61 protein-coding genes are annotated in these 54,931 nt (G+C 63.2%); 39 read left to right on the top strand and 22 right to left on the bottom strand.

What is annotated here, in order from left to right; translation table 11 throughout:
• Positions 1–95: 95 nt before the first annotated feature.
• Entirely contained in the window at positions 96–752 is a 657-nt protein-coding gene (locus CQ13_RS08740; protein ID WP_057842584.1) for an arylesterase, read from the bottom strand.
• Between the two features lie 49 nt (positions 753–801).
• Here CQ13_RS08740 and CQ13_RS08735 point away from each other — a divergent pair, with 49 nt between their 5' ends.
• From CQ13_RS08735 to CQ13_RS08720, 4 genes are all read left to right on the top strand, one after another.
• Positions 802–1,515, top strand: a complete 714-nt coding sequence (locus tag CQ13_RS08735) for an ABC transporter ATP-binding protein (protein ID WP_057842583.1) — start codon at positions 802–804, stop codon at positions 1,513–1,515.
• Positions 1,512–4,082, top strand: coding sequence for an ABC transporter permease (locus CQ13_RS08730; RefSeq protein ID WP_057842582.1), 2,571 nt, complete (start codon positions 1,512–1,514; stop codon positions 4,080–4,082). Before CQ13_RS08735 ends, CQ13_RS08730 begins: the two co-directional genes overlap by 4 nt.
• Before the next feature lie 251 nt (positions 4,083–4,333).
• Complete coding sequence (locus CQ13_RS08725; RefSeq protein WP_057842581.1) at positions 4,334–5,125, top strand: Bax inhibitor-1/YccA family protein; 792 nt, start codon at positions 4,334–4,336, stop codon at positions 5,123–5,125.
• A gap of 84 nt (positions 5,126–5,209) precedes the next feature.
• Positions 5,210–5,740, top strand: coding sequence for a GNAT family N-acetyltransferase (locus CQ13_RS08720; protein ID WP_057842580.1), 531 nt, complete (start codon positions 5,210–5,212; stop codon positions 5,738–5,740).
• 112 nt (positions 5,741–5,852) lie between these two features.
• On the opposite strand, the gene CQ13_RS08715 is transcribed toward CQ13_RS08720, so the two are convergent.
• The 3 genes from CQ13_RS08715 to acnA all read right to left on the bottom strand — a co-directional run bounded on the left by CQ13_RS08715 (position 5,853) and on the right by acnA (position 10,347).
• Complete coding sequence (locus CQ13_RS08715) at positions 5,853–6,224, bottom strand: DUF2794 domain-containing protein (RefSeq protein WP_057842579.1); 372 nt, start codon at positions 6,222–6,224, stop codon at positions 5,853–5,855.
• 481 nt (positions 6,225–6,705) lie between these two features.
• Positions 6,706–7,467 carry a DUF1223 domain-containing protein gene (locus CQ13_RS08710; RefSeq protein WP_057842578.1) on the bottom strand — a complete coding sequence of 254 codons (762 nt, stop codon included), beginning with the start codon at positions 7,465–7,467 and terminating at the stop codon, positions 6,706–6,708.
• A gap of 159 nt (positions 7,468–7,626) precedes the next feature.
• The gene (gene acnA, locus CQ13_RS08705) at positions 7,627–10,347 is read right to left on the bottom strand and encodes an aconitate hydratase AcnA (RefSeq protein ID WP_057842577.1); all 2,721 of its coding nucleotides are present in this window, start codon (positions 10,345–10,347) and stop codon (positions 7,627–7,629) included.
• A gap of 225 nt (positions 10,348–10,572) precedes the next feature.
• On the opposite strand from acnA, the gene ccmA reads away from it, so the two are divergent.
• The 6 genes from ccmA to CQ13_RS08675 all read left to right on the top strand — a co-directional run bounded on the left by ccmA (position 10,573) and on the right by CQ13_RS08675 (position 14,009).
• Positions 10,573–11,175: a heme ABC exporter ATP-binding protein CcmA gene (ccmA, locus tag CQ13_RS08700; protein ID WP_057842576.1), complete on the top strand. Its 603-nt coding sequence runs from the start codon at positions 10,573–10,575 to the stop codon at positions 11,173–11,175.
• The gene (gene ccmB / locus CQ13_RS08695) at positions 11,172–11,840 is read left to right on the top strand and encodes a heme exporter protein CcmB (protein ID WP_057842575.1); all 669 of its coding nucleotides are present in this window, start codon (positions 11,172–11,174) and stop codon (positions 11,838–11,840) included. The genes ccmA and ccmB overlap by 4 nt, the downstream gene beginning before the upstream one ends.
• Before the next feature lie 90 nt (positions 11,841–11,930).
• Entirely contained in the window at positions 11,931–12,662 is a 732-nt protein-coding gene (locus CQ13_RS08690) for a heme ABC transporter permease (RefSeq protein WP_057842574.1), read from the top strand.
• A 1-nt stretch (position 12,663) separates the two neighbouring features.
• Positions 12,664–12,843: a heme exporter protein CcmD gene (gene ccmD, locus CQ13_RS08685; RefSeq protein ID WP_057842573.1), complete on the top strand. Its 180-nt coding sequence runs from the start codon at positions 12,664–12,666 to the stop codon at positions 12,841–12,843.
• Complete coding sequence (locus CQ13_RS08680; protein ID WP_057842572.1) at positions 12,843–13,436, top strand: DsbE family thiol:disulfide interchange protein; 594 nt, start codon at positions 12,843–12,845, stop codon at positions 13,434–13,436. The genes ccmD and CQ13_RS08680 overlap by 1 nt, the downstream gene beginning before the upstream one ends.
• A gap of 213 nt (positions 13,437–13,649) precedes the next feature.
• The gene (locus tag CQ13_RS08675; RefSeq protein ID WP_057842571.1) at positions 13,650–14,009 is read left to right on the top strand and encodes a ComEA family DNA-binding protein; all 360 of its coding nucleotides are present in this window, start codon (positions 13,650–13,652) and stop codon (positions 14,007–14,009) included.
• Positions 14,010–14,123: 114 nt separating this feature from the next.
• Here the strand turns inward: CQ13_RS08675 and CQ13_RS08670 are convergent, their stop codons facing one another.
• Positions 14,124–14,726 carry a septation protein A gene (locus CQ13_RS08670; RefSeq protein ID WP_057842570.1) on the bottom strand — a complete coding sequence of 201 codons (603 nt, stop codon included), beginning with the start codon at positions 14,724–14,726 and terminating at the stop codon, positions 14,124–14,126.
• Positions 14,726–15,670 carry a signal recognition particle-docking protein FtsY gene (gene ftsY / locus CQ13_RS08665; RefSeq protein ID WP_057842569.1) on the bottom strand — a complete coding sequence of 315 codons (945 nt, stop codon included), beginning with the start codon at positions 15,668–15,670 and terminating at the stop codon, positions 14,726–14,728. The genes CQ13_RS08670 and ftsY overlap by 1 nt, the downstream gene beginning before the upstream one ends.
• A 178-nt stretch (positions 15,671–15,848) precedes the next feature.
• Between ftsY and CQ13_RS08660 the strand changes: the two genes are divergently transcribed.
• Positions 15,849–16,484 (top strand): RluA family pseudouridine synthase, encoded by a 636-nt coding sequence (locus tag CQ13_RS08660; protein WP_245309105.1) that lies wholly within the window; start codon positions 15,849–15,851, stop codon positions 16,482–16,484.
• 52 nt (positions 16,485–16,536) lie between these two features.
• Here CQ13_RS08660 and mtaB read toward each other — a convergent pair whose 3' ends face one another.
• Together mtaB and dapF are read right to left on the bottom strand one after the other, a co-directional pair.
• Positions 16,537–17,802: a tRNA (N(6)-L-threonylcarbamoyladenosine(37)-C(2))-methylthiotransferase MtaB gene (mtaB, locus tag CQ13_RS08655; protein WP_057842568.1), complete on the bottom strand. Its 1,266-nt coding sequence runs from the start codon at positions 17,800–17,802 to the stop codon at positions 16,537–16,539.
• A gap of 5 nt (positions 17,803–17,807) precedes the next feature.
• Positions 17,808–18,692: a diaminopimelate epimerase gene (dapF, locus tag CQ13_RS08650; protein WP_057842567.1), complete on the bottom strand. Its 885-nt coding sequence runs from the start codon at positions 18,690–18,692 to the stop codon at positions 17,808–17,810.
• Between the two features lie 182 nt (positions 18,693–18,874).
• On the opposite strand from dapF, the gene CQ13_RS08645 reads away from it, so the two are divergent.
• Together CQ13_RS08645 and CQ13_RS08640 are read left to right on the top strand one after the other, a co-directional pair.
• Positions 18,875–19,585, top strand: a complete 711-nt coding sequence (locus CQ13_RS08645) for a GyrI-like domain-containing protein (RefSeq protein WP_057842566.1) — start codon at positions 18,875–18,877, stop codon at positions 19,583–19,585.
• 5 nt (positions 19,586–19,590) lie between these two features.
• Complete coding sequence (locus CQ13_RS08640) at positions 19,591–20,286, top strand: SIMPL domain-containing protein (protein ID WP_057842565.1); 696 nt, start codon at positions 19,591–19,593, stop codon at positions 20,284–20,286.
• A gap of 123 nt (positions 20,287–20,409) precedes the next feature.
• Here the strand turns inward: CQ13_RS08640 and CQ13_RS08635 are convergent, their stop codons facing one another.
• Positions 20,410–21,474, bottom strand: a complete 1,065-nt coding sequence (locus tag CQ13_RS08635; RefSeq protein WP_057842564.1) for an MBL fold metallo-hydrolase — start codon at positions 21,472–21,474, stop codon at positions 20,410–20,412.
• A 491-nt stretch (positions 21,475–21,965) separates the two neighbouring features.
• Here CQ13_RS08635 and ffh point away from each other — a divergent pair, with 491 nt between their 5' ends.
• The 3 genes from ffh to rimM all read left to right on the top strand — a co-directional run bounded on the left by ffh (position 21,966) and on the right by rimM (position 24,543).
• Positions 21,966–23,516, top strand: a complete 1,551-nt coding sequence (gene ffh, locus CQ13_RS08630; RefSeq protein ID WP_057842563.1) for a signal recognition particle protein — start codon at positions 21,966–21,968, stop codon at positions 23,514–23,516.
• A gap of 138 nt (positions 23,517–23,654) precedes the next feature.
• The gene (gene rpsP, locus CQ13_RS08625) at positions 23,655–23,987 is read left to right on the top strand and encodes a 30S ribosomal protein S16 (protein WP_057842562.1); all 333 of its coding nucleotides are present in this window, start codon (positions 23,655–23,657) and stop codon (positions 23,985–23,987) included.
• Between the two features lie 19 nt (positions 23,988–24,006).
• Positions 24,007–24,543, top strand: a complete 537-nt coding sequence (gene rimM / locus CQ13_RS08620; RefSeq protein ID WP_057842561.1) for a ribosome maturation factor RimM — start codon at positions 24,007–24,009, stop codon at positions 24,541–24,543.
• On the opposite strand, the gene CQ13_RS08615 is transcribed toward rimM, so the two are convergent.
• Positions 24,513–24,914, bottom strand: coding sequence for a DUF1398 family protein (locus CQ13_RS08615; protein ID WP_057842560.1), 402 nt, complete (start codon positions 24,912–24,914; stop codon positions 24,513–24,515). The two genes, rimM and CQ13_RS08615, sit on opposite strands and share 31 nt — an antisense overlap.
• Before the next feature lie 27 nt (positions 24,915–24,941).
• Positions 24,942–25,403 carry a MarR family winged helix-turn-helix transcriptional regulator gene (locus CQ13_RS08610; RefSeq protein WP_057842559.1) on the bottom strand — a complete coding sequence of 154 codons (462 nt, stop codon included), beginning with the start codon at positions 25,401–25,403 and terminating at the stop codon, positions 24,942–24,944.
• A gap of 99 nt (positions 25,404–25,502) precedes the next feature.
• Between CQ13_RS08610 and trmD the strand changes: the two genes are divergently transcribed.
• The 5 genes from trmD to CQ13_RS08590 all read left to right on the top strand — a co-directional run bounded on the left by trmD (position 25,503) and on the right by CQ13_RS08590 (position 28,781).
• Positions 25,503–26,228 carry a tRNA (guanosine(37)-N1)-methyltransferase TrmD gene (gene trmD, locus CQ13_RS08605; RefSeq protein WP_057842558.1) on the top strand — a complete coding sequence of 242 codons (726 nt, stop codon included), beginning with the start codon at positions 25,503–25,505 and terminating at the stop codon, positions 26,226–26,228.
• A 108-nt stretch (positions 26,229–26,336) separates the two neighbouring features.
• Positions 26,337–26,717, top strand: coding sequence for a 50S ribosomal protein L19 (gene rplS, locus CQ13_RS08600; RefSeq protein WP_028348467.1), 381 nt, complete (start codon positions 26,337–26,339; stop codon positions 26,715–26,717).
• 135 nt (positions 26,718–26,852) lie between these two features.
• Positions 26,853–26,987 (top strand): hypothetical protein, encoded by a 135-nt coding sequence (locus CQ13_RS46400; protein ID WP_256441681.1) that lies wholly within the window; start codon positions 26,853–26,855, stop codon positions 26,985–26,987.
• Positions 26,988–27,059: 72 nt separating this feature from the next.
• Positions 27,060–28,466, top strand: a complete 1,407-nt coding sequence (gene leuC, locus CQ13_RS08595; protein WP_057842557.1) for a 3-isopropylmalate dehydratase large subunit — start codon at positions 27,060–27,062, stop codon at positions 28,464–28,466.
• A gap of 102 nt (positions 28,467–28,568) precedes the next feature.
• On the top strand, positions 28,569–28,781 hold the full coding sequence (locus CQ13_RS08590; protein ID WP_057842556.1) for a hypothetical protein: 213 nt from the start codon (positions 28,569–28,571) through the stop codon (positions 28,779–28,781).
• Between the two features lie 59 nt (positions 28,782–28,840).
• On the opposite strand, the gene CQ13_RS44310 is transcribed toward CQ13_RS08590, so the two are convergent.
• Complete coding sequence (locus CQ13_RS44310; protein ID WP_197427286.1) at positions 28,841–29,494, bottom strand: hypothetical protein; 654 nt, start codon at positions 29,492–29,494, stop codon at positions 28,841–28,843.
• A gap of 191 nt (positions 29,495–29,685) precedes the next feature.
• Entirely contained in the window at positions 29,686–29,991 is a 306-nt protein-coding gene (locus tag CQ13_RS08580) for a hypothetical protein (protein ID WP_057842554.1), read from the bottom strand.
• A 147-nt stretch (positions 29,992–30,138) separates the two neighbouring features.
• On the opposite strand from CQ13_RS08580, the gene CQ13_RS46745 reads away from it, so the two are divergent.
• Positions 30,139–30,522 (top strand): hypothetical protein, encoded by a 384-nt coding sequence (locus CQ13_RS46745; protein WP_057842553.1) that lies wholly within the window; start codon positions 30,139–30,141, stop codon positions 30,520–30,522.
• Positions 30,523–30,710: 188 nt separating this feature from the next.
• Here the strand turns inward: CQ13_RS46745 and CQ13_RS08570 are convergent, their stop codons facing one another.
• Positions 30,711–31,052, bottom strand: coding sequence for a hypothetical protein (locus CQ13_RS08570; RefSeq protein WP_057842552.1), 342 nt, complete (start codon positions 31,050–31,052; stop codon positions 30,711–30,713).
• A 108-nt stretch (positions 31,053–31,160) separates the two neighbouring features.
• Here CQ13_RS08570 and CQ13_RS08565 point away from each other — a divergent pair, with 108 nt between their 5' ends.
• The 3 genes from CQ13_RS08565 (at position 31,161) to CQ13_RS08555 (ending at position 33,124) form a co-directional block, all read left to right on the top strand.
• The gene (locus CQ13_RS08565; RefSeq protein WP_057842655.1) at positions 31,161–31,559 is read left to right on the top strand and encodes a metallopeptidase family protein; all 399 of its coding nucleotides are present in this window, start codon (positions 31,161–31,163) and stop codon (positions 31,557–31,559) included.
• A 110-nt stretch (positions 31,560–31,669) separates the two neighbouring features.
• A complete protein-coding gene (gene leuD, locus CQ13_RS08560) occupies positions 31,670–32,275 on the top strand; it encodes a 3-isopropylmalate dehydratase small subunit (protein WP_057842551.1) in 606 nt (201 codons plus the stop codon).
• 57 nt (positions 32,276–32,332) lie between these two features.
• Positions 32,333–33,124, top strand: a complete 792-nt coding sequence (locus CQ13_RS08555) for a hypothetical protein (RefSeq protein WP_057842550.1) — start codon at positions 32,333–32,335, stop codon at positions 33,122–33,124.
• A 33-nt stretch (positions 33,125–33,157) separates the two neighbouring features.
• On the opposite strand, the gene CQ13_RS08550 is transcribed toward CQ13_RS08555, so the two are convergent.
• On the bottom strand, positions 33,158–34,036 hold the full coding sequence (locus CQ13_RS08550; protein WP_057842654.1) for an HpcH/HpaI aldolase/citrate lyase family protein: 879 nt from the start codon (positions 34,034–34,036) through the stop codon (positions 33,158–33,160).
• A gap of 101 nt (positions 34,037–34,137) precedes the next feature.
• On the opposite strand from CQ13_RS08550, the gene CQ13_RS08545 reads away from it, so the two are divergent.
• Positions 34,138–34,782 (top strand): carbonic anhydrase, encoded by a 645-nt coding sequence (locus CQ13_RS08545; RefSeq protein WP_057842549.1) that lies wholly within the window; start codon positions 34,138–34,140, stop codon positions 34,780–34,782.
• Between the two features lie 65 nt (positions 34,783–34,847).
• Here CQ13_RS08545 and CQ13_RS08540 read toward each other — a convergent pair whose 3' ends face one another.
• Positions 34,848–35,882: an aspartate-semialdehyde dehydrogenase gene (locus CQ13_RS08540; RefSeq protein ID WP_057842653.1), complete on the bottom strand. Its 1,035-nt coding sequence runs from the start codon at positions 35,880–35,882 to the stop codon at positions 34,848–34,850.
• A 189-nt stretch (positions 35,883–36,071) separates the two neighbouring features.
• On the opposite strand from CQ13_RS08540, the gene CQ13_RS08535 reads away from it, so the two are divergent.
• Complete coding sequence (locus tag CQ13_RS08535) at positions 36,072–36,803, top strand: hypothetical protein (RefSeq protein ID WP_347337020.1); 732 nt, start codon at positions 36,072–36,074, stop codon at positions 36,801–36,803.
• A 219-nt stretch (positions 36,804–37,022) separates the two neighbouring features.
• Positions 37,023–37,403, top strand: a complete 381-nt coding sequence (locus CQ13_RS08530; RefSeq protein WP_057842547.1) for a hypothetical protein — start codon at positions 37,023–37,025, stop codon at positions 37,401–37,403.
• 152 nt (positions 37,404–37,555) lie between these two features.
• On the opposite strand, the gene leuB is transcribed toward CQ13_RS08530, so the two are convergent.
• Positions 37,556–38,668, bottom strand: a complete 1,113-nt coding sequence (gene leuB / locus CQ13_RS08525; protein ID WP_057842546.1) for a 3-isopropylmalate dehydrogenase — start codon at positions 38,666–38,668, stop codon at positions 37,556–37,558.
• A gap of 245 nt (positions 38,669–38,913) precedes the next feature.
• On the opposite strand from leuB, the gene CQ13_RS08520 reads away from it, so the two are divergent.
• The 3 genes from CQ13_RS08520 (at position 38,914) to CQ13_RS08510 (ending at position 43,307) form a co-directional block, all read left to right on the top strand.
• Positions 38,914–40,101 (top strand): YbfB/YjiJ family MFS transporter, encoded by a 1,188-nt coding sequence (locus CQ13_RS08520; RefSeq protein ID WP_057842545.1) that lies wholly within the window; start codon positions 38,914–38,916, stop codon positions 40,099–40,101.
• Positions 40,102–40,207: 106 nt separating this feature from the next.
• The gene (locus CQ13_RS08515; RefSeq protein ID WP_057842544.1) at positions 40,208–41,377 is read left to right on the top strand and encodes a saccharopine dehydrogenase family protein; all 1,170 of its coding nucleotides are present in this window, start codon (positions 40,208–40,210) and stop codon (positions 41,375–41,377) included.
• A 148-nt stretch (positions 41,378–41,525) separates the two neighbouring features.
• Positions 41,526–43,307 carry a Rieske (2Fe-2S) protein gene (locus CQ13_RS08510; protein WP_245309100.1) on the top strand — a complete coding sequence of 594 codons (1,782 nt, stop codon included), beginning with the start codon at positions 41,526–41,528 and terminating at the stop codon, positions 43,305–43,307.
• Between the two features lie 34 nt (positions 43,308–43,341).
• On the opposite strand, the gene CQ13_RS08505 is transcribed toward CQ13_RS08510, so the two are convergent.
• From CQ13_RS08505 to CQ13_RS08490, 4 genes are all read right to left on the bottom strand, one after another.
• Complete coding sequence (locus CQ13_RS08505; RefSeq protein WP_057842542.1) at positions 43,342–44,127, bottom strand: molybdopterin-dependent oxidoreductase; 786 nt, start codon at positions 44,125–44,127, stop codon at positions 43,342–43,344.
• 17 nt (positions 44,128–44,144) lie between these two features.
• On the bottom strand, positions 44,145–44,774 hold the full coding sequence (locus tag CQ13_RS08500) for a cytochrome b/b6 domain-containing protein (RefSeq protein WP_057842541.1): 630 nt from the start codon (positions 44,772–44,774) through the stop codon (positions 44,145–44,147).
• A 177-nt stretch (positions 44,775–44,951) separates the two neighbouring features.
• Positions 44,952–45,506: a fasciclin domain-containing protein gene (locus tag CQ13_RS08495; protein ID WP_057842540.1), complete on the bottom strand. Its 555-nt coding sequence runs from the start codon at positions 45,504–45,506 to the stop codon at positions 44,952–44,954.
• Positions 45,507–45,848: 342 nt separating this feature from the next.
• Positions 45,849–46,610, bottom strand: coding sequence for an SDR family oxidoreductase (locus CQ13_RS08490; RefSeq protein ID WP_057842539.1), 762 nt, complete (start codon positions 46,608–46,610; stop codon positions 45,849–45,851).
• Positions 46,611–46,698: 88 nt separating this feature from the next.
• On the opposite strand from CQ13_RS08490, the gene CQ13_RS08485 reads away from it, so the two are divergent.
• The 8 genes from CQ13_RS08485 (at position 46,699) to CQ13_RS08450 (ending at position 54,403) form a co-directional block, all read left to right on the top strand.
• A complete protein-coding gene (locus tag CQ13_RS08485) occupies positions 46,699–48,228 on the top strand; it encodes a malonate--CoA ligase (protein ID WP_057842538.1) in 1,530 nt (509 codons plus the stop codon).
• Between the two features lie 200 nt (positions 48,229–48,428).
• Positions 48,429–48,701 carry a hypothetical protein gene (locus CQ13_RS08480; protein WP_057842537.1) on the top strand — a complete coding sequence of 91 codons (273 nt, stop codon included), beginning with the start codon at positions 48,429–48,431 and terminating at the stop codon, positions 48,699–48,701.
• A gap of 203 nt (positions 48,702–48,904) precedes the next feature.
• On the top strand, positions 48,905–49,303 hold the full coding sequence (sdhC, locus tag CQ13_RS08475; protein ID WP_057842536.1) for a succinate dehydrogenase, cytochrome b556 subunit: 399 nt from the start codon (positions 48,905–48,907) through the stop codon (positions 49,301–49,303).
• Between the two features lie 14 nt (positions 49,304–49,317).
• Positions 49,318–49,692 carry a succinate dehydrogenase, hydrophobic membrane anchor protein gene (gene sdhD / locus CQ13_RS08470; RefSeq protein ID WP_057842652.1) on the top strand — a complete coding sequence of 125 codons (375 nt, stop codon included), beginning with the start codon at positions 49,318–49,320 and terminating at the stop codon, positions 49,690–49,692.
• Positions 49,693–49,695: 3 nt separating this feature from the next.
• On the top strand, positions 49,696–51,552 hold the full coding sequence (sdhA, locus tag CQ13_RS08465) for a succinate dehydrogenase flavoprotein subunit (RefSeq protein WP_057842535.1): 1,857 nt from the start codon (positions 49,696–49,698) through the stop codon (positions 51,550–51,552).
• 24 nt (positions 51,553–51,576) lie between these two features.
• Positions 51,577–52,362, top strand: a complete 786-nt coding sequence (locus CQ13_RS08460; protein ID WP_057842534.1) for a succinate dehydrogenase iron-sulfur subunit — start codon at positions 51,577–51,579, stop codon at positions 52,360–52,362.
• A gap of 846 nt (positions 52,363–53,208) precedes the next feature.
• Positions 53,209–53,898: a helix-turn-helix transcriptional regulator gene (locus tag CQ13_RS08455; protein ID WP_057842533.1), complete on the top strand. Its 690-nt coding sequence runs from the start codon at positions 53,209–53,211 to the stop codon at positions 53,896–53,898.
• Between the two features lie 85 nt (positions 53,899–53,983).
• Positions 53,984–54,403 (top strand): nuclear transport factor 2 family protein, encoded by a 420-nt coding sequence (locus CQ13_RS08450; RefSeq protein ID WP_057842532.1) that lies wholly within the window; start codon positions 53,984–53,986, stop codon positions 54,401–54,403.
• A 127-nt stretch (positions 54,404–54,530) separates the two neighbouring features.
• Here CQ13_RS08450 and CQ13_RS08445 read toward each other — a convergent pair.
• The coding region (locus tag CQ13_RS08445) for a transposase (RefSeq protein ID WP_197427206.1) at positions 54,531–54,931 on the bottom strand (401 nt) is incomplete at its 5' end.

Raw genomic sequence — 54,931 nt, 5'->3', positions numbered from 1 at the left:
TCTATCCGACTTATGTGACTCTGCGAAGCACGCGGCGCGAGCACTCCGCAATGCTACGGGAAAACCTTTGGGTAACCTCATTCGTTGCTGCTTTTTCAACTCCGCTGCCCGGAGATCGTGCCGATAAATGCCTCCACCGTAGGCAGAATGTTCTTCACGATGATATCGACACCCTCGGCGGTCGGATGAATTCCGTCGGCCTGGTTGAGCTTGGCCTCACTCGCAACCCCCTCCAGGAAAAATGGGTAGAGCGGCACGCCGAACGATTTGGACAGCTCCGGATAGATGGCGTTGAAGCGCGCCGCATATTCGCTGCCGTAATTGGGCGGCGCCAGCATCCCGCACAGGAGAACCGCGATCTTGCGCGCCTTCAGCCGGGTCAGGATATCGCTCAGCGCCGCGCGGGTGACGGCGGGGTCGATCCCGCGCAGCGCATCGTTGGCGCCGAGTTCGAGAATCACCGCCTCGGTTCCCTCCGGGATCGACCAGTCCAGCCGGTCGCGGCCGCCGGACGTGGTATCGCCGGACACCCCGGCGTTGATCATATCGACGTTTATCCCCTTGTCGCTTAACGCTTTTTGTAGGCGAGCGGGGAACGCTGCCGGCGCAGACAGGCCGAGACCGGCGCTCAAGGAATCACCGAGAACGACCATTTTGATCGGTTTGACGGGTGTGGCCGGGGCCTGAGTCTGGGCCAAAACCGGCCCGGCCGTCATCAAAGCCACAATCAACACGCGTATGTGCGCAAACATCCGTTTCAAGCCCTCGACCCGAGCGGTGGAAGTGCCATATGACCGAGCCATGGACAGTCTCATCGAACCCTCTTCACTGACCGGCGTCGGGCCGGACACCATTTCCATCTCCAACGTCAACCTCTCGCTCGGCACAGGCGCCGCCCGCGTTCATATCCTGAAAGATATCAGCCTTCGTGTGGCATCCGGCGAGGCGATTGGCCTGATCGGGCCGTCAGGTTCGGGCAAATCGACCTTGCTGATGGTGATGGCGGGGCTGGAACGTCCTGACAGCGGAGAGGTGGTGGTCAACGGCACGCCGTTCAATGCCCTCGACGAGGACGCCCTCGCCCGCTTCCGCGGCCGCCAGGTCGGCATCGTGTTCCAGTCGTTTCATCTGATCCCGACCATGACGGCGCTGGAAAACGTAGCCGTGCCGCTGGAGCTTGCCGGCAGTCCCGACGCGGCGGAGCGCGCGGCGAAGGAATTGGCGTCGGTCGGCCTCGGCGAGCGCCTGCATCATTACCCGACCCAATTGTCCGGTGGCGAACAGCAGCGCGTGGCGCTGGCTCGCGCCCTGGCACCCGATCCCGCCATTCTCGTCGCGGACGAGCCGACCGGCAATCTCGATGAAACCACCGGCAAGCAGATCGTCGACATGCTCTTCACCAAGCATGCCGAGCGCGGCATGACGCTGGTGCTGGTGACGCACGACAGTTCGCTGGCGCAGCGCTGCGACCGCGTGGTGCGCCTGCGCTCCGGCCGGATCGACGGGCCCTCATGACCGCAATTTCCGAGCCGGTCTACAAGAGTCGCGCATCCTCGCTGGCGCTGCGTTACGCGCTTCGCGAATTGCGCGGCGGCCTGCGTGGCTTTTACGTCTTCATCGCCTGCATCGCGCTCGGCGTCATGGCAATTGCCGGCGTCGGCTCGGTGGCGGCAAGCCTTAGCGAAGGTCTGACCCGCGAGGGCCGAACATTGCTCGGCGGCGATGTCGCATTCTCGCTGATCCAGCGCGAAGCCAAGCCGGAGGAACTCGCTTTCCTGCGCGCGCGCGGCCAGGTGTCGGTCGCGGCCGCGCTGCGGGTAATGGCCCGCGCCAGCGACGGGAAGCTGGCGCTGGTCGAACTGAAGGCGGTCGACGGCAACTATCCGATGCTCGGACAGTTGACGCTTGATCCCCAAATGCCGATGTCGGATCTGCTGGCTGAACGCGATGGCGCGTTCGGCGCGGCGGTCGATTCCACTCTGCTGGCGCGGCTCGATCTCAAGCTCGGCGACCGCATCGGCATCGGCAATGCCACGGTCCAGATTCGCAGCGTGGTCGGCGGCGAGCCGGACAAGCTCGCCGGCAATGTCGGCCTGGGCCCGCGCGTACTGGTCAGCGAGCAGAGCCTGCGCGCCAGCGGATTGCTGCAGCCGGGCAGCCTGGTGCGCTGGATGTACCGGGTAAAGCTACCGGACAATGCGGCCGACGAACGCGCCGCCGCCCAATTGGTCAACAGCGCCCGGAGCGCCTTGCCGGAAGCCGGCTGGTGGATCCGCAGCCGCGACAATGCCTCGCCGCAGCTCGAACGCACCATCAACCGCTTCACCCAGTTCCTGACGCTGGTTGGCCTCGCGGCCCTTCTGGTCGGCGGCGTCGGCGTCGCCAATGCCGTCAAGAGCCATATCGATCGCCGACGCGACGTCATCGCTTCGTTCAAGGCGCTTGGCGCCACCGGGCGCGACGTCTTCACCATCTACCTGACGCAGGTGATCGTGCTCGCCGGGATCGGCTCGATGATCGGGCTCGCCGCCGGCGCGGCCTTGCCGTTTGTCATCGTTGGCCTGTTCGGCAAGCTACTGCCGCTGCCGGTGATCCCTGCCCTGCACGCCGATGAACTGGCGCTGTCGTTCCTCTACGGCCTGCTCACCGCGCTCGCTTTCGGGCTGTGGCCGCTCGGCCGGGTCCATGATGTCCCGGTCGCGGCATTGTTCCGCGAAGAGGTCGCCCGCGAATGGCACCGCCCGCGCTGGAGCTATCTCGCGCTGATGGCCGTGGTGATCGTGCTCCTTGTCGCGGTCGCGATCGGGCTGGCCTATGACAAGCGGGTCGCCGCCGTGTTCGTCGTCGCTTCGGTTGCGGTGTTTGCGCTGTTGCGCGGCGTCGCCGCCGGCCTGATGGCGCTGGCGCGGCGCCTGCCGCGGTCCAGCATCACCATGCTGCGGCTGGCGATTGCCAATATCTACCGGCCCGGCGCGCTGACGCCGTCGGTCGTGATGTCGCTCGGGCTTGGGCTCGCGGTCCTCGTCACCATTACCCAGATCGACGGCAATCTGCGCCGGCAGTTCCTGGCCGCGCTGCCGGAGCGCGCGCCCTCGTTCTACTTCATCGACATTCCGACCGCCGACGCCGACCGCTTCGGCGCCTTCCTCAAGCAGATCGCGCCGCAATCCACCGTCGACGACGTGCCGATGCTGCGCGGGCGCATCGTTGCCGCCCGCGGCGTCAAGGCGGACGAACTCAAGCCCTCACAGGATACCGAATGGGTACTGCAGAGTGACCGCGGCTTGACCTATACCGGCGAAGTTCCAAAAGGCTCGAAGGTGGTCGAAGGCGAATGGTGGAGCGCGGACTATAAGGGGCCGCCGCTGGTCTCGCTGGAGAAGAAGATCGCCGACGGGCTGAAGCTCAAGATCGGCGACGAGATCGTCGTCAACGTGCTCGGCCGCGACATCGCGGCCAAAATCGGCAATCTGCGCAACGTCGACTGGCAGGGGCTCGGCATCAATTTCGTGCTGGTGTTCTCGCCCAACGCCTTCAAGGGCGCGCCGCACAGCCATGTCGCGACCCTATCCGAGGTCCACCCCGACCCGGCAGGCGACGCCCGGATCATCAAGCAGGTGGCGGACGCCTTTCCGATGGTGACCAGCGTTCGGGTCCGCGAAGCGCTCGAGACCGTCGGCACCGTCGTCACCAACCTCGTGCTTGCCATCCGCGGCGCCAGCGCGGTGACGCTGATCTCGGCGATCCTGGTGCTCGGCGGCGCGCTCGCCGCCGGCCATCGCCACCGGGTCTATGACGCGGTCATCCTGAAGACGCTCGGCGCAACCCGGGTGCGTCTGCTCGGGGCCTATGCGCTCGAGTACCTCATGATCGGCCTCGCGACGGCCATATTCGGCGTGATCGCGGGCTCGATCGCGGCTTGGCTGATCGTGACCAGGCTGATGACGCTCGGCTTCATCTGGCAGGCTGGCAGCGCGGCCGGGGTGGTCGCAGCCGCCCTGATCGTCACGGTGGGGCTGGGGCTCGCCGGTACGTTGTTGGCCCTGAACCAAAAGCCGGCCAGCGTGTTACGGAATTTGTGACAATTTGTAGCGGCGGAAGGCAGGGTTAACACTGCCTTTACCCGGAAATCGTCGCGAGAAGCGACATTCAGCCGCGCGTGGAAGCTTGCGTCGAATGTGTTAGTTTCCCACATACCAGCCAAGATCAGTGGCCGGGTTGATGACGTAAGATTCGTAAGATTAACGTCTGCAGATCGGGACATCTGAGATAGAAATCCAACCGGCGCCGCAAACCCCTTGCGCTCCGCCGGGCAACCAACGGGAATTCGACCATGTCGGACCTAGACCGTAACTACGTATCTCCTTTCGGCCGGGCTGCCGGACGCGTTGACGCTGCGGCCGTCGATGCCGGTCTGCGCGCCTACATGCTGCGCATCTACAACTACATGAGCATCGGCCTGGCGATCACCGGCCTTGCGGCGCTCGGCGTCTACATGGCCGCGGTGACCACCGACCAGGCCGGCGCCGCTGCCAGATTCGGCAACGCCTACCTGACGCAGTTCGGCTACGCGATGTATGTCAGCCCGCTGAAGTGGCTGTTCATCCTCGCGCCGCTGGCGATGGTGTTCGCGATCTCGTTCGGCATCAACCGGCTGCGGCCCGCGACCGCCCAGATGCTGTTCTGGGCCTTCTCGGCGCTGATGGGCATTTCGCTGTCGTCGATCTTCCTGGTGTACACGCACACCTCGATCGTGCGGGTGTTCTTCATCACCGCGGCGACCTTCGGCGCACTGAGCCTCTACGGCTACACCACCAAGCGTGACATGAGCGGCATGGGGTCGTTCCTGTTCATGGGCCTGATCGGCGTCATCATCGCGAGCCTGGTCAACCTGTTCCTGGCAAGCTCGATGCTGCAGTTCATCGTCTCGGTGGTCGGCGTGCTGGTGTTCGCGGGCCTCACCGCCTGGGATACCCAGCGGCTGAAGAACGACTACATCTACGGCTACGCCTCTGAGGGCGGCGAGATTGCCGAGAAAGCGGCGATTACCGGTGCGCTGTCCCTCTACCTGAACTTCATCAACCTGTTCACGCTGCTGTTGCAGCTACTCGGCCAGCGCGAATAGGCGCTTACCGACCAGGTACGAGTTGAAGCCCCGGCCTCGCGGCCGGGGCTTTTCTTTTGCGCGCAGCAAAAATATCCTGCTGGCATGTCCAAGCCCGAAATCCGGCCCGCCACCGAGGCCGACCTCCCCGCCATCACCGAGATCTACGAGCACGCGGTGCGCTACGGCACCGCCACGTTCGAACTCGTCCCGCCCGACCTCGCCGAGATGACCCGGCGGTTCAGGACGCTGTCGGATGGCGGCTTTCCCTATTTGGTCGCCACCGTCGAAGGCCAGGTGATCGGATACGCCTATGCCGGCCCCTACCGGCCACGGCCGGCCTACCGCTTCACGGTGGAGAATTCGGTCTATTTGAAGCCGGCCACGCACCGGCGCGGTATCGGACTGCAACTGATGCAGCGGCTGATCGCCGAATGCGAGGCACGCGGCTACCGGCAGATGATCGCGGTCATCGGCGACTCCGCCAATGCCGGCTCGATCGGCGTTCACGCCAAATGCGGGTTCCAGATGATTGGGACGCACGCCAATGTCGGCCTCAAGTTCGGCCGCTGGCTGGACACCGTGATGATGCAGCGCGAGCTCGGAGAGGGCGGGTCGACGGTCCCCACTTCGTAGTCTGGCTAAGCGTGGCACCTCTTTGGCGGTACACCGCAGGGCCCAGACTCAAAATCGCGAAAACAACCCCATGCAAAGTAGAATGGGCCCCGGCTCGCAGTAGCCCGGCCGATTAAACCAGTGCCAGCTTGCGGTCGATCACCAGCAGCACGCGTTCGAGTTCGTGGCCGCGGCGCAGGATCAGTCCGGTCGCCGAGATCACGCTGTACATGCCCTGCTTGCGCGCGAGCCGCGGATCTTTCTCGATGCGATAGATCGGAACTTCGGAAGCGCGGCGGAATACGGAGAACACCGCGCGGTCTTTCAGAAAGTCGATGGCATAGTCGCGCCACTCGCCGTCGGCGACCATGCGCCCATACAGATTGAGGATACGGTTGAGCTCGAGACGATTGAACGTGACGCGATTCGGTGGCGTGCTCGCAGTGGCGACGCGCGCCACTGCGCGGCTATCGCTTGGATCGGTGTCCTCCGATATCAGGCTCATGGAGCGCCTCCTGTCATCTCAGGCATGCTCTCGTTCCGAAAACCGGTCCCCACTTTTCGGGAGCATGCCAAGATTTACATGATCGCGCTAACCGCGGGGCGCCGCAAGGGGGTGCAAATATGAAGAAAAACTGCGGCGGATGGCCCGAAATCCCAGGAAATATCGATTCACGGGATCGTTAGCGGAATCTTATTGCTGCCCTACTTCCGCCAACCGTCCGCCCCGCTAGATTGCGAAAAGAAAATCCTGCGTTGGCCCGGTCCTTTCGGTTCCGGATTCCTCAGCCCCCAGCCCCCCGGGGCCGTCGGGATCGGGCCTGTTCGCAGAAGGGAGTTAATCCCGATACTGGGCCAACGAAAGTTGGTCCTTTTTCGTTTGGGATCGCGATCTGCGTGGGATGCGCGTTTCTGCGCCACAAGTTTCGCCGGCGCCAAGCGCATCCATCCAAGAAAACTTCGCCACGAAAATTTCGAGAACAGAATTAGCGCAGCGCCGTCATGGCGGCGCCGAGCATCGCGCCCGGCTTGTCGCGACTGCCGTCCTGGACGTAGACGACCGCGGCGTCCACGCCGTCGCGGGAAATATTTTCGAGCGGGATGGTCCAGCTTCCCGAACCGCCGTTCCAGTCACCGACCTTCACGAGGTTGCGCACCACGTTGTAGTAGGTGAGCTGTTGGCCGCGATTCTCGCCGCGCCCGATCGAGATCGGCACCGCCTTTGAGACCGAGCAGATCCAGACTTCGCCCCGGCCAGCCGTCGGCACCTTGCTCGCCTCTACCGAGACGTTGAGCAGCTTGCCCGACAACGTCATCTTGACCGGCACCGACATCACGCCTTCAACCTTGCTGGTATTCTTGATGGCGCTTTCGATGGCGGCGCGATCGCTGCCGATCACCTGCGCCGAGCCGTTGACGATCATCTGCGGCGTGTAGAGGTTACGATCGCCACGCACATGCGAATAGGCCTTCTGACGCGCGCTGAAACGCGAGTCCGCCAGCGTGTCCTTCCAGCCAAGATAATCCCAGTAGTCGATCGGCATGCTCAGCGCGATGATGGACGGATCCTTGGCGAGTTCGCCGACGATCTGATCGGCCGGCGGGCACGACGAACAGCCTTGCGAGGTGAACAGTTCGACCACGGTGCGCGGTTCGGCATGAGCCGGACGGATGATGGCGATGATCGCGCAGACGCCGAGTGCGCCGGACCATCTCGATATGCAGTTGTAGGCCATTATCGCTGTCATCGCGCGAACCGGGCGTAGCGTTTTCCATCCGTATTTGTACGGGGCATGATTTGAATATCCTAAAGGCGTGCCCCAGACGCACGAAAGCGGCCCTGTCATAGGCCGCCTTCTCCTTGCTCGCTACTCACTTCGAAGTGAGGCACCGATCACAAATCCGCGTTAAGCCGCGAGTTTGCGCAGCACGTAATGCAGAATGCCGCCGTTTCGATAGTACTCAAGCTCATCAAGGGTATCGATGCGGCAGAGCAGCGGCACGCGCTGCAGCGAACCGTCGCCGGACACGATCTCGGCCGTCAGGGTCTGGCGCGGCTTCAAATCACCCTGAAGCCCGCGAATCGTCACCGTCTCGTCGCCCTTGAGGCCGAGCGATGTCCACGACGTGCCGTCTTCGAAGGTCAGCGGCAACACGCCCATGCCGACCAGGTTGGAGCGATGGATGCGCTCGAAGCTCTGGCAGATCACGGCGCGGACGCCGAGCAGACGGGTGCCCTTCGCCGCCCAGTCGCGCGAGGAGCCGTTGCCGTATTCGGCGCCCGCGAACACCACCAGCGGCACGCTTTCCTGCTGATACTTCATCGCCGCGTCGTAGATCGACATCTGCTCGCCGTCGGGCCAGTGCTTGGTTAGTCCGCCCTCCGGAATATTGCCGTCAGCGCCCTTCAGCATGAAATTCTTGATGCGGATGTTGGCGAAGGTGCCGCGCATCATGATCTCGTGGTTGCCGCGCCGCGTGCCGTACTGGTTGAAGTCAGCGGGACGCACCTGGTGCTCGCTGAGGAATTTTCCAGCCGGCGAAGTCAGCTTGATCGCCCCGGCCGGCGAGATGTGGTCGGTGGTGATCTTGTCGCCGAACATCGCCAGAATCCGCGCATCGACGACGTCGACGATCGCTTCCGGCTCTTTCTTCATGCCCTCGAAATAGGGCGGGTTCTGCACATAGGTCGAGCTCATGTTCCAGCGGTAGGTCTCGCTTTCGACGGTCTTGATCTTGCGCCAGTTGGTGTCGCCCTTGAACACGTCGGCGTAGCGCTTCTTGAAGATCGTCGCTGTGACGAACTTCTTCATGTAAGCGTTGATCTCCTTGGTGGTCGGCCAGATGTCCTTCAGGTACACCGGCTTGCCGTCCTTGCCCTCTCCGATCGGCTCGACCGCGAGGTCCTTTGTCACCGTTCCCGCCAGCGCATAAGCCACGACCAGCGGCGGCGAGGCCAGATAGTTGGCCTGCACGTCCGGGCTGACGCGTCCCTCAAAATTGCGGTTACCCGACAGCACCGCGGCAGCAACGATGCCGTTGTCATTGATCGATTTCGAAATCTCCTCCGGCAGCGGACCCGAATTGCCGATGCAGGTGGTGCAGCCGAAGCCGATCAGGTTGAAGCCGACCTTGTCGAGATCCTTCTGCAGGCCGGAATTGGCGAGATATTCCGCGACCACCTGGCTTCCGGGCGCAAGCGACGTCTTGACCCATGGCTTTGCCTTCAAGCCCTTGGCGGCAGCGTTGCGCGCCAACAGGCCCGCGCCGATCAGGACGCTCGGATTGGAGGTGTTGGTGCAGGACGTGATCGCGGCGATCACGACGTCGCCATGGCCGAGATCGAAATCACGGTTCTCGACCGAGTAGCGCGCCGAAGCGTCGTCGGGCTTCTTGTATTCGCCGGCCAGCGCAGTGGCGAAGCCGGCGGCAACGGCCGGCAGTGCGACGCGGCCTTCGGGGCGTTTCGGGCCCGCCATCGACGGCACGACGTCCTTGAGGTCGAGCGTCAGGGTTTCCGTGAACACCGGATCGGCCGATTTCGCCGTGCGGAACAGGCCCTGCGCCTTGGCGTAGGCCGCCACCAGCGCAACGCGGTCGGCCTTGCGGCCCGAGGTCTTGAGATAATCGATGGTCGCGGCGTCGACGGGGAAGAAGCCGCAGGTCGCGCCATATTCCGGCGCCATGTTGCCGATCGTCGCCTTGTCCGCCACCGAGAGATAGTCGAGGCCGGGGCCGAAGAACTCGACGAATTTGCCCACCACGCCCTGCTTGCGCAGCATCTGCGTGACCGTCAGCACGAGGTCGGTCGCGGTGACGCCTTCCTTGAGTTGGCCCTTCAGCTTGAAGCCGACCACTTCCGGTAGCAGCATCGACAGCGGCTGGCCGAGCATGCAGGCTTCCGCCTCGATGCCGCCGACGCCCCAGCCGAGCACGGCAAGGCCGTTGACCATGGTCGTGTGTGAATCGGTACCAACCAGCGAATCCGGGTAGGCGACCTCGAAAGTGCCGGTCTTCTTGCCGACCGTCATCTTCTCCTTCTTGGTCCACACCGTCTGCGCGAGATATTCGAGATTGACCTGGTGGCAGATGCCGGTGCCGGGCGGCACGACGGAGAAGTTCGAGAACGCCTTCTGGCCCCACTTCAGGAATTCGTAGCGTTCCTGGTTCTGCTTGTATTCTTCGACGACGTTCTTGCCGAACGCCTTGTTGTCACCAAAGAAGTTGACAATGACCGAGTGGTCGATGACGAGATCGACCGGCACCAGCGGGTTGATCTTTTCGGCATCGCCGCCGAGCGCCTGCATCGCGTTACGCATCGCGGCGAGATCGACCACCGCCGGCACGCCGGTGAAATCCTGCATCAACACGCGCGCCGGGCGGAACGCGACTTCGTGCTCGAGCTTGCGCTTCCGGAGCCATTTCGAAACCGCGACGATGTCAGCCTTCTTGACCGTGCGGTCGTCCTCGTTGCGCAGCAGGTTTTCGAGCAGCACCTTCATCGAATAAGGCAGCTTGGAAATTCCCTTCAGACCGTTCTTCTCGGCGGCGGGCAGGCTGTAATAAACATAGGTCTTGCTGCCGACCTTGAGGGTCTTGCGGCATTTGAAGCTGTCGAGCGAGGTCATGTCAGGAAATCCCAAATTCTAGTTATACCCGGCAAGGGTATTTTAACACCGTCAGCGGAAGGCTGGCTTCTTGGCTTGCAGCCGCCGATTGTGTGCTGCATCAAGTTCCGGGCTTATAGAATCTTTCTAGAAGCGCCGCCACAGCGACAAACGTGCTGCAGCAATGCGGTACCCACAAATTCTGACGCGGTACCCATCAATTTCAGAGGGCTGTGACGAAGCAAAATGCGGCTCTCGGGGCGCCAAATCAGTTGTGTCAGAGGCGGCCGAGAGGTGTTTTCGGGCCTCGATTTCGCGGCCGCTTCCGGCGAAGTGCTGGCCGTGGTCGGCCCGAACGGCTCGGGCAAGACCTCGCTGCTCCGCCTCATCGCGGGTCTCCTGGTGCCGGGTGGCGGATCGATCGGCCTGGAAGGTGGCGAGGCCGAGCTGACCTTGCCGGAGCAATCCCACTATCTGGGCCACCGCGATGCATTGAAGCCTGCGCTAAGCGTTGCGGAAAACCTGTCGTTCTGGCGGGATTTTCTCGGTGGGGCGACCGGCGACGTCAAAGAGTGCCTCACCGCCGTGGGGCTCGGCCACGCCACTTATCTGCCGGCGGCCTTTCTCTCGGCCGGTCAGCGGCGCCGGCTGTCGATTGCGCGGCTGCTGGTGGTGCGACGGCCGGTCTGGCTGCTGGACGAGCCGACCTCGGCGCTCGACACCGCCGGACAGGAACTATTCGTGGGCGTGATGCGCGAGCACCTGGCCAGCGGCGGGATCATTGTTGCGGCCACTCATACACCGCTCGGGATCGAAGCGAGCGAACTGCGGATGGGGGGCGGGAAGTGACCCCCCTCGCCGCACTGATTCGCCGGGACATCAAAATCGCACTCCGCGTCGGCGGCGGGGCGCTGATCGGCGTGCTGTTCTTCCTCACCGTCACGGTGCTGATGCCGTTTGCCATCGGGCCCGATCTACCACTGTTGGCCCGGCTCGGCCCCGCCATACTGTGGCTCGGCGCGCTGTTGGCCAGCCTGCTCACGCTCGACCGCCTGTTCACGGCCGATCATGACGACGGCTCGCTCGACCTGATCGTGATGGGCCGGACACCGCTGGAACTCGCGTGTGCGGCGAAAGCGCTGGCGCATTGGCTCGCGGCCGGCGTGCCGCTGATCGCGGCGACGCCCGTGCTCGGGCTGTTGCTCAACCTCGACGCCGCGGCGACCTCGGCCGTGGCGCTGACCCTGCTGGTAGGAACGCCGGCGCTGACGTTCACGGGCATGATCGGCGCGGCGCTCGCCGTGACATTGCACCGCGGAGGCCTCCTGCTCGCGGTGCTGGTGCTGCCGCTGTCGATCCCGGTGCTGATCTTCGGCGTTGCGGCGTCACAGGCGGCCATCACCGGCCCGCTGTCGTTTGGAACTCCGTTTTCGATCCTTTGCGCGCTCTCGCTGGTTAGTTTCGTGGTCGGACCGTTTGCCGCTGCGGCCAGCCTGCGGCACGGTCTGGACTGAATATGTTGACACCGATCAACTCTGGCGGAGGGGATGTGAAACAAACCATGCCACATTGCCTGCTCCGCCGCTGACGACTATCAGGAAGCCATGACGCTGATCGACCTCGCCAATCCCTCGAAATTTCTCGCGCTGACGGCGCGCGTGCTGCCATGGCTGGCAGGTGCGACCGCGATCCTGCTGCTGGTGGGCCTCTATCAGGCGGCGATGGCCCCCGACGATTACCAGCAGGGCGCTACCGTGAAGATCATGTTCATCCACGTGCCGAACGCGTGGCTTTCGATGTTCGTCTGGGGCGTCATGAGCATTGCCGCGCTGGGCACGCTGGTATGGCGGCATCCGCTCGCCGACGTCGCGGCCAAGGCCGCCGCGCCGATCGGAGCGGCGTTCACGTTTCTGGCGCTGGTCACGGGTTCACTGTGGGGGCGGCCGATGTGGGGCACCTATTGGGAATGGGACGCGCGACTCACATCGGTGCTGATCCTGTTCCTGATGTATCTCAGCCTGATGGCGCTATGGCGTGCGGTGGAGGACCCGTCGCGGGCGGCACGGGCCGCCGCGGTGCTGACGCTGGTCGGCGCGATCAACCTGCCGATCATCAAGTTCTCGGTCGACTGGTGGAACACGCTGCATCAACCGGCATCGGTGATGCGGATGGGCGGACCTTCGCTCGACAAGGCGTTCCTGATTCCATTGCTCGTAATGGCGGTCGGTTTCTCGCTCCTGTTCATGACGCTGCACCTGGCGGCGATGCGCAACGAGATCCTGCGCCGGCGCGTGCGCAGCTTGCAGATGATGCAAGCCAGCCAGCAGGCGGCATGACGTGACCTCGCTCGGACCCTATGCCTCGTTTATCGTGACCTCCTACGCGCTGGTCGCGGCGACCGTGCTGATCCTGATCGGCTGGATCGCGCTCGACTATCGTCATCAGAAGGAGCGCCTGCGCGAACTCGAGACCTCTGGCGTGACCCGGCGCTCCGGCCGCCAGGCGACGGAGATTTGATGAGCGCGCCCGCAACATCGGATCAACCGCACAGCCGACGCTGGTTGGTGGCGCTGCCGCTGATCGGCTTTCTGGCGGTCGCCGGACTGTTCCTGCTGCGGCTTTACGGCGGTGACCCCTCCAGGATCCCTTCCGCCTTGATCGGCCGGCCGGCGCCGCAAATCACTCTGCCGGCGCTGGAGGGCCTCGTCCATAACGGGACGCCCGTGCCCGGCCTCGACCCGGCCGTGTTCAAGGGCAAGGTCTCCGTCGTCAATGTCTGGGCCTCCTGGTGCGTGCCATGCCACGATGAGGCGCCGCTGTTGACCGCGCTGGCGAAGGACACACGGCTGCAGATCATCGGCATCAACTACAAGGATTCCCCTGATAACGCCCGCCGCTTCCTCGGCCGCTACGGCAATCCGTTCACCGCCGTCGGCGCCGACAGCAACGGCCGCGGCTCGATCGAATGGGGCGTCTATGGCGTGCCCGAAACCTTCGTGGTCGGGCGCGACGGCACGATCCGCTACAAGCTGGTCGGGCCGGTAACGCCGGCCAATCTCGATCGCGTGCTGAAAGTCGAAATCGAGAAGGCGCTCAAGGCGGGATCGTAATCACTCTTGTCATTCCGGGGCGCATCGCAGATGCACCCGGAATCTCGAGATTCCGGACTCGTCGCTGCGCGATGCTCCGGAATGACGAACGAGAAATCGGCTCCAAATATTCTTCCGCTTTTATCTATCGTTCATTTCGCGGCCATGGCGCCGCCATGAATTCGCAGCTAGCTTTGATGCGTTACTTGAACCGTCCTTGGGAGGGACACCCATATGCGTCACTTCACGCTCGCTTCTCTTCTCGCCACCGCCCTCACGCTGGGCATGCTGACGGCAACGCCGTCGATGGCCCAGACCGCGCAGCCCGAGCCCAAATCCGACAGCAAGATGGCGCCCGCGCCAAAGGCCTCGGAGTCGAAGATGGCGCCGGCGCCGAAGGCCGAGCTGCTCGACATCAATTCGGCGACCGCCGAGCAGCTCGATGCGCTGCCGGGCGTCGGGAAGGCCTATTCGGAGAAGATCATCAAGGGCCGCCCGTACAAGGGCAAGGACGAGCTGGTGCAGAAGAGCATCGTCCCGCAGGCGACCTACGACAAGATCAAGGACAAGATCATCGCCAAGCAGAAGAGCTGAGGCCGATTGCTTAACCTCTCCCCGTTCTTTACGGGGAGAGGTCGAAATTCGCGCGAGGCGGGAATCTCCCCGCAAATGCGGAGCGAGGGAGTAAAGCCGCACAAGCGGCCGCAATCATCCCTTGCTCACGTCACCCGCCTCGGCCTCGCTGACCTCCAGCGAAGCCGGTTCCAGATGATAGCGCTTGATCAGCGGCATCTGTGTTACGGCAAACAGCATCGTCAGCGGCACCATGCCGAAGACCTTGAAGGCAACCCAGAAGTCGGTGCTTTGCGTGCGCCAGATGATCTCGTTCAGCACCGCCATCGCGAAGAACCACAACGCCCAGCGCGCGGTCAGGATGCGCCAGCCGTGCGGGGTGAGATTGAACATCTGGTCGAACATGATCGCGATGAAGGAACGGTTGAACAGCAGGCCGCCAGCGAGAATGGCAGCGAACAGCGTGTAGACGATGGTCGGCTTCATCTTGATGAAGGTCTCGTCATGCAGGATCAGCGTCAGCGCGCCGAACACGACGACGACGACCGCAGTGACGATCGCCATCATGGGCACATGCCGTGTCACCATGTAAGACGCGATCATCGCAGCCACCACCGCCACCATGAATACGCCGGTGGCGACGAACAGGTTGGACTTGGCATTGGCGACGAAGAAGATGAGCAAGGGACCGAGTTCGGTCGCAAGCTTGAACAGCGGATGCGGTACTTTCTTGTCCATTACTCGATTCCTGCAATCGCGTTGGCAAAGTCGCGCGCGGTGAACGGTGCGAGATCGTCGATGCCTTCGCCGACGCCGATGAAGTGCACCGGCAGTTTGAATTTCTCCGCCAGCGCCACCAGAATGCCGCCGCGCGCGGTGCCGTCGAGTTTCGTCATCACAAGCCCGGTGACGCCAGCGGTACGATGAAACGCCTCGACCTGCGACAGCGCATTTTGTCCCACCGTCGCATCGAGCACGAGCAAGACCGCATGCGGCGCCGACGCGTCGACCTTCTTGATGACGCGAACGACCTTTTCCAGCTCGTTCATCAGTTCGGCCTTGTTCTGCAGCCGTCCCGCCGTATCGACCAGCAGCACATCGAGCTTTTGCTCCTTCGCCGCGCTCAGTGCGTTGAAGGCGAGGCTTGCTGAATCAGAACCCTGCGCGCCCGCAACGACCGGCGATTTGGTGCGCTCGCCCCACACCTTGAGCTGTTCGATTGCAGCGGCACGGAACGTATCGCCCGCCGCCAGCATCACCTTGCGGCCCTCGGCGCTCAGTTTCGCGGCAAGCTTGCCGATGGTCGTGGTCTTGCCGGAGCCGTTGACGCCGACCACGAGGATGACGAACGGCTCTTGCGCCGCGTCGATCTCCAGCGGCTTCGCCACCGGCGCCAGCACCTTCTCGACCTCGGTCGCGACGACCGTCTTCACTTCGTCGGCGGAAATCGCCTTGTCATAGCGGCCGGCGCCGACGGCATCCGCGATCCGCACCGCGACCGCAGTGCCGAGATCGGCGCGCAGCAGCACATCCTCGATATCGTCGAGCATGGCGCGGTCGAGCTTGCGCTTGGTGACGAGGTCGGCGACGGCCGTACCGAGCGAACTCGAGGTCCGCTTCAGGCCGCTCGAAAGCCGCCGCCACCAGCTCAGTTTGGGGGTTCCAGGAGTGGTATCGCTCATGTCGGGGACGTGTTAGCGGTTTCGCGCCATGAGCGGAAGTCACAACAAATTCTTTGCTGTTCCCGGGCCATCCCTTGATGTGCCCCGGACATCTTTTGATGTTCCCAGGACATCAATTGATGTCCAGGGATTAACGGCAGACGAAATCCTGGCCCGCGTGCTCCATCGCGACGGGCTGATGCTGGTCATCGACAAGCCGGCCGGCCTGCCGGTGCATCGCGGCCCCAAAGGTGGGGCCAATCTGGAAGCTTCCTTCGATGCCTTGCGATTCGGCCTGCCGCGCCCGCCGGTGTTGGCCCACCGGCTCGACAAGGACACCTCAGGCTGTCTCGTGTTGGGACGCCACCGCAAGGCCACCGCTTCGCTCGGCCTCTTGTTCAAGCACGGCAAGGTCGGAAAGACCTATTGGGCCGTGGTCGAAGGCGGACCTGCCGAAGATGAAGGCACCATCGACATGCCGCTCGGACGGCTGAACGCCGAGCGCGGCTGGTGGCAGAAGCCGGATCCGGAGGGCCAGAAAGCCACCACCACCTGGAAAGTGCTCGGCCGCGGCGACGGCCTCGCCTGGCTGGCGCTGGAACCGGTGACTGGCCGAACGCATCAACTGCGCGTGCACACCTCAGCGATGGGCTGGCCGATCGTCGGCGACAATATCTACGGCAATGGTCCGCGCTTCGGCGAACCGATCCTGCATCTGCATTCCCGTGAGATCGTGGTTCCGATTTCGAAGAACAAGGAGCCGGTGCGCGTGATGGCGCCGGCGCCGGCGCATATGCGCGAGCGGTTGCGAAAGTGTGGATGGAACGGTGAGTAGCGGGACGGTGCCTACTTCCCTTCTCCCCTTGTGGGAGAGGGGAAGAGGCGGCTTACAGCGATAGCCGCGCACCATCGTGGCACTTGATCACGAGCGGCATCACGGCACCCGGCTTTTCGCCCGATATCGCAACCGGCAGAAAATGCTCGGTGCGTCCCTGTTTGTCGCTTTCGATCAAGACCTGACGCGTGGCGCCGACCTCTGCCGACAGCCGCCGCTGCAGTGCGGCCTCGCCCACCGCGCGCAACCGCTTCGCCCGCGCCTTGATAACCTCACCCGCCACCTGCGGCATCCGTGCGGCCGGCGTACCCGGGCGCTTGGAGTAAGGAAACACGTGGAGGAAGGTGAGATCGCATTCCTCCACCAGGTCCTGCGAGCGCGCAAACATTTCTTCCGTCTCGGTCGGAAAACCCGCGATGATATCGGCACCGAGCGTGATGTCCGGGCGCAATCGCCGCACCTGCGCGCAAAATTCGATCGCATCATGTCGCGAATGCCGCCGCTTCATCCGCTTCAAAATGAGGTCGTCGCCGGATTGCAGCGACAGGTGCAGATGCGGCATCAGCCGCTCATCCTCGGCAATGACGTCGAGCAGGTCGCGGTCGGCCTCGATGGAATCGATCGACGAAATCCGCAAACGCTTCAACTCCGGCACGTGGCGCAAGATCTGTTTTGTCAGTTGCCCGAGCGTCGCGCGGCCCGGCAGATCGGCGCCGTAGCTCGTCAGATCGACACCGGTCAGCACGATCTCGGCATGGCCGCGCTCGGCGAGCGCCCGCACCTGATCCACCACCGCCCCCATTGGCACCGAGCGCGAATTGCCGCGGCCATAGGGGATGATGCAGAAGGTGCAGCGATGGTCGCAGCCGTTCTGCACCTGCACGAACACGCGCGGCAGGCCGGCCTTGAACCCGTCAAGCAGATGCGGCGCCATCTCCTTGACCGCCATGATGTCGGCGACCGCGATCTTTTCGCTTGTCCCGACGCCAAAGCCCAAGTCGAACGCCGCGCGCGCATCGCGCCAGGCTTCGCCCCGCATCTTGTCGTCATTGCCGACGACGCGATCGACCTCGGCCATTTCGGCAAACATTTCTGCCTGCGTCTGCGCCGCGCAGCCGGTGACGACGATGCGCACATCCGGCCGTTCGCGCTTCAACCGACGGATCGATTGCCGCGCCTGGGCCACGGCCTCATTGGTGACCGCGCAGCTATTGATGACGACGGTATCGGAAAGTCCGGCGCGCTCCGCTTCGCGGGCGATCACCTCGGATTCGAAGGCGTTGAGGCGGCAGCCGAACGTGAGGACGTCGACGCTCATGGCGCTCAGGCGACGTTGGCGAACAGCGCGGGATCGAAGCGGCCTTCATATTCGAAATCGGCCGTTCCCGTCATCAGCACGTGGCCGTCACGCTCGCGCCATTCGATCGCAAGCTTGCCGCCGGGCAGCGTGATCTCGACCGAGCGGTTGGCGCGCTTCAGCCGGGCGGCGGCGACCGCGGTCGCACAAGCGGCCGAGCCGCAGGCCTTGGTCAAGCCGACGCCGCGCTCCCAGGTGCGGATCGTGATGTGGTCGCGATCGACGATATGGGCGAGCGTGATGTTGGCGCGCTCGGGAAAGATCGGGTGATTTTCCAACAGCGGCCCGAAGCGCTCGAGATCATAGGCGTTGACGTCGTCGACCCAGAAGATCGCATGCGGATTGCCCATCGAGACCACCGACGGCGAATGCAGCACCGGCGCATCGATCGGTCCGACCTGCAGTTCGATGTAGCGGGTGTCGCGAAATTCCTCGGCCAGCGGAATGTCCTGCCAGCCGAACTTCGGCGCCCCCATGTCGACGGTGTAGAGGTCGGGCGCCGGGCCCCGCCAGCAATTCAAAAGCCCGGCACGGGTCTCGAAGGTCACGGCGGTCTGGCCGGTCTTCTCGAACAGGCGGCGCACCACGCAACGCATGCCGTTGCCGCAGGCGCCGGCTTCCGAGCCGTCATTGTTGTAGATGCGGATGAAGGCCTCGGTGCCCGGTAGCCGCGGCGGCTGCAATACCATTAACTGGTCATAGGGCACGCCCGCGGGCGAAGCCACGGCGCGGGCGTCCTCCGGCGTCACGGCGGCCTTCGAGCCGGCGTTGGAATCGCGCAGGTCGACCACGACGATTTCGTTGCCGATGCCGTTCATTTTGGCAAATGCGTGGTTGGCCAGCGCGCTCATGGAATTTCCCAATTTATGCCTGCCTTATATGGCGAATAATGGCCAATTGCCTAGTACGGGGGCCTATGACGCATCTGTCATGGGACGAAAACGGACCTTGCGTGTTAGGAATAGCGCCCATCCTGGCGGGCGCGGACCCGGGACATGCCGCCGCCAGGTGGGGTGGATGGAGAATACCTGAAATGAACCGTATCAGCACTTTCCGTGCGGCCGTCGCCGCGCTCGCCATGGTTGCGCTTGGCGGGGCCGCACTGGCGCAATCGCCGGCGCCCTCAGCCCCACCGGCCACAAGCCCGGCGGCGACGCCCACCCCCGCACCATCGGCCGTGCCGGTCCCGCCGCCGGCCGAAACCAAGTCCCCGGCGGATGTCCCGACCGCAGAGAAAGCCCCGACGCCCGTACCCCCGCCGCCCGCCGCCAGCGTCCAGAACGCCGACCCCTTCGGCGAGGAGTTCACGCTGGAGCCCAAGAAAGTCTTGGTGATGAAGGGCACGGCCAACTGGGATGCGGCGTTCGACACCCTGATCGATTCGTTCAAGGCGCTGACCGCGTTGCTCGACAAGCAGGGCATCAAGGCCACAGGCAATTCGATGATCGTCTACACCTCGACCGACGATACCGGTTTTACGTATCTGGCGCAGATTCCGGTCGACCAGGACGTCAAGAACCTGACCAAGGACATCAGCATGGGCAAGTCGCCCGAGGGCAAGGCGCTGAAGTTCGTCCATCGCGGCTCCTACGACAACATGGACAACACCTATGAGGCGATCACCAACCACCTAGACGACAAGAAACTGGAAGCCAAAGACACCTTCATCGAGGAATACATCACCGATCCCCTGAAGACGGCGGAAGACAAGCTGGTGATCAACGTCTATGTGCCGCTGAGGTGATCGGGATGAAACACCCGCTTGCCCTTGCCGTCGTTGCAGCGACGTGGCTCGCCACGCCGGCGCTGGCGCAGACAGTGCCGCCGCCCGCGATCTCCGTGACCGGCGAGGCGAACGTATCGGTGGCGCCCGACCAGGCCCAGATCGACGGCGGCGTGACGTCGGACGCCAAGACCGCGCGCGAGGCGTCGGACGCCAACAACGCGGCGATGGGCAAGGTGCTGCTGGCGCTGAAGGGCGCCGGCATCGAAGAGAAGGACTACCAGACTTCGCGGCTGTCGCTGCAGCCGCAATTTGCGCCAAATCGCGCCGGCCCCTCGCCCATCGTCGGCTATCGCGCCAGCAACCGCGTCACGGTCAAGATCCGCGACGTGACCAAAGTTGCGAACGTGATCGACGCGCTGGTCGGCGCCGGCGCCAATGACGTCGGCGGCATCCACTTCAGCGTGACGCAGGCATCCAAATATCTCGACGAGGCCCGCGAGAAAGCGGTCGCGGACGCCCGCCGCAAGGCCGAGATTTACGCCAAGACTGCCGGCGTCACGCTCGGCGAACCCCTCAGCATTACCGAGGAAGGTGCACCCGTGCCGCTACATCGCGGGAAGATGGCAGCCCCCATGGCCGCCGGCGCACCGGTGGCGCAAGGCGAGGAGACGCTCTCGGTGACGGTACTCGTGTCCTGGGCGATCAAGCCGAAGGAGTAGTGCTGCCGTCATTGCGACGAGCGAAGCGACGAAGCAATCCATACTTCCTTGTGGCACCATGGATTGCTTCGCGGAGCTGTCATCGGGCGCGCATTCGCGCGACCCGTTGGCTCGCAATGACGCCTAAATCTCCACCACCTGCCCCGGCTTCAGCGCGCAGAACCGCTCCGGCGGAATCTTCGCCTCCTTCAGCGCGTCGGCCAATGCATTGACCGGCGCGTCGATCGCCTCATCGGTGAGCTGGAACGTGCCGTGATGATGCGCCAGCGCTTCTTGCGCGCCGCAATCGACCAGCGCCTTCACCGCATCAGCCGGATTCATGTGCTGATCCTTCATGAACCAGCGCGGTTCATAGGCGCCGATCGGTAATATCGCCAGCCGCAGCGGGCCATGCTGCTCGGCTACGCGGCGGAAATGCGTCCCTTCGCCGTAACCGGAATCGCAGACGATGTAGAGTTTGCCGGCCGGCGTCTCCAGCACAAAACTCGCCCACAGCGCCTTGTTGCGATCGAACAGGCCGCGCGCCGACCAGTGCCGCGTCGGCACTAGCGTCACCGCTATGCCATTGCCGAGGTCGACCCGATCCTGCCAGTCGAACGCCTCGGCTTTGATCGCCGCATCCGCATCGCGCATGGTGATGTCGTTGCCAAGCGGCGTGATCACGCGCGGCGAAAACTTTCCGGTAAGTTTCGACAGCGTCGCAACATCGAGATGGTCGTAGTGGCCATGCGACACCAGCGCGACGTCGATCTTGGGCAGCGCGTCGAATGCAATGCCGGGATCATTGTGCCGGTGCGGCCCGGCCCATGAAACCGGCGAGGCCCGCGGCGACCACACGGGATCGACGAGAATATTGAGATCCCGCGTCTGGATCAGCCAGGAGACATGGCCGACAAAGGACAGCCGCACCTTGTCGCCGGACACCCGCGCCGGCGGCGTATCGCTCTGCGCATTCGGCACCCAATCCGGCCAGCTCGCGCGCTTGCGGTCGGTGCCGAACTGCCAGCGTAGCACCTCCGCCAATGATCTTGGGGGTACGCCGTCGGGATCAAAGAAGCGCGTACCGTCGAAGTGGTCGGAGACGGGGCCTTCATAGGTCTTCATGTTGCTGATCCAGACAGACGGCACACCGATGGCCGTGGTGGCCCCGGCGAGCACTGCAAAGACGCGGCGGCGGGTAATGGACATCACGACAGGCAGGAGAGCGCAAGAGACATGGGGCGTTATATGGCGTGTGCGGGTTCAACTTGGAACATGCGACGAAAGGAAGCCTGATCGCCGCCCCTTCATCTTAGAAAATACAACCATGTCAAAGCCTTACGCCTCAATCGCAGGGCAGTATGCCCTAGTTTCTCCTTGACTTTCACCCCATCCAAGGGTTTAACCCGCCCACTTTCTCGGAAAGACGTTCTTTTCGACCCGCCGCCCGGTCCATGAGACCGGAGGCCAACGCCCGACAGCGCGATGCGCCCTCGGGCGCGAAAGTGTTTGGAATATCGTTTTGGCGTTTTGCGCCAGAGCGCATACGTCGTCATCACCCGCGCAGGCGGCTGATCCAGTATCCCAGAGCAGCTCGTTTAAACCGAGAGGCTGCGGCGTGCTGGATACCCCGCTTTCGCGGAGTATGACGGCGGTGGGTTAGACAGCGCCTGCCGCGTGCAGGACAAAGGACAACGGCATTGTTCGACAATCTGTCGGAAAAGCTCGGTGGGATACTCGATCGGCTGACGGGCCGCGGTTCGCTGTCGGAGGCCGACGTCGACGCCGCGATGCGCGAGGTGCGTCGCGCGCTGCTGGAAGCCGACGTCGCGCTTGAGGTGGTCCGAAGCTTCATCGAGCGCGTCCGCGAGCAGGCGGTCGGCGCCACCGTCGTCAAATCGGTCACGCCCGGCCAGATGGTGGTCAAGATCGTCCATGACGAACTGGTCGCCACCCTTGGCGCTGATGGCCAGACCATCGATCTCAACGCGGTGCCGCCGGTCGCGATCATGATGGTCGGCCTGCAGGGCTCCGGCAAGACCACCACCACCGCAAAACTCGCCCGCCGCATGACCCAGCGCGACAAGCGCAAGGTGCTGATGGCCTCGCTCGACATCTACCGCCCGGCGGCGATGGAGCAACTGGCCGTGCTGGGGCGCGACCTCGACATTCCGACGCTGCCGATCGTGACGGGGCAGAAGCCGGCGCAAATTGCAAAACGCGCACTCGAAGCCGGCAAGCTCGGCGGCTACGACGTGGTGCTGCTCGACACCGCCGGCCGCACCACGCTCGACGAAGAGATGATGAGCGAGGCGGCCGAGATCAAAGCCACGGCCAATCCGCATGAAGTGCTGCTGGTCGCGGACTCCCTGACCGGCCAGGACGCGGTCAACCTTGCGCGCGCCTTCGATCAGCGCGTCGGCCTCACCGGCATCGTGCTGACGCGCGTTGACGGCGACGGCCGCGGCGGCGCCGCGCTGTCGATGCGCGCGGTCACGGGAAAGCCGATCAAGCTGATCGGCACCGGCGAAAAGACCGATGCGCTGGAAGATTTTCACCCCAGCCGCATCGCCGGCCGCATCCTCGGCATGGGCGACGTGGTGTCGCTGGTCGAACGCGCGGCGGCGAATATCGACGCCGAAAAGGCCGCGCGCACCGCCGAGCGGATGCGCAAGGGTCAGTTCGACCTCAACGACATGCGCGAGCAGTTGCTGCAGATGGCGAATATGGGCGGCATCAGCGGCTTGATGGGCATGATGCCGGGCATTGCCAAGATGAAGAACCAGATTGCGGCAGCCGGCATCGACGAGAAGATTTTGAAGCGCCAGGTCGCGATCATCGATTCGATGACGCGGGCTGAGCGCAAGAACCCGGACATTTTGAAAGCCAGCCGCAAGAAGCGCATCGCCGCCGGCGCCGGCCAGAATGTCGAGCAGGTCAACAAGCTCCTGAAGATGCACCGGAACATGGCCGACATGATGAAGGCGATGGGTTCGGGCAAGCGCGGCCCGCTCGCCGGCATCGCGCAGGCGATGGGTTTTGGCGGCGGCATGAAGCCGCCCTCGCCGGAAGAGATGAAGGCGCTGGCGGACAAGATGCAGGGCGGCACTGGCCCGGGCGGCCTGCCAAATTTACCGAAGGACCTTCCCACCGGCCTGCGCCAGGGATTGCCGAATCTGCCGGGACTTACCGGGCTGAGCGGCAAGCCGACTTTGCCGGGCCTCGGCGGCTTTCCGGGGAAGAAGAAATGAGGACGCCGTCATTGCGAGCCAACGGGTCCGGCCTCTGGCCGGCCCGATGACAGGCTCCGCGAAGCAATCCATCGCTCCTCGCAATGACGAATCGAACAACCAACAGACTTTCAATTAACCCACACTCAGGAGAACTAAATGTCAGTCGTTATCCGCCTCGCTCGCGCAGGCACCAAGAAGCGTCCGGTTTATCACGTCGTCGTCGCCGACTCGCGCTTTCCCCGCGACGGCCGCTTCATCGAGCGTCTCGGCCATTTCAATCCGCTGCTGCCGAAGGACAATGAATCGCGGCTGAAGCTCGACATGGACAAGGTGAAGTCCTGGCTCGCCAAGGGCGCGCAGCCGTCGGATCGCGTGACGCGCTTCCTGGATGCGGCCGGTGTCGTCAAGCGCCCCGCCCGCAACAACCCGGAAAAGGCCGTGCCGCGCAAGGAGCGCAAGGCTCGCGCCGAAGCCGCCGCGAAGGCGTAAGGCTTAGCGGCGCGCGACGGTGAAAACACCGATTTGCGTCGCCCGTATCGGCGCCGCGCATGGCGTGCGCGGCGCGGTGAAACTGTGGACGTTCACCGAGGATCCGCTGGCCGTAAAACACTACGGCCCGCTGATGACAAAAGACGGCGCGCGCCAATTCGAGGTGACGCATGTCCGCGAGGCCAAAGACCATCTGGTGGCGACGCTGAAGGGCATCGCCACCCGCGAGGACGCCGAGCGCCTCAATGGCCTCGAGCTCTATGTCACCCGCGACAAATTGCCTGAGACTGACGAGGGCGAGTATTACCACGCCGACCTGATCGGACTTGCCGCCGTCAACGCTGCGGGCGAGCCGCTCGGCCGTGTGATTGCGATTCACAATTTCGGGGCCGGCGACATTATCGAGATCGCGCCTCCGCAAGGCGCCACTATGCTGCTGCCGTTCACCAATGCAGTCGTGCCGACGGTCGATCTGACCAGTGGCCGCGTGGTGATCGACCTGCCGCAGGAAATCGAGGGCGACGATCAGGCCGCCGCAGGAAACGGCTCGACGTAACTGTCGCCGCTTCGGCCGTAATACACTGCGCGCCGGCCCGTGAGCGACACCATATAGCCGACGCACCCAGCCTGCGCGATGCGCTCGCAGAATTCACGGTACCTGATTTGCTGCGTCTGAATCGCCCGCACCGCGGCGGCGACGCCATCTGCCGTGAACACCATCGCCGGTACTGCTTCTATTTGTGCGGCCTGAACACGATGCGATTCACCCGACGGCAGATAGTAGATCTTCTCGGCGCGGAGCAGGTCGGCATGATAGCGCTCGACGCCTGCCTGCGTCAGTTTCATCACCACTTCGGGGAAACTGATGCGTTCATGATCCGACCCGTCGGTGCATTCCTGCATAGTTCGGATGACCTTCTCTTGCATGGCTTCTCCTGTTGGATTGCGGATGAACTAATCGATCGGCACCGTGCGCAGGCCGCGCCGGCGCACGATTTCCTGCATGATGCGTTCAAGGGTCGCGCGATCTGCTGATTTCAGGTTTCCGAAAAATTCGGCATCGTTCTGGTCGGCAAGGTCAGACAACTCCGGAACCAGCGCACGGCCGGCCGCCGTGAGCACGAGTTCTTGATAGCGGCGATCGGCCTTGCCGGCCGTGCGCGTTACCAACGTCTTGGCTTGCAGCCGGTCGGCAAGCTTTGAGATCGCGCCCCGCGTCATGCCGAGCCGGTCTGCAAGTGCGCTTGGCGCGACGGAATCCCGCCCGTAAAGTTCGCGCAATATCACCCATTCGGCGACCGTCACGCCACGCGCCTCGACCTTGAGGCTGAAGGCGTGGGAGACCTGGTTGGAGACGTAGCGGATCCAGTAGCCGAGATGGTCTTCGAGGTTGCTGACGTGACGTGCTTTTCTCATACCAGCCCCATTGGTTGACTAGAAAACTATCAGAATTAGTTTCCTAGTCAACTATATTGCCGATTTGATTTCTGATGCCTGACGCGCGATGCAGGATGCATGACCACCGCCTGGCGCGCCACCGTCCTCACCCTCTTCCCCGAGATGTTTCCCGGGCCGCTTGGCGTCAGCCTGGCGGGCAAGGCGCTGGCGTCCGGGCTGTGGGCGCTAGAGGCGCGCGACATCAGGGATTCTGCGACCGACAAGCATCGCAGCGTCGACGATACCCCGGCCGGCGGCGGCCCCGGCATGGTGCTGCGGGCCGACGTGCTGGCGGCGGCGATCGATGCTGCGGAGATCTCTCCCGATCGGCCGCGCCTTCTGATGAGCCCGCGGGGTCGGCCATTGACCCAGTCCATGGTTGTCGAATTTGCCGCAGGACCCGGGCCCCTGATCGTCTGCGGCCGGTTCGAGGGGATCGATCAGCGGGTCATCGAGGCACGGAACCTCGAAGAGGTCTCGGTCGGCGACTACGTGCTGTCAGGCGGCGAAATCGCCGCGATGGCCCTGATCGACGCTTGCGTACGGCTGTTGCCGGGGGTGATGGGCAAGCAGACCTCGGGGGTAGACGAAAGCTTCTCCGAAGGATTACTGGAATACCCCCAATTTACTCGGCCGCAGGAGTTCGAGGGCCGCGGCATCCCCGAAATCCTCATCTCCGGCGATCATGCCAAGGTGGCGGCCTGGCGTAGGGCCGAAGCCGAGGCCCTGACCCGGACGCGGCGGCCGGATCTATGGGCGGCGAGGGGTGGCCAAAAAGGCACAAAAAGCACGACAGACGGGTGACAAGCGCGGCCCGATGCCTTATACGAGCGCCAAATCCGCACACGCGCAGGATAGATGGACGTTTGCGCAGCCCCCGGAAGGCTGGGCGCGCCGCCGATGGAGATTTCAATGAACCTCATTCAACAGCTCGAAAAAGAGCAATTCGAAAAACTGTCGGCGACCAAGTCGATCCCCGAATTCGGCCCCGGCGATACCGTGATCGTCAACGTCAAGGTGGTCGAAGGCGAGCGCACCCGCGTGCAGGCCTATGAAGGCGTTTGCATCGGCCGTTCCGGCGGCGGGCTCAACGAGAGCTTCACCGTCCGCAAGATTTCCTACGGCGAAGGCGTGGAGCGCGTGTTCCCGGTGATGTCGCCGATGATCGACTCGATCAAGGTGGTGCGCCGCGGCAAGGTGCGCCGCGCCAAGCTGTATTACCTGCGCAGCCTGCGCGGCAAGTCGGCCCGCATCGTCGAGAAGCAGGACCGCGCCGCCGCCGTCGGCGAGTAACTTTTCCCGCAAGGGATGCGACAAAAGCGCGGGGTCTTGCTCCGCGCTTTTTTGTTGCGCCATGCCTATCTAGATCATGCCCCCTGCCCAATCGATTGATTGTGGCAGCCGCGGCCCCTGTGTTAGAAAATCAGAATGGTTCTAGATCGCACCAGCGCCGCCTTCGGCACCGCTCAGCTCGTCGTCATCGACGACCGCTCGCGGCTGCCTGGCCGCTTCTTCGGGCGGTTCACGACGTCGGCCACGTCCGAGCTTACGCGCGCAGCTTGACGCTGCGACGTCTGTTGCTTGCGCCTTTCGCGCTTAACCGCTCACACAGAATTTCCTTTGGAGCTTACGCTCATGTCCAAACCGACCACGCTGTACGACAAGATCTGGAATGACCATCTGGTGCACGAAGCCGAAGACGGCACTTGTCTGCTCTATATCGACCGCCATCTCGTTCATGAAGTGACTTCGCCGCAGGCGTTCGAAGGCCTGCGCGCGACGGGGCGCAAGGTTCGCGCGCCGGAGAAGACGCTCGCCGTCGTCGACCACAACGTGCCGACGACCGATCGCACCAAGCCCAATCCCGATCCTGAGAGCGCCGAGCAGATCAAGGCGCTGGCGGAGAACGCGAAGGAATTCGGCATCGAATATTACAACGAGTTCGACAAGCGCCAGGGCATCGTGCACGTGATCGGCCCCGAGCAGGGCTTTACCCTGCCCGGCACCACCATCGTCTGCGGTGACAGCCACACCTCCACCCATGGCGCGTTCGGCGCGCTAGCGCACGGCATCGGCACCTCGGAGGTCGAACACGTGCTGGCGACGCAAACGCTGATCCAGAAGAAGGCGAAGAACATGCGCGCGGTGGTCGACGGCAAGTTGCCCGACGGCGTCACCGGCAAGGACGTCATCCTCGCCATCATCGGCGAGATCGGCACCGCGGGCGGCACCGGCTACGTGCTGGAATATGCCGGCGATGCGATCCGCGCGCTGACGATGGAAGGCCGCATGACGGTCTGCAACATGTCGATCGAAGGCGGCGCCCGCGCCGGCCTGGTCGCGCCAGATGAAAAGGCGTTCGAGTTCCTCAAGGGCCGTCCGAAATCGCCGAAGGGCGCCGATTGGGACGCCGCGATGCGCTATTGGGACAAGCTGCGTTCCGACGAGGGCGCGCATTTCGATCACGAGATCCGGCTGGACGCGGCAAAACTGCCGCCGATCGTGACTTGGGGTACCTCGCCCGAGGACGTGGTTTCGATCTCGGGCTTCGTTCCTGACCCCGACAAGATCGAGGACGAGGCCAAGCGGCTCTCGAAACACCGTGCGCTGAAATATATGGGCCTGACGGCGGGAACGAAGATCACCGACATCAAGCTCGATCGCGTCTTCATTGGCTCCTGCACCAACGGCCGCATCGAGGATCTGCGCGCAGCCGCAAAGATCGCCGAGGGCAAGACCGTCAGCGCCAGCGTCAATGCGATGATCGTGCCCGGCTCCGGCATCGTGAAGGAGCAGGCGGAAGCCGAAGGCCTCGACAAGATCTTCATCAAGGCCGGTTTCGAGTGGCGCGAGCCGGGCTGCTCGATGTGCCTTGCGATGAACCCAGACAAGCTGAGGCCGGAAGAGCGCTGCGCCTCGACCTCGAACCGCAATTTCGAGGGCCGCCAGGGCTTCAAGGGCCGCACCCACCTGGTATCGCCGGCGATGGCTGCGGCTGCGGCGATCGCGGGGCATTTCGTTGACGTCAGAGAATGGCGTTAACGCTTCCTTTGTCTAGATAGCGAGACGTTCCGGAAACGGCCCGTTAACAGGCAAGAGCGCACACTGGCCCCTTGCGAAGCGCTTTCGCGAGGGACTTTTGCCGTGACCGACAAGCCTGAATTTGTCGATATGATCAGCGAAGCGACGCGGCAGGTGCGGCGGCGCACGACGCCGCGCATCGTCGACCTCCAGCCTATCGCCACTAAGGAAGCCTCGCGCCTCAGTCACTGGCCGCCGGAGCACTGGCAGCAATGGCGGATGGAGACGCTGACACCGTGGAAGCTAAAGCCGTGGCGCGGCAAGGATTGGGACTAGCCAAGTAGCATTGTCTCAAACAGGCGCCCTTTCGGGCGCCTGTTTCATTTCAACCTGTCTCACCAATAGGCGTAGTAGCGGTGGCGCCACCACCACGGCGGCCTGCAGACCCTGCGCGGCCCATAATAGGTCCAGATCACGCGGCAGCGGCGCGGATAATAGTAGGCCGGGTAGTAGGCCGGGTAGTAGGCCGGCGCGATGTAGAAGCGGCTGTGGAAGTGGCGCCGGTGGTGGAAGTGCGGCCGATGGCGGAAGTGTGGGCGATGAAAGGCGTGACGATGTACGAAGCGGGGTCCGCCGCCGTGGAAGCCGGGTGCCGGACGAAAGCCGCCACGGTGGATCGCCAACCCACCGCCTCTGAACCCACCGCCGTGAAAGGCCGCGCCGCCACCGCGGAAGCCGCCGCCATGAAAGGCCGGTCCGCCGCCGCGGAAGCCGCCGCCGGCGAAACCGCCGCCACCACCGCCGCGAAAGCCGCCGCCGGCGAAACCGCCACCACCACCGCCGCCGCGGAAGCCACCACCGATCGTCGGGCGGTGTTGAACCTCGGTCGTCAGTCCGTCCGTTGCATATTTCGCTGACGGCGCCGTGCCGGGGGTCGCTAGCGAAAGCGCCTCGGCGCGCTGTTGTGATGCCGCTGCGAGCGCGAATACTGCCGCAGCCGTAACGCCCAGACGGCGGACCAGGCCGCGTCCAGGATCGTATGTTGTCATGGATTTATCCTCCCTAACCGGCGACGCGCGCCGCTCTGCGGCTGGCTCGCGTCGCGTCCTCTGCGATCGCTCCCAACATGAAGTTAGAGACAGACACGTGAACGCGCCATGAATGCGCCGACCTCAGCGATGAATGCGCAGGAAAGCGCGTTAAAGAGATTTCTGCGGCTGACAGAGGTTGTGCACGCTTACTACCAGAACGGCCCAAACCCGATGCCGAATGTGAACGGCGCGGGGGCGTAGTAAGGATACGGCCGATAGTAGACGGGCCGCGCGTAATAGGGCCGGTAGTAATAAGGGCGATAATACGGACGGTAGTACGGACGATAATAGCTATAGTGACGATAGTAGCGCCGTTGCGCGCTTAGATCTGTGGCGCCGGATGTGCCGGCGCTTTTCGCCTTCGCCTGCGGCGCCGCGGCGGCCCTATCAATCGCCGCCGGCCCGACGACCGCAAGCGCGCCGACGACAAGGGCTGCAGAGATCAAGCTCCTCATGATGGACTCCTCTTGCTGAAGCTGATGTCAGAGATAACAGACGGTAATCTCGCCAGTTTCAAGGCGACTGCTGAAATCGAAACAGGCCCGCGATGAAGCGGGCCTGTTGGCATCTGCACCAAGCTGCCGCAATCACCAGCGGTGCCAGTGACGATGATGATGGTGGTGATGGCGATGATGGTGGTGGCGATGATGGTGGTGGCGCCAGCGATGCCACCGGTGATGATGGTGATGGTAGCCGTGATGGTAGCGGTGATGGTAGCGGTGATGTCGCCAATGCACTTCCGTCGTCGCCAACCTGGCATCCTCCTGAACCGCCGCGGCGGCGCCGGGATTGCTGAGCGACAGCGCATTGGCACGCTCGGCCGGAGCGGCAAACGCCAGCAAGGCGCCAACGGCCGCAAGCCCAAAAACCTTCACTACCTGCATATCCAGTCTCCTCGGGTCGTCGGATGCACGTCTGCGCCGAATGGCTTGCATCAACTAACGGCATCGCCGCGACACGTGCACAGACTGAAGCAAGCGACTTGAATGAGGTGTGAATGAGTGCGCCGTGAACATGAAGAATGCGACACGAACATGAACGGATGCTGCTTGCCGCGATCTCGCGCGCACAGTTTGCGCAGATCGCCGTCAGCAACATCAACAGCGTTTGTCCACAGAGCCCTACTCGGTGCCCGTCGGAAAATGCTCGACAGAAAAATAGAGAGGGGACGAATCTAGCCCGGCTGCCACCAGCAGTTCATGCGCGGGGTGATCACCGTGCCGCTCGGCCGGGACTCCTGCACGTAATGTGCGGTGCAATCGCGCACGGCGTTCGGCCCTGGGTTGTAGCGCGGATAGACACTGGGAGCCCACGGCTCGCTGCGATAAATCGGCACGCGCCGCAGCGGGCGCCGGCGCTGGGCGGAAACATCCGTGACGATCGGCTGCGGCGCCTGCGCGGTCCGCAGCGCTGATGACGCCGTCTGCGCCTGCGCAGCCGCCACGTCAGGGAGCAAAAGCCCGGCCAAGACAGCCGACAAGGCAGCCGATATGGCGGCCGTCACAATCCGCTTCATTGAAGTCCACCCAAAACTGATCCCCCGGTACGGTCACCGATTGGCGCGTCAAAATCAACTCGCAAAACTAGTATGCGCCTGGGCATAACACACGCTAAATACGACGTGATGTGGACCGAAGCAAAAGCCCCCTCGCTCGCCGAAATGGAAGCCATGGCGCATGAGGTGTTCGAGCGCCTGCCCAAGGGATTTCGTACCCTGTGCGAAGGCGTGATCATCCGCGTCGACGATTTTCCGACCGACGAGGTCCTGGACGAGATGCAGGCGCAGAGCGAGTTCGACCTGCTCGGCCTGTTCCAGGGCGTCGGCCTGCCGCACCAGAGCAACCAGGACATAGCCCGCCTTCCCAACATGATTTGGCTCTACCGCCGTCCGATCCTCGACTACTGGGCCGAGCATGAGGAAACGCTGGGCCATATCGTCCGCCACGTCCTGATCCACGAAATCGGGCACCATTTCGGGCTGTCGGACGCCGATATGGAGGGGATCGAGGCCGCCGCAGACTAGGCCGGTTCGCGCCAAAACAGGCGGCCCATGCGCAAATTGGCCTTTTGCCGTGGCCATATTCGCGATAAATCACCGACCCGTCCCACCTTTTCAACCGGGAAGTGCGATCGATGGAAAAGTTCACCACACTGGAAGGCGTCGCGGCGCCCTTGAAGATCATCAATGTCGACACCGACATGATCATTCCGAAGCAGTACCTGAAGACCATCAAGCGCACCGGCCTCGGCAAGGGCCTTTTCTCGGAACAGCGCTACAGGGACGACGGCAGCGAGAACCCGGATTTCGTCCTAAACCAGCCGGCCTATCGCAACGCCAAGGTGCTGGTCGCCGGCGACAATTTCGGCTGCGGCTCCAGCCGCGAGCACGCGCCGTGGGCGCTGCTCGATTTCGGCATCCGCTGCGTGATCTCGACCTCATTCGGCGACATCTTTTACAACAACTGCTTCAAGAATGGCATTCTGCCGATCCGCGTCTCGCAGGAAGACCTCGACAAACTGTTCGACGACGCCGAGCGCGGGGCGAATGCAACGCTGACCATCGATCTCGCCAACCAGGAGATCCGCGGCCCCGACGGTGGCAAGGTGAAGTTCGAGATCGATCCGTTCCGCAAGCACTGCCTGATGAACGGCCTCGACGACATCGGCCTCACCATGGAAAAGAAATCGTCGATCGACGATTACGAGGCCAAGCTCAAGAAAGAGCGCGCCTGGGCCTGATTGTGCCACGAGAGCCCCGGCGAAAATCGGGGCTCTTTTGTTGAGGAGGCGGCGCAGATGCGGCCTGACGTCGTCACCTTCTGGCACGGCCGGCTCGACGGGCTGCGACTGACCTGCCTCAGATCGCAGGTTGCCGCAGGCCACAAGGTCACCGTCTACAGTTTCGATCCACTGCCCGGCCTGCCCGACGGCGTCGGCAACGCCGAAGCGCAAGCGATCTTGCCGCATTCCTTTTCCGAGCGGCTGCGTCCACCCGAGGCTGATGGGAGCTGGCGCGACTGGACGATCCTGCAGTTCAGCGATTTCTTCCGCATGCGGCTGATGGCAGAAAACGCCGGATTGTGGCTTGACGCCGACGTGCTGCTGCTCAAACCGATCGAGATCGATCCCGCAAAGCCTTACTTCGCGTGGGAGCGCCGGCGCCAACTCGGCAATTCAGTGTTGTACCTGCCGACAAACGATCCGATCGTGCGGGCGTTCGAGGAACTGATGGAGCAGGAGGAGCTGACGCCGGACTGGCTGGCGCTGCGTCATCGCCTCACCTTCATGCTGCGCCAGTTGCGTCGCCGATCGAGCCGTCTCTCCGACATCCGCGTCGCGATCTACGGCCCCGCCGCCCTCACCGCGCTGGCGCGCCGCGCGGACGAGTTGCAGCACGCGCTGCCGAAGCAGTCGTTCTACGCGGTGCACGCCGAGCCAAGGCTGTTCTTCGAGCCTTCGGATTTTTCAGGCTTGCTTGCCGATCCGCAAATCATCGGCCTGCACATCTCGCCCAAAGGCCGCGGCGGTGAAAAGCCGATCCCCGGCAGCCTCTATGCCTGGGCGGCGGAGAGGTTCGGCTCGCGATAGCTTACCCTCCCCTGTAGGATGAGATCGACGCGATCAATGCCCCATAGCCGCAATCGCATCCGCAATCGCGATCGTGCGCCGCGCCATGTCGGCGTGCAGCCGTTCCACCATCCGCCCGTCGAGCTGGATTGCCCCGCGCGAGGCGTTTTCCGGCTTTTCGAATGCCGCAATGACCTTGCGCGCCTGCTCGACCTCCTCGGCCGGCGGCGTGAAGATCGCGTTGCAGGCCTCGATGTGGCTCGGATGGATCAGCGTCTTGCCGTCGAAGCCGAGATCGCGGCCTTGCGCGCATTCGGTCGCAAACCCATCGATGTTGCTGATGTCGCTGTAGGGACCGTCGAGAATTTCCAGCCCGTGCGCGCGTGTCGCCAGGATGCAGTGCGTGATCATCGGAATCATCGTGGCGCGGCCCGGCTGCATGCGGATCCGCGTTTCCCGCGAAATGTCGTTCGGCCCGAACACGAATCCCGCAAGCCTGGTTTCGGAATCCCTCGATGCCGCGGCGAGCTTGTCGGCGTCCAGCACCGCGCGCGCGGTTTCGATCATGGCCCAGACCCGGATCGAGGTGGGCGCGTTGATATCGCTGAGCCGATTGGCGATCGCGTTGAGATCGTCGACGGTGGAAATCTTGGGAACCAGAATGCCGTCGGGGCGCGCCTTGCCGGCCATGGTGACGTCCTCGACCCACCACGGCGTATCGAGGCTGTTGACCCGGATCAGCACCTCGCGCTTGCCGAACCCGCCCGCCGCAATCGCTTTGGCGATCTGGTCGCGGGCCATTGCCTTGGCGTCCGGCGCGACTGAATCCTCGAGGTCGAGGATGATTCCGTCGGCCGGCAGGTTGCGCGCCTTTTCCAGCGCCCGCGTGTTAGATCCCGGCATGAACAACAGGCTGCGGCGCGGACGGATCATGGGCTGGTTTCCTTGTATGACCTTGAGGTTCCGCGATATCATCTCGCACGGCGGCCTGAAAGCCTTGTTCCCGTCATCGGCTTATGGTTAGGCATGACACCATGACCTCTTTCCCGCAACATCTGCTCGATGGCTACCGGGCCTTCACCTCGCAACGGCTGCCGACTGAACAGACGCGCTACCGGGAACTCTCCGAGCGCGGCCAGTCGCCTGCCGTGATGGTGATCGGCTGCTGCGATTCCCGCGTCTCGCCGGAAGTGATTTTCGACGCCGGCCCCGGCGAGCTGTTCGTGGTGCGCAACGTCGCCAACCTGGTGCCGGTCTATCAGCCGGACGGCGGCGCCCATGGCGTCTCCGCGGCGCTGGAATATGCAGTCAACGTGCTGCGCATCAAGCATATCGTCGTGCTCGGCCATGCCCAGTGCGGCGGCATTCGCGCCTTCATCGATAAGATCGACCCGCTGTCGCCGGGCGACTTCATCGGCCGCTGGATGGCGATGTTCATCAAGCCGGGCGAGGTGGTCGAACAGCGCGAGCGCGAGACGATGCAGGAGTTCACGATCAGGATCGAGAAAGCTGCGATCTTCCGCTCACTGGAAAATCTGATGACGTTTCCGTTCGTGCGCGCCCGCGTCGAGCGCGGCGAGATGGAATTACACGGCGCCTATTTCGGCGTCGCCGAGGGTTCGCTGTTCGTGCTCGATCCGAAGGCGAAGGAATTTCGCAGCGTGAGAGGTGGCGAATAGCGAATGGCGAGTAGCGAATAAGGACGAAGTCTACTCGCTATTCGCTACTCCCTATTCCCGGCTACTTACGCTGCCTTCTTCTTCGCGGTGATCAGCTTGCGGTTGATCAGGGATTCGGCGATCTGCACCGCGTTCAGGGCGGCGCCCTTGCGCAGATTGTCGGAGACGCACCACAGTGCGAGGCCGTTCTCCACCGTCGCATCCTCGCGGATGCGGCTGATATAGGTGGCGTCCTCGCCGGCCGCTTCGTAGGGCGTGACGTAGCCGCCGGGCTCGTGCTTGTCGATCACGAGGCAACCCGGCGCGTTGCGCAGGATGTTGCGCGCTTCGTCGGCCGTGATCGGATTCTCGAATTCGATGTTGACGGCCTCCGAATGGCCGACGAACACCGGCACGCGCACGCAGGTGGCAGTCAGCTTGATTTTGGGATCAAGAATCTTCTTGGTCTCCATCATCATCTTCCACTCTTCCTTGGTGTAACCGTCCTCCATGAACACGTCGATCTCCGGGATGACGTTGAAGGCGATACGCTTGGGGAACTTCTTGTTGATGAGCTCGCTGTTGGTGTAGACGGCCTTGGTCTGCGAGAACAGTTCGTCCATCGCATCCTTGCCGGCGCCGGAGACCGATTGATAGGTCGCGACCACGACCCGCTTGATGGTGGCCTTGTCATGCAGCGGCTTCAGCGCCACCACGAGCTGCGCGGTGGAGCAGTTCGGGTTGGCAATGATGTTCTTCTTGGCAAAGCCCGCGGCGGCATCGGCGTTCACTTCCGGCACGATCAGCGGCACGTCCGGATCCATCCGCCAGGCTGACGAATTGTCGATCACGACCGCACCCGCCGCGCCGATCCTGGGCGACCATTCCTTCGACACCGAACCGCCTGCCGACATCAGGCAGATGTCGACGTCGGAGAAATCGTAGTGCTCGAGCGCTTTGACCTTCAGGGTGCGGTCGCCATAGGACACTTCGACGCCGACGCTGCGGCGCGAGGCCAGCACCACGACCTCGTCGGCGGGGAATTTGCGCTCGTCGAGAATATTGAGCATTTCGCGCCCGACATTGCCGGTCGCACCGACGACAGCGACTTTGTAACCCATCATTCACACTCCGAGGAAAAATGCCGCCCTGCCGCGTCAAGCGGAAAGGGAGAAGGCAGCGCTTCTATGCGAGAAACGCCGATATGACAACGTTTGGCGGCTGCGTTTGGGCGTTTGATGCATTCGTTTCCGGCCGGTTCGGCCGATTCCCATCATAGGACGACAATTCACCCGGCGCTGGTAAGCTTCGTGGACGAGGTCTACGGCACGCTGGCACGGCTCTGCGCCTATCTTATGACGCTCGCGCTGATGGCCATTGGCGGTATCGCGCTATGGCGGCATTTGCCCGATATCACGGCGATGGAGGCGGCGCCGAGGGCCTGGAGCCAGGCCGGGGGCATGGCTCCGGCGTTCGCCGTAAGCCAGTTCATTTTTCCAGGCAAGATAGAGACTTACGAGGTTTTGCGGCACCCCGAGGGGGGCCGCAAGGACGTGTTCCGCTGGAGCGGGCTCGGCGGCATGCCGGTCGCCGAACTCGAAATCTATCGTCCGGGCGAAGAGATCGATCAGGTCGGCTCAGCGGCCGGCTACCTTGCTGCAAGGATGGACCCGGCAGGCGCGCGCGAGCTGGAGGCCGCCGGAATCATCGCCAGCAAGTTCGGCGCCGTGACCCTGTTTCGCCGGGTCGGCGGCACGGAGGCCGCCAGCGCATGCCTCCGATTCTTCAAACACATCGATGAGCCGAAATTCCGTCTCTCGGGCTGGTCATGCCTGGGCGAGGGCGTGCCGGCCCGCCGCGCCGCGATCGGCTGCATGCTGAACCGGCTGATCCTGCTTTCGGCCGGCAACGATACGAAACTTACGGAATTGTTCGCCCGCGACGAAGTCAGGCGCAGTGATTGCGCGGCGTCAGGCGCCCCGGCGCTGCCTGCCGATTGGGTGATGGACGCCGATAGCCCGCGGCTGCGCGGCACCCTTTAGAACCCGCTTTGGTGGCGTCAAATTCCGCCGCCCCTCACGATTGTGGCAACAAGCGGCCAAGACACTTGTTTTCATGAAACTTTTTCGCTTCACACCGCATTATTCCGGCGCGGTGTGGCGCAATTGACCTAGCGACGACGGTGTTGCCACGGCTACAATGCACGCAACCAGATTTGACGACCCGCCGGCCCATCACGGGCGGACAATGACGAGGATGCAATGACCCGAAAATTACCTGCTGCGAGCAAGCTCGCAATGCTGCTTGCCGCGGCCGCCCTCGTCGCTATTGGCACGACCTCGGCCGACGCCCAGTCCAGGCAGCAATACGACCGCGACGGCCGCCCCTATTACGGCGCGAACGGCCCCAACCGGTCATACCAGCAGGGCCCGCGCACCCGCGTCTACGTCACCACGCGCTCCTGGCTCGATGCCGGCACCGAAGTACTGCCGGGGGACCGCAAGTTCCAGGACTACGCCTTCCCGCCGGAGCACGGATATCCGTCGTTCGCGCGCGAAAACCTCAACCGGCCGATCGACCGCCAGCCGCTCAACCCGCCGTCGGACATGGGCGGCTATCCGCAGCGCTTCCCGCTGTATTGATAGCGGCATTGATCAATTGAGTCGTCATGGCCGGGCTTGTCCCGGCCATCCACGTTTTGGCTGCGGAGAAAATGTAGGTGGGCAAAGGCGCGTTGCGCCGTGCCCAACATCTTTCTTTGCGTAAACTGGTGGGCACCCACCCTACAAATCGCTTACGCGTGCAGCTTCTGCAATTCCTTCAAAATCGCCTCGCCCATCTGCGTGGTTGAAGCTGCCGTCGTGCCCTCGGACTTGATATCCGCCGTACGCAATCCACTCGCCAGCACCGCCGCGATCGCCGCGTCGACCTTGTCGGCCAGCGCGCCCATATCGAAGGAATAGCGCAGCGCCATCCCGAACGACGAAATCATCGCGATCGGATTAGCGAGGCCCTTGCCAGCGATGTCGGGCGCCGAGCCGTGCACCGGCTCGAACAGCGAGCGGCGCTTTTTGGTCTTGGCGTCGACCTCGCCGAGCGAAGCCGAGGGCAGCATGCCGAGCGACCCCGTGAGCATCGCCGCGATATCGGACAGCATGTCGCCGAACAGATTGTCGGTCACGATGACGTCGAATTGCTTCGGCGCCTTCACCAGCATCATGCCGCCGGAATCCGCGAGTTGATGCTCCAGCGTCACGTCGTTGTATTCGCGCGCGTGGACGGCCGTCATGACCTCGTTCCAGAGCACGCCCGACTTCATGACGTTGCGCTTTTCCATCGACGTCACCTTGTTGCGGCGCTTGCGCGCCAAATCGAAGGCGACGCGGCCGATGCGCTCGATCTCATAGGTGTCATAGACCTGGGTATCGATGGCGCGCTTCTGGCCGTTGCCGAGATCGGTGATGGTTTTCGGCTCGCCGAAATAGACGCCGCCGGTCAGTTCGCGCACGATCATGATGTCGAGGCCTTCGACCGCCTCGCGCTTCAGGCTGGAAGCATCGGCGAGCGCCGGGTAGCACACGGCTGGGCGCAGATTGGCGAACAGGCCGAGATCCTTGCGCAGGCGCAGGAGACCTGCCTCAGGGCGCACCTCGTAGGGAACGCTGTCCCACTTGGGACCACCGACCGCGCCGAAGATGATGGCATCGGCCGCCTTGGCTTTGTCCATGTCGCCTTCCGAGATCGACACCTTGTGCGCGTCATAGGCGGAGCCGCCGACCAGCCCCTGCTCGGTCTCGAATGACGCGATGCCCGCCGCGTTCAGCCAGTCGATCAGGCGCTGCACCTCCCCCATCACTTCGGGGCCGATGCCGTCGCCGGGGAGAAGCAGCAGTTTATGGGTCGCCATGGTCGTTTACCTCAGACTGGTGTTTTGGCCGTCATTGCCGGGCTTGACCCGGCAATCCATCCCGCTTCGCGAAATCTTCTGACGATGGATGGATGCCCGGGTCAAGCCCGGGTATGACGAGCGAAGGAAATCCGGGCCGGAGTGCTAGAGCGGCATTGCGCGATTGGCAAGACACCATTGCGGCCGCAGAGCCTGTGCATCCCCCTGCCGGCCTGCCACAATGCCGTTCCGCCGGAGCAAATTCCTTGCACGCCCTCGACCGTCCCGCGAGTTACGCGCATCCCGCACGGCTGATCCTCATTCTGTCGCTGGCGCCGACCGTCGGTCTCGGCATCGGCCGCTTTGCCTATGCGCTGGTGCTGCCTGACATGCGCGACACCCTGGCCTGGAGCTATTCCGCGGCCGGTTTCATGAACACCATCAACGCCGCCGGCTATCTCGCAGGCGCCCTGCTCGCCTCGCGCATGATCCGGCGTTTTGGACTGGCCGCTTCCGTTCGATGGGGCACGCTGGCCTGCGTGCTATCGCTGGCGCTCTGCGCCACCACAGGCGATTTCTACGTCCTGAGTTTTGCGCGGCTTCTGGCGGGGGTCGGCGCCGCGGCCGGATTCGTCGGCGGCGGCGCGCTGGCGGCGACGATTGCGCAGTCGCGCCCCGAGCGGGCGAATTTTCTGCTCAGCCTGTTCTATGCCGGCCCCGGGATCGGCATCCTGGCGTCGGGACTGGTGGCGCCGTTCGTGCTGCAGGGCTTTGGGCCGGGCTCGTGGTGGATGGTCTGGTGGGCGATGACCGCGTTGGCGGTCGTCATGACGATCCCGGTCCTGCTCGCACCGTTTCATGCCGGTGCAGCCCTGACCGAAACGACGGCGGCCAAATTCGCCGTCGCGCCGGTCGTGATCTATCTCGCCGGCTACTTTCTGTTTGGCGCCGGCTACATCGCCTACATGACCTTCATGATCGCCTATATCCGCGACGCCGGTGGCGGTGCCGCGGCGCAGAGCGCGTTCTGGAGCCTGATCGGTGTCAGCGCTTTCATCACGCCCTGGGTATGGCGCCGCGTACTGGCGCTCGACCGCGGCGGCCTCGCCACCACGATCATTCTCGGTGTCAATGCCATCGGCGCGGCGATGCCGATCTTCGGGCATTCGGTGTGGCTATTGGGGATGTCCGCGCTGGTGTTCGGCGTGGCCTTCTTCGCCGTGGTCGGATCCACCACTGCCTTCGTCCGCCTCAACTACCCGCCGCAAGCCTGGCCCACCGCGATCGCGGCGATGACGATTTCATTCGGCATCGGTCAGACGCTGGGCCCGATCGTGGTCGGCGCGATCACGGATGCGCTGGGCAGCCTGTCGTTCGCGCTGAATATTTCCGCGGCGATGCTGGCGCTGGGTGCGGTATTGTCGGCGTTTCAGAGAAAGGTACGAAGTTTTTGAGTGGACGCCTGATGGTAAGGTGTCTGCTCGGCAGCGGGAACTGTGGTACTCTCTATCAAACGCGATGGGGCGATAGCTCTCCCGGGTCTCGAGGAGGACCAACGTCGTGAAGCGCGAATTCGACCTCATCGTCTATGGCGCGACGGGTTACACCGGCCGTCTCGTCGCCGAATATCTGGCGACGTCCTATCGCAGCGACGATGCTCCGTCCTGGGCGATCGCGGGACGCTCGACCGACAAGCTCCAGAAGATGCGTGTCGACATCGGCGCACCGGACGATTTGCCGTTGGTCAAGGCGGATGCCGACGAGCCGGCCACCCTGCGTTCGATGTGCGAGCGTGCGGCCGTGATTATCACGACTGTCGGGCCGTATCAGCTCCACGGTCCCGGGCTGGTGGCGGCCTGCGCGGCCACGGGAACGGCCTATGTTGATCTCTGCGGCGAGCCGGTTTGGATGCGGCGCATGATCGCCGCCTATCACGAAGAGGCGAAACGGACCGGCGCGCGCATCGTCTTCTCCTGCGGCTTCGATTCCATCCCGTTCGACCTCGGCGTGCTCACGGTGCAGGAGAAGGCGCGCGAGAAATTCGGACGCCCGGCGCGGCGGGTCAAAGCCCGCCTGCGCAAGGTGAAAGGCGGCATGTCTGGCGGCACCGCGGCGAGCGCCCAGGCGACATTGGCCGCCGCCGCGCGCGACCCGGCCCTGATCGGGCTGCTGACAGACCCCTTCGCGTTGACGCCGGGGTTCACCGGGCCGTCTCAGCCGTCGGGCCTCATCCCCGAATACGACCCGCACATGAACGCATGGCTCGTGCCGTTCCCCATGGCGCCGGTCAACACCAAGAACGTGCACCGCACGAATTTCCTGTTGGGTCATCTCTACGGCAGGGATTTCGTCTATGACGAGATGATGGTTGCGCCGGGATTGGGGGAAATCGCCGGCGTGACGACGGAGACGTTCGCCACGGTATTTTCCTTGTTCAGGACCGGCGGCCTCAAACCCGGCGCAGGCCCGACCCGAGAAGAACGCGAGAAGGGCTTCTACGACATCCTCTTCCTGGGCGAGCTGCCGGATGGCGGACGGGTCGAGACGGTCGTCAGGGGCGACCGCGATCCGGGCTACGGCTCGACCAGCAAGATGATCGCCGAGAGCGCTCTCTGCCTCGTGCGCGACGTGCAGGGCGAGGGCGGCATCTGGACACCGGGCGCGCTGATGGGTCAGGCGTTGCGTAAGCGTCTGGCGGAGCGCGCCGGCCTCACTTTCAGTGCGCGTTGAGATAACGCTCAGAGCTGCAGCGGCGTGATCCAACGCGGTTCCTTTCGGGCAGCCCCAAACCCACGGCATCCTCTCGCCTTTGCGCGAGAGGATGCCTATGTTGCGCAGTACCTGCAGCGCCCCCGAAGCGACAATGGGAGGTATGGGCATGGACGCGCCGAGCAAGGAATTTGCGCTGGCGGGCAGCCTTGACGAGTTGAAGCTCAAGGGGCGGCTCGTTGTGCACGGTGACCATCGTCCGATCCTCGTCATCTACGATCGCGGGCGCGTCTTCGCCCTTGACAATCGCTGCCCGCACATGGGCTTCCCGCTCAAGCGCGGCAGCGTCGAGGACGGAATCTTGACGTGTCATTGGCACCACGCGCGCTTCGATCTCGAAAGCGGCTGCACCTTCGACCTGTGGGCGGACGACGTGCCGATCTGCCCGGTCGAGGTGCGCAATGGTGACGTCTGGGTGAAGACCACGTTCACCCATGCCGATCCCGCCGCGCACTGGCGTCAGCAATTTGCGAACGGCCTCGCCCACAATCTTGGCCTCGTCATTGCCAAGGCCATACATGGTCAGCTCGCGGCGGGCGTACCGCAGACCGAGATCGTGCGGGAGGTGGCGCTGTTCGGGGCGCAAAATCGCGACGGCTGGGGCGTCGGTCTTACGATCCTTACGGCACTCGCCAATATCCTGCCTTTGCTGCCGGAGGAGGAAGCCTATCTCGCTCTATTCCACGGCGCGCGCCGCGTGGCGGCGGACTGCGACGGCGAGGCGACGCGGCGGGAACGCTCGCCGCTTGGAAGCCGGCCGAAGCCGGCCGCGCTCAAACGTTGGCTGCGGCGCTGGACAAACGTGCGCCATCGCGAGGCGGCCGAGCGCACCCTGCTCACGGCGATTGCGGCGGGCCTCTCCCCGGCTGAACTCGCTGATGTTCTGTTCACCGCCGAGACCGAGCGGGCTTTCGCCGACACCGGACACTCGCTCGACTTCGTCAACAAGGCATTCGAGTGCCTCGACCTGATCGGCTGGCAACACGCGTCGGCTCTGCTGCCGACTATCGTCGGTCAAATGGTAGCGGCCCGTGGCGCCGAGGAATCAACTGCCTGGCGCCAACCTATCGACCTTGTTGCGCTGTGTGAGGAATCAACCAGCGAACTCGCGGATCTGTTCGCTGCCGGATGCTGCTCGCGTAACTGGTCGGGCCACGCCGCACTGGCTCACGAGCTGCTCGGCGACGATCCGGCCAGGATCGTTGACGCGCTCAAGGAGGCGATCCGCGCCGGTGCCGCTCCTGCCGACCTTGGCCAATCCCTCGCCTACGCGGCAGCGCTCCGGGTGGCGCGCTTCGGCAACGCCAACGAGCACGCCGATTGGGAGACGGCGCATCACGTCTTCACCTACGCCAACGCGGTCCAGCAGGCGCTGACGCGCATCGGGACTGCCAACATCGACACTCACGTCACGGCCGTGCGCGGCGTATTGCACGGAGCGATGGCGCTCTACCTTGCCCGCTATCTCAATGTGCCGCCGGCGCGCATCCCGGGCGACGGCGGCGAGCAGCTCGATGATCTGCCCGCGGATCCAGAGACGATCGGCGCCGCCTTGCTCGACGCCTTCGACCGGCAGAGACAGGTCGATCTTGCCGCACGCCTGGTGGCACGGCATCTCACGCTCGGCCATTCGCCGAAGGCGCTGATCGCTACGCTTGCGCATGCGGTGCTGCGAGAAGATGCAGGCTTCCATGCGTATCAGATGCTGGAGGCGGGAGTCCGGCAGTTCGGCGCGTGGGGCGACACGGACGAGGGCCGACACATCCTGATCGCGGTTGCCCGCTATCTGGCGGCCCATTCACCGACAGAACGCGCCTCACTGCAGACAGCCGACATCGCCCGCCGGTTAATGCGGGGTGGCGAGCTGCATCAAGAGGCTGGATCGTCCTGAGGTCGCGCGCTGAGCGCGAAACGACCAAGCGCGACTAACTTCCGCTAAACGAATTATACCCCTGGTCTTCCCAGAAGCCGCCCTTGTAGTCGTTGGTGACTTCCATCGAGAGCACGTATTTCGGGTTCTTGAAGCCGAGCTTGGTCGGCACCCTGATCTTCATCGGGAAACCGTAAGCGCGCGGCAGGATTTCGTCGCCGAATTTGAACGTCATCTGGGTTTGCGCATGCAGTGCGCTCGGCATGTCGAGCGGCGAATTGTAGCCGTCCTTGTCGGCGCACTGGAACCAGACATATTTCGCCCGCGTATCCGCGCCGACCAGTTTGAGGAAATCGCGCAGCGGCGTGCCGGTCCAGCTTCCGATCGCGCTCCAGCCTTCGACGCAGATATGGCGCGTCACCTGCTTGACTTGCGGCAGTTGATAGAGCTCGTCCAGCGTCCAGGTCTTCTTGTTCTCGACCAGGCCACGAACCTCGAGTTTCCAGGTCTTGCCGTCGACTTCCGGCGCCTCGTCGAGATCGTAATAGGCGTTGAACGGGAACGGCTTTGTAATTGCGCTTTCCGGGAACGTCGGCGCCATCGCATTGGGATTGAACATCAATGCCTGCACGCCATCATTGAATTTCGAGACCTGTTTGAGCATCTCCTCGGCCGAGAAACTGTCCGTCACGTCGCAGCCGGTCAGAAGCGTGAGCGCGCCGAGGCTGGCACCGCCTGAGATGAAGCGCCGGCGGGTGAGATCCGGCATGGACTTGACGGCGTCTCTGACGAGAAGCGTCTTGTCGACGCCGGGGATCAGAAGCTTGCGCATGCGGCCCATAGTCGTACTCCCCTAAATTAGCGGCCGATGATCATGGCGCGCAGGCTCTTCGGCACCAGGAGGGCGAGCGCAACATGAACCACCATGAAGGCGACAATCGCCGCCATGCAGAAGAAATGGACGTAACGGGCGCCCTCATAGCCGCCGAACAGCGCCGTCAGGTATTGCAATTGCACCGGCTTCCAGATCGCCAGACCTGACAGCACAATCAGGATGCCGACGACGATGATGCCGGCATAGAGCAGCTTTTGCACGTAATTGTATTTGGTGAGATCGTCATGCGACAGCTTGCCGGTCAGCGCCGCTTTCGTATCTGAAATCACGCCCGCCGGCGTGATCGGCAGCAGCTTCTTGCGGAAACGGCCGGTAACAAAGCCCATCACCAGGTAAATCAGGCCGTTGACCATCAACAGCCACATCGCGGCGAAATGCCAGAGCAGCCCTCCGGCGAGCCAGCCGCCCAGCGTGATCGAACGGGGGAACGTAAAGCCGAATAACGGCGAGGCGTTATAGATCTGCCATCCCGACATGATCATCAGGACCATCGCGAAGGCGTTTGTCCAATGCAGCGCCCGCACCCAGGCCGGCTGAATGACCTTTGCCTTGGTTGAGGTGGCGTGTTCGTCGCTGACTGTTACGGCCGACATGGCTCATCCCCGCTTGCAATTCGTATCGAATATACGCCTGGAACCTGGTTTCGTTACTGCCATGATTCTATCAGAACGATGCATGGTGCGTATCGACTTCACGAAAAAGCGAGCCGGGTTGCCCCGGCCCGCCAATCCACACGCTCCCGTTGGGACCGGTCAGGGGCGCGCGGAAGCTCAGGACGCCGGCATCAGCACGGTGTCGACCACATGGATCACGCCGTTCGACTGGTTGACGTTGGTGATCGTGACCGTCGAGGTTCCACCCTTGGCGTCGACGATCCAGGTCTTGCCGTCCTGCTTCTTGACCGTCAGCTCCTCGCCCTCGGCCGTCTTGAGCTTCTTGCCATCGGTGAGGTCGGACGCGGCGAGCTTGCCGGGCACGACATGGTAGGTGAGAATCTTGGTCAGGGTCGCCTTGTTCTCAGGCTTCACCAGCGTCTCGACGGTGCCGGCCGGCAGCTTGCCGAAGGCGGTGTTGGTCGGCGCGAACACGGTGAACGGGCCCTTGCCTTCCAGCGTCGCGACCAGACCGGCCGCCTTCACGGCGGCGACCAGCGTGGTGTGGTCCTTCGAATTGACGGCGTTCTGGATGATGTTCTTGGACGGGAACATCGCCGCACCGCCGACCATCACTGTCTTTTCTTCTGCGCTAACTGGCGCGGTGATGGTGGCGGTGAAAGCCAGCGCGCTGAACACGGCGGCGGACAGAAGTGCAATACGTTTCGACATGGAATCTTCTCCCGAGGATTGCTGTATCCGGCGGGTGATCCGCCGGTGATGAAAACAACGACGCTGGTCGGTGGACCGGTTGATTGCGTCGTCGTTGGCCCGAGCTACGGGAGGTTTTTGGGCCGGTTTCGGCGAATAATTTATCGTGATGCTTGAAACTTTTGGGGAGCCGGATCGTGCGGTGATACGCCACCAACTCTCCCGCCGCCCCTGCGAAGGCAGGGGCCCATAACCACAGGCGTGAGTTATTGCGAGCGCTATGGCCGCCGTTGGTAGTCAACCACGAACGCCGGTGGCTATGGGGCCCTGCGTTCGCAGGGACGACAATGGAGGGAGCTCGCTTTAATCCCTGTTCGCCGGCGTCTGGATGAAGCCGCGATTGTGCGTCGGGCTGATCAGTATCTCGTTGACGCAGACCCGCGGCGGCAGGCCGGCGACGAAGGCGATGGTGCGGCCGCAATCTTCCGGCTGCAGCATTTTCGCCTGCTCTTCGTCCGAGGGCACCACCGGCCGCGATTTCAGGATCGGGGTCGCGACCTCGCCCGGCGACAGGCAGCACGCGCGCAGGCCGTTGACGCATTCGTCCATGTTGAAGGAATGGGTCAGCGCCAGAACCGCATGTTTTGTCGTGGTGTAGGCCGGGCCCGGCATCTTTGATACGTGACGGCCGGCCCAGGACGCGACGTTGATGATGCAGCCGTCCTTCTGCTTTCGCATCGCCGGCAGCACCGCGCGCATGCAGTAGAGCACGCCGTTGAGGTTGATATCGACGACCTTGTCCCACCCCTCCAGTTCCATGTCGGCCCAGCTTCGCTTCGGCACGTTGATGCCGGCACTGTTGACCAAGAGGTCGATCCGGCCGTGTCGGCTGAGGATCTGGTCCGCCGCCTTGTCGACATCCGCCTTGTTGCTGACATCGAGCGCGATCGCCTCGGCTTTGCCGCCCTTTTGGGTGATATTGGCCACGACCTTGTCGAGGGCGTCTTTCCGCCGCCCCGAGACCACCACCGTCCAGCCATCGGCTGCCAGCGCCTCGGCGCCGGCCTCGCCAATCCCGCTGCCACCGCCCGTCACCCAGGCCACGCGTTTCCCGCCATTTGTCATGCAAACTGTCTCCGTTGCTTTTTGAAGGGCGTTCTTGCTATTCCAACCTGCGAAATTCGCAGGCCAGTGCCCTCTTGGGGAAGTTTGCATGAACACGACTGCCAACGCCAACCTGTTTTCCCGGCTGTTCGATGCGCTCGACGATCCGAACCGGCTCGCGATCGAGATGCTCGATGGCACGCGCATCAGCTATGGCGAGCTGATCGCCCGCGCCGGCCAGACGGCGAATGTGCTGGTCTCGCGCGGCGTCAAGCCCGGCGACCGTGTCGCAGCCCAGACCGAGAAATCGGTCCCGGCGCTGGTGCTCTATCTCGCGACCGTACGCGCGGGCGCGGTCTATTTGCCGCTCAACACCGCCTATACGCTGAACGAGCTCGACTACTTCATCTCCGACGCCGAGCCCGCGCTGGTCGTCTGCGATCCGTCCAAGGCCGAGGGCATCAGCGCTATCGCGGCGAAGGTGAAGGCAAAGGTCGAAACGCTCGGGCCCGACGGCAAGGGGTCACTGACGGACGTAGCCGCCAAGGCCGATGCCGCCTTCGCAACGGTCGCCCGCGGCAATGACGATCTGGCTGCCATCCTCTACACATCAGGCACCACCGGCCGCTCCAAGGGCGCGATGCTGACGCAGGACAATCTGGCGTCAAACTCCTACAGCCTGGTCGACTACTGGCGCTTCAGCGACAAGGACGTGCTGATCCACGCGCTGCCGATCTATCACACCCACGGCCTGTTCGTGGCGAGCAACGTGACCCTGTTCGCCCGCGCCTCGATGATCTTCCTGCCGAAGTTCGATCCTGAAATAATCATCAAGCTGATGGCGCGCGCCACCGTGCTGATGGGCGTGCCGACCTTTTACACGCGGCTGTTGCAGAGCCCGGCGCTTTCGAAGGAATCGACCAAGCACATGCGGCTGTTCATTTCGGGTTCGGCGCCGCTGCTCGCCGACACCCATCGCGAATGGGCCGCGCGCACCGGGCACGCCGTGCTGGAACGCTACGGCATGACCGAGACCAACATGAATACCTCCAACCCCTATGATGGTGAGCGCGTGCCCGGCGCCGTCGGCCATCCCCTGCCCGGCGTTTCCGTTCGCGTCACCGATCCCGAGACCGGCAAGGAGCTCGCGCGCGACGAGATCGGCATGATCGAGGTGAAAGGGCCCAACGTGTTCAAGGGCTACTGGCGCATGCCGGAAAAGACAAAAGCCGAATTTCGCGACGACGGCTTCTTCATCACCGGCGATCTCGGCAAGATCGACGCCAAGGGCTATGTGCACATCCTGGGCCGCGGCAAGGATCTGGTGATTTCAGGCGGCTTCAACGTCTACCCCAAGGAAATCGAGAGCGAGATCGACGCCATGCCGGGCGTGATCGAATCCGCCGTCATCGGCGTGCCGCATGCCGATTTCGGCGAAGGCGTCACCGCGGTGCTGGTCTGCAACAAGGGCGCAGACGTCACCGAGGCCGGCGTGCTGAAAGCGCTCGACGGACGACTTGCCAAATTCAAGATGCCGAAGCGCGTGTTCGTCGTCGACGAATTGCCGCGCAACGCCATGGGCAAGGTGCAGAAGAACATTTTGCGGGATACGTATAAGGATATTTATGCGAACGCGTAGGAGCGCGAGCATGTCGCGACTAGTGTAATGAACCGCGAACGAGCTGTTCGCATCCAGAAGCATCTAGTCGGTCACCTCCCCCGTGCGCCGAACGGCTATAGTCCAACCAACAGGCTGATCACAAGCTCCCGCCAACAACGAGGCGCTTCGCCGACGGCAGCAAAACCGGCCGCAGAATCCGCATATCCGGTCGGCTCTGGATGAATAGCCTGGATGCGCTTGCCGCCGCGAGAAGGCGCCGGCATGATTCGCGTGCCGTCATGGCAGGTAAAAACCGATTTGGCTGCAAGCTACCTGGTGTGCGCCTGCTCGCCGACTACAAGCCGGCACCGGCGCCGCTGCATTTGATGCTTCAGCCGTCGCGGCTGGCTTCTCCGAAGATCAGAGCCTTCGTCGACTATCTCTCATGGGACGGTGGCGTGGAACCAACCCGTTCCGATGAACGGCCGACGCCCATAATTAATCGGAATTGAAATTCAATTCTTCGGCCATGCCAAATGGCTCTGGTATACCAAGCCGCTGATCAAGCGTGTTTCATAGGTTGCTAACAATGAACCGCGGTTCCATTCCAAGCGATTTGGCCGTTGCGCGGACCGACTCGACTACGTAAATAGAATTCATCTACCGCGTTCCCCGATGGGGCCGGCCGCGGTCCCATAAAACATAAAGTCGCCGAATGACCGCCAGGATCGAACGACCGCTATCGCCCCATTTGCAGACCTATCGCGTCACTCTGACGATGGCGCTTTCCCTCATCCACCGCGCCACCGGGATTGCGCTCTATTTCGGTACCCTGCTGCTGGCCTGGTGGCTGATCGCCGCCGCCTCCGGCCCCGGAGCCTATGCCAATGTCCAGGCCTTCACCGGCAACATCATCGGCAAGCTGATCGTGTTCGGCTACACTTGGGCGCTGCTGCACCATCTGGTCAGCGGTATCCGCTACTTCTTCTGGGACCTCGGCTACGGCTTCAAGGCCAACGAGCGCGAGGCCCTCACCTGGGGCGCGCTGATCGCCGGCATTTCGCTGACCGTCCTGGTCTGGATCATCGCCTACACGGTCGGAGGCGGACGATGAGCCGCCCCTCCTCAATGCGCACGCCGCTCGGCCGCGTCCGCTATCTCGGTTCCTCGCATTCCGGCACCACCGATTTCTGGCGCCAGCGCCTTACGGCGGTGGCGATGACGGTGCTGATCGTGCCCGTCATCGTGATCGTGCTGATGCTGATCGGCCGCAATCAGGCCGGCGCAGCGCAAATCCTCGGCTCGCTTCCGATCGCCATCATCCTTGTCCTCTTCATCATCGCCAGCGTCTGGCACATGAAGATCGGCATGCAGATCATCATCGAGGACTATGTGCACAACGAGACGCTGAAGCTCGCCAGCGTGATGGCCAATAATTTCTTCTGTATCGCGGTCGCCTTGGCGTCGATCTACGCGATCGTCAAATTGTCATCGGGAGTGTAACCCATGGCTGCTCAAGGTTCGGCCGCTGAAGGTAACGGCAAGGCCACTAAGGCCAGTGGCCCGGCCAGCAACGGAAAAGCCTATCCGATCGAGGACCACAGCTACGACGTTGTGGTCGTCGGCGCCGGCGGCGCCGGCCTGCGCGCCGTGGTCGGCTGCAGCGAGGCTGGCCTGCGTACCGCCTGTATTACAAAAGTGTTCCCGACCCGCTCGCATACGGTCGCGGCCCAAGGCGGCATTTCGGCTTCGCTCGGCAACATGCATCAGGACGACTGGCGCTGGCACATGTACGACACCGTCAAGGGGTCGGACTGGCTCGGCGACCAGGACGCGATCGAATACATGGTGCGCAATGCGCCGGAAGCCGTCTACGAGTTGGAGCATTGGGGCGTGCCGTTTTCGCGCACCGAGGACGGCAAGATCTACCAGCGTCCATTCGGCGGCATGACCATGGACTACGGCAAGGGCCAGGCGCAGCGCACCTGCGCCGCCGCCGACCGCACCGGTCACGCCATGCTGCACACGATGTACGGCCAGGCGCTGCGCCATTCGGCCGAGTTCTATATCGAATTCTTCGCCATCGACCTGATCATGGACGACCAGGGCGTCTGCCGCGGCGTCATCGCGCTCAGGCTCGACGACGGCACGCTGCACCGCTTCCGTGCCCAGACCACGATTCTCGCCACCGGCGGCTATGGCCGCGCCTACGCCTCCTGCACCTCGGCGCATACCTGCACCGGCGATGGCGGCGGCATGGTGCTGCGCGCCGGCCTGCCGTTGCAGGACATGGAGTTCGTCCAGTTCCACCCGACCGGGATCTACGGCGCCGGCTGTCTCGTCACCGAGGGCGCGCGCGGCGAAGGCGGCTATCTCGTCAATTCCGAGGGCGAGCGCTTCATGGAGCGCTATGCGCCTTCCGCCAAGGACCTCGCCTCCCGCGACGTTGTCTCGCGCTCGATGACCATCGAGATCCGTGAAGGCCGCGGCGTCGGCAAGAAGAAGGACCACATCTACCTGCACCTCGATCATCTCGATCCGAAGGTGCTGCAGGAACGGCTGCCCGGCATTTCCGAATCGGCGAAGATCTTCGCCAATGTCGACGTCACCCGCGAGCCGATTCCGATCGTGCCGACCGTGCACTACAACATGGGCGGCATTCCCACCAATTATCACGCCGAAGTCCTGACCAAGAAGGATGGCGACGACAATGCCGTGGTGCCGGGCCTGATGGCGATCGGCGAAGCGGCCTGCGTGTCCGTGCATGGCGCCAACCGGCTCGGCTCCAACTCGCTGATCGACCTCGTCGTGTTCGGCCGCGCCGCCGCGCTGCGGCTCGCGGAAAAACTGACGCCCAACGGCAAGCAGCCCGAATTGCCTAAGGATTCCGCCGATTTGGCGCTCGGACGGCTCGATCATTACCGCCATGCCTCCGGCGGCACGCCGACCGCGAAGCTGCGGGACAGCATGCAGCACGTGATGCAGAACAATTGCGCGGTGTTCCGCACCGGCGAAATCCTGCACGAAGGCCAGAACCTGATCCACAAGGTGCATGGCGGCATCGGCGACATCGCGACCACCGACCGCTCGCTGGTGTGGAATTCCGACCTGATCGAGACGCTCGAATTCGATAATCTGATCGTGCAGGCGGTGGTTACCATGGATTCGGCGGCGAACCGCACCGAAAGCCGCGGCGCCCATGCGCGCGAGGACTTTGCCGAGCGCGACGACAAGAACTGGATGAAGCACACGCTGGCCTGGATCGATCCGAACGGCAAGACCGTGATCGACTACCGCCCGGTGCACGACTACACGATGACGAATGACGTCCAGTACATCCCGCCGAAGGCGCGGGTGTATTGATGACGACAGCGAAGGCTTGCAAGCATGGCTGAATTCACGCTTCCGAAAAATTCGAAGATCACCGGCGGCAAGGCCTGGCCGAAGCCGGCAGGCGCGACCGAAACGCGCGAGTTCCGGGTCTATCGCTGGAATCCGGACGACGGCAAGAACCCGAGCGTCGACACCTATCATGTCGACATCAACGATTGCGGGCCGATGGTCCTGGACGGCCTGATCTGGATCAAGAACAACATCGACCCGACGCTGACCTTCCGCCGCTCCTGCCGCGAAGGCGTCTGCGGCTCCTGTGCCATGAACATCGACGGCCAGAACACGCTGGCCTGCACCAAGTCGATGCACGACGTGGCCGCAGGTGGCGCCGTGAAGGTCAATCCGCTGCCGCATCAGCCGGTGGTGAAGGATCTGGTGCCCGACCTCACGAACTTCTACGCGCAATATGCCTCGATCGAGCCGTGGCTGCAGACCACGACGCCGACGCCGCAGAAGGAATGGAAGCAAAGCCACGAGGACCGTGAAAAGCTCGACGGCCTTTACGAGTGCATCCTGTGCGCCTGCTGCTCGACTTCCTGCCCGAGCTACTGGTGGAACAGCGAACGCTTCCTCGGGCCCGCCGCACTGCTGCAGGCGACGCGCTGGGTGAACGATTCCCGCGATGAGGCCACTGGCGAACGGCTCGACAACCTCGAAGACCCGTTCCGGTTGTACCGCTGCCACACCATCATGAACTGCGCCAAGGCCTGCCCGAAGGGCCTGAACCCCTCGGAAGCCATCGCCGAGCTCAAGCTCAAGATGGTCGAGCGCCAGATCTAGCCGTGATGCCGTAGATGGGTAACGTGTCTGGAGACAATATAGTTCTTCTTAGACAATATAGTTCTTCCTAACCAATAATGTTCTTTCGAACCCAGTGTGTCGGAGGCATGGCCGACGCGGCTTGGACCGTTGCATGGCTTTTCAATACCTGCATTACAATTGGCCCGACTATCTCTATTGGGAAACCGAACTCGAAAGGTGAGCCCTCTGTCTGTCTTTTTGTGATGTCACGCACCTCATAAAGGCGTCAAACACCACATAAGTGCGTCACGGTAGATTGCTTTTACCACCTATTAGGCACGTTCACTCGTCGCTGAATTGCGGCTGACAATCACAACGCATACGCCGGCTCGGCTGCTTTCAAACGAGCTTGACTTGCAGTTTGAGCTCGCGCGGTGCGATCTTGTCTCCTCCTACGATTTGCGGTTTGCTCAAGCTTGGATCCCGGCACGAGTATTGTGGAGTTGCAGGCACGCCCGCCGTTGTTGCGAACAAGTGCGAGTGCCGGCCGGTCCTTGATGTCACGGCATGCATCACGTCCGCTTGGCCCGGCCGCGGCGCATCTTACGCCGGCTGCCCAAATCTAGGCCGTGTACCTATAAAACCCGGCGGCGTCATGTGACTGGTGACTACGTCCGCTTTGCTCCTATAGCGACCAGTTTGTGCAGCGGCGCAATATGTCGCGAAGGGCCAATAGCGGCCATCCATAAGGTGGATTCGGCGGCCGACTTGACGGGTTGCAGGCTTTCCGTTTGGCTTACGATCTGTGACCTCTGGTTGCTCGCTGTTGCCCAATCGGCGCACCGGCACGCGCAAGGATAATTCAGCCGCCCGAGGAGTGTTGAAATGCCCCGGTCCGATAGGCTCCTCGAGTTGATCCAGTTCCTTCGAACCCGTCGACGTCCAGTCGGGGGAGCGCAACTCGCTGATGAATTTGGCGTCTCGCTCCGAACGATTTATCGCGACATACAAACGCTGATCGCCAGGGGTGCGCCGATCGACGGCGAAGCGGGCGTCGGTTATGTGCTCCGACCGGGCTTCACCGTGCCACCACTGATGTTTTCCAGCGACGAGATTGAGGCGGTGGTGCTCGGATCGCAGATGGTGGCGCGAAGCGCGGACATCACGCTGACCAAGGCCGCACGCAATGCGCTGGCGAAGATCACGGCGGTGTTGCCAGCGGGCAGAAGCGACGAAGCCGACGCCTCTGGACTTCTCGCGGGCCCTATCTCGGCCGCGGTGGAAAGCGTGAACCTGGCACCCATTCGGAGCGCTATCCGAATGGAGCGCAAGATATGGATCAGTTACAGCGACGAAGCCGGCCTACAGACCGAACGCAACATATGGCCTATTTTGCTAACTTTCTGCGCGACGGTGCGATTGCTTGCCGCGTGGTGTGAACTTCGCGAAGGCTATCGGCAATTCCGAACCGATCGAATCGTTGCGTTTGCTGAGATCGGAGAGGCTTACCCGAGACGCCGCCATGCCCTGGTCAAGGAATGGCGCGAAATCGAGGGATTATCCGAGCCTCAATGACTCGCTGCTGACAGAATCTGTCATCCCGGTTCCGCTAGTATTTGGCTTCTAAGCGGCCGGACTGGCCGCGACACCGGGAGCACACATGTCGATAGAACTGGAAACCAGCGAACGTACCTTTCGTGATGCCGAAGCGGTGCTCGATCGTGCCCAGAAATTGATGAGCTCGGGGGATATCTCTGAGATCATGAAGACCTTCGCCCCAGATGTTGTGGTCAGGTTCGCCGATTTTCCCGAAACGCACGGTAGACCGCCTCTAGAGAAGTTCTTGTTGGCGCGTTTCGCGCGCCAGAAGAATTACCGGCTGCAAAAACAACTACGCGCGGTATCGGGCAGCGTCATTGTCTGTTACTGGGAGGGCGAGTGGGACGACGGACAAGACGGCCGCCAGATGGAAGGGCGCGGAATCGAAATCCTGACCATGCGAGGGAACGAGATCGCCGAATGGGAAGCGACCTTCAATGTCTGGCAGAAAGGTAGCGCGCCGTCGCTGCCGATCATTTAGCTGACCAGCACACGATGTCCGAAATGGGTCGATTTTGTTGCAAAAGTCGGGTGCAAGGGATCGGGTCGTTTGGCGTTTTGTTAGGACGGCGGCTTAACGCCGCCGGCCTTGGCGCTCAACTCCAACGCTACGCGGTGCACAGAACTTCTGCCGGTGGCGGTCGCGCAACCAGTGACGCGAGCCGCCTCAGGTTCTGAGCGATGGCAGCTAAAACAAACTCGTCCTGGGCGCCTTGTGGACCACGCAGTCGAAGTCGACCGAGCTTAAGGATGCGCTTCAGGTGCGCAAACCGCATCTCGATCTTCTTGCGCTCACGTCGTGATGTCTCGAAGCCCTCGGTGCCAGCGAACGACCGGGCGACGTCCCGGGCGTGCTCATGTATGTCGCGCGGGATCTTGCGCGATGGTTCTTTTGGACAGCACTGCGGTTTGAGCGGGCATACATCGCAGTCGAGCTTGCTCGCACGATACAACAGCGTCTTGCCCTCGTGCACGGTGCCGCTCGTTCCGAGCCGCTTTCCGCCCGGGC

This window comes from Bradyrhizobium retamae, assembly GCF_001440415.1.
GTDB classification, from domain to species: domain Bacteria; phylum Pseudomonadota; class Alphaproteobacteria; order Rhizobiales; family Xanthobacteraceae; genus Bradyrhizobium; species Bradyrhizobium retamae.
Note: the sequence above shows the minus strand (reverse complement) of the source record. Positions and strands in the feature narration are given on the sequence as shown.

Bases quoted from the DNA above. Each gene is read 5' to 3' on its own strand.
- CQ13_RS08740 (WP_057842584.1), bottom strand. From the start codon at position 752: ATGTTTGCGCACATACGCGTGTTGATTGTGGCTTTGATGACGGCCGGG.
- CQ13_RS08735 (WP_057842583.1), top strand. From the start codon at position 802: ATGGACAGTCTCATCGAACCCTCTTCACTGACCGGCGTCGGGCCGGAC.
- CQ13_RS08730 (WP_057842582.1), top strand. From the start codon at position 1,512: ATGACCGCAATTTCCGAGCCGGTCTACAAGAGTCGCGCATCCTCGCTG.
- CQ13_RS08725 (WP_057842581.1), top strand. From the start codon at position 4,334: ATGTCGGACCTAGACCGTAACTACGTATCTCCTTTCGGCCGGGCTGCC.
- CQ13_RS08720 (WP_057842580.1), top strand. From the start codon at position 5,210: ATGTCCAAGCCCGAAATCCGGCCCGCCACCGAGGCCGACCTCCCCGCC.
- CQ13_RS08715 (WP_057842579.1), bottom strand. From the start codon at position 6,224: ATGAGCCTGATATCGGAGGACACCGATCCAAGCGATAGCCGCGCAGTG.
- CQ13_RS08710 (WP_057842578.1), bottom strand. From the start codon at position 7,467: ATGACAGCGATAATGGCCTACAACTGCATATCGAGATGGTCCGGCGCA.
- acnA (WP_057842577.1), bottom strand. From the start codon at position 10,347: ATGACCTCGCTCGACAGCTTCAAATGCCGCAAGACCCTCAAGGTCGGC.
- ccmA (WP_057842576.1), top strand. From the start codon at position 10,573: ATGCGGCTCTCGGGGCGCCAAATCAGTTGTGTCAGAGGCGGCCGAGAG.
- CQ13_RS08690 (WP_057842574.1), top strand. From the start codon at position 11,931: ATGACGCTGATCGACCTCGCCAATCCCTCGAAATTTCTCGCGCTGACG.
- CQ13_RS08680 (WP_057842572.1), top strand. From the start codon at position 12,843: ATGAGCGCGCCCGCAACATCGGATCAACCGCACAGCCGACGCTGGTTG.
- CQ13_RS08675 (WP_057842571.1), top strand. From the start codon at position 13,650: ATGCGTCACTTCACGCTCGCTTCTCTTCTCGCCACCGCCCTCACGCTG.
- CQ13_RS08670 (WP_057842570.1), bottom strand. From the start codon at position 14,726: ATGGACAAGAAAGTACCGCATCCGCTGTTCAAGCTTGCGACCGAACTC.
- ftsY (WP_057842569.1), bottom strand. From the start codon at position 15,670: ATGAGCGATACCACTCCTGGAACCCCCAAACTGAGCTGGTGGCGGCGG.
- CQ13_RS08660 (WP_245309105.1), top strand. From the start codon at position 15,849: ATGCTGGTCATCGACAAGCCGGCCGGCCTGCCGGTGCATCGCGGCCCC.
- mtaB (WP_057842568.1), bottom strand. From the start codon at position 17,802: ATGAGCGTCGACGTCCTCACGTTCGGCTGCCGCCTCAACGCCTTCGAA.
- dapF (WP_057842567.1), bottom strand. From the start codon at position 18,692: ATGAGCGCGCTGGCCAACCACGCATTTGCCAAAATGAACGGCATCGGC.
- CQ13_RS08645 (WP_057842566.1), top strand. From the start codon at position 18,875: ATGAACCGTATCAGCACTTTCCGTGCGGCCGTCGCCGCGCTCGCCATG.
- CQ13_RS08640 (WP_057842565.1), top strand. From the start codon at position 19,591: ATGAAACACCCGCTTGCCCTTGCCGTCGTTGCAGCGACGTGGCTCGCC.
- CQ13_RS08635 (WP_057842564.1), bottom strand. From the start codon at position 21,474: ATGTCCATTACCCGCCGCCGCGTCTTTGCAGTGCTCGCCGGGGCCACC.
- rpsP (WP_057842562.1), top strand. From the start codon at position 23,655: ATGTCAGTCGTTATCCGCCTCGCTCGCGCAGGCACCAAGAAGCGTCCG.
- CQ13_RS08615 (WP_057842560.1), bottom strand. From the start codon at position 24,914: ATGCAAGAGAAGGTCATCCGAACTATGCAGGAATGCACCGACGGGTCG.
- CQ13_RS08610 (WP_057842559.1), bottom strand. From the start codon at position 25,403: ATGAGAAAAGCACGTCACGTCAGCAACCTCGAAGACCATCTCGGCTAC.
- trmD (WP_057842558.1), top strand. From the start codon at position 25,503: ATGACCACCGCCTGGCGCGCCACCGTCCTCACCCTCTTCCCCGAGATG.
- rplS (WP_028348467.1), top strand. From the start codon at position 26,337: ATGAACCTCATTCAACAGCTCGAAAAAGAGCAATTCGAAAAACTGTCG.
- CQ13_RS46400 (WP_256441681.1), top strand. From the start codon at position 26,853: ATGGTTCTAGATCGCACCAGCGCCGCCTTCGGCACCGCTCAGCTCGTC.
- leuC (WP_057842557.1), top strand. From the start codon at position 27,060: ATGTCCAAACCGACCACGCTGTACGACAAGATCTGGAATGACCATCTG.
- CQ13_RS44310 (WP_197427286.1), bottom strand. From the start codon at position 29,494: ATGACAACATACGATCCTGGACGCGGCCTGGTCCGCCGTCTGGGCGTT.
- CQ13_RS08580 (WP_057842554.1), bottom strand. From the start codon at position 29,991: ATGAGGAGCTTGATCTCTGCAGCCCTTGTCGTCGGCGCGCTTGCGGTC.
- CQ13_RS08570 (WP_057842552.1), bottom strand. From the start codon at position 31,052: ATGAAGCGGATTGTGACGGCCGCCATATCGGCTGCCTTGTCGGCTGTC.
- CQ13_RS08565 (WP_057842655.1), top strand. From the start codon at position 31,161: ATGTGGACCGAAGCAAAAGCCCCCTCGCTCGCCGAAATGGAAGCCATG.
- leuD (WP_057842551.1), top strand. From the start codon at position 31,670: ATGGAAAAGTTCACCACACTGGAAGGCGTCGCGGCGCCCTTGAAGATC.
- CQ13_RS08555 (WP_057842550.1), top strand. From the start codon at position 32,333: ATGCGGCCTGACGTCGTCACCTTCTGGCACGGCCGGCTCGACGGGCTG.
- CQ13_RS08550 (WP_057842654.1), bottom strand. From the start codon at position 34,036: ATGATCCGTCCGCGCCGCAGCCTGTTGTTCATGCCGGGATCTAACACG.
- CQ13_RS08545 (WP_057842549.1), top strand. From the start codon at position 34,138: ATGACCTCTTTCCCGCAACATCTGCTCGATGGCTACCGGGCCTTCACC.
- CQ13_RS08540 (WP_057842653.1), bottom strand. From the start codon at position 35,882: ATGGGTTACAAAGTCGCTGTCGTCGGTGCGACCGGCAATGTCGGGCGC.
- CQ13_RS08530 (WP_057842547.1), top strand. From the start codon at position 37,023: ATGACCCGAAAATTACCTGCTGCGAGCAAGCTCGCAATGCTGCTTGCC.
- leuB (WP_057842546.1), bottom strand. From the start codon at position 38,668: ATGGCGACCCATAAACTGCTGCTTCTCCCCGGCGACGGCATCGGCCCC.
- CQ13_RS08510 (WP_245309100.1), top strand. From the start codon at position 41,526: ATGGACGCGCCGAGCAAGGAATTTGCGCTGGCGGGCAGCCTTGACGAG.
- CQ13_RS08505 (WP_057842542.1), bottom strand. From the start codon at position 44,127: ATGGGCCGCATGCGCAAGCTTCTGATCCCCGGCGTCGACAAGACGCTT.
- CQ13_RS08500 (WP_057842541.1), bottom strand. From the start codon at position 44,774: ATGTCGGCCGTAACAGTCAGCGACGAACACGCCACCTCAACCAAGGCA.
- CQ13_RS08495 (WP_057842540.1), bottom strand. From the start codon at position 45,506: ATGTCGAAACGTATTGCACTTCTGTCCGCCGCCGTGTTCAGCGCGCTG.
- CQ13_RS08490 (WP_057842539.1), bottom strand. From the start codon at position 46,610: ATGACAAATGGCGGGAAACGCGTGGCCTGGGTGACGGGCGGTGGCAGC.
- CQ13_RS08485 (WP_057842538.1), top strand. From the start codon at position 46,699: ATGAACACGACTGCCAACGCCAACCTGTTTTCCCGGCTGTTCGATGCG.
- CQ13_RS08480 (WP_057842537.1), top strand. From the start codon at position 48,429: ATGAATAGCCTGGATGCGCTTGCCGCCGCGAGAAGGCGCCGGCATGAT.
- sdhC (WP_057842536.1), top strand. From the start codon at position 48,905: ATGACCGCCAGGATCGAACGACCGCTATCGCCCCATTTGCAGACCTAT.
- sdhD (WP_057842652.1), top strand. From the start codon at position 49,318: ATGCGCACGCCGCTCGGCCGCGTCCGCTATCTCGGTTCCTCGCATTCC.
- sdhA (WP_057842535.1), top strand. From the start codon at position 49,696: ATGGCTGCTCAAGGTTCGGCCGCTGAAGGTAACGGCAAGGCCACTAAG.
- CQ13_RS08460 (WP_057842534.1), top strand. From the start codon at position 51,577: ATGGCTGAATTCACGCTTCCGAAAAATTCGAAGATCACCGGCGGCAAG.
- CQ13_RS08455 (WP_057842533.1), top strand. From the start codon at position 53,209: ATGCCCCGGTCCGATAGGCTCCTCGAGTTGATCCAGTTCCTTCGAACC.
- CQ13_RS08450 (WP_057842532.1), top strand. From the start codon at position 53,984: ATGTCGATAGAACTGGAAACCAGCGAACGTACCTTTCGTGATGCCGAA.